Source organism: Streptomyces chilikensis (assembly GCF_001642695.1).
Lineage (GTDB): Bacteria > Actinomycetota > Actinomycetes > Streptomycetales > Streptomycetaceae > Streptomyces > Streptomyces chilikensis.
Genome location: NZ_LWCC02000005.1, coordinates 2638010 through 2690946 on the forward strand (window position 1 = coordinate 2638010; position 52937 = coordinate 2690946).

General features: G+C 73.4%; 46 protein-coding genes and 1 pseudogene. 33 read left to right on the forward strand and 14 right to left on the reverse strand.

Annotated elements, in window-relative coordinates:
• Positions 1–195: 195 nt before the first annotated feature.
• Together A2U95_RS11855 and A2U95_RS11860 are read right to left on the reverse strand one after the other, a co-directional pair.
• On the reverse strand, positions 196–1863 hold the full coding sequence (locus A2U95_RS11855) for a threonine/serine exporter family protein (RefSeq protein ID WP_166022096.1): 1668 nt from the start codon (positions 1861–1863) through the stop codon (positions 196–198).
• 129 nt (positions 1864–1992) lie between these two features.
• A complete protein-coding gene (locus A2U95_RS11860) occupies positions 1993–2484 on the reverse strand; it encodes an inorganic diphosphatase (protein ID WP_166025094.1) in 492 nt (163 codons plus the stop codon).
• Between the two features lie 144 nt (positions 2485–2628).
• On the opposite strand from A2U95_RS11860, the gene dacB reads away from it, so the two are divergent.
• The 6 genes from dacB to folE all read left to right on the forward strand — a co-directional run bounded on the left by dacB (position 2629) and on the right by folE (position 10362).
• Positions 2629–4170 carry a D-alanyl-D-alanine carboxypeptidase/D-alanyl-D-alanine endopeptidase gene (gene dacB / locus A2U95_RS11865; protein ID WP_240957290.1) on the forward strand — a complete coding sequence of 514 codons (1542 nt, stop codon included), beginning with the start codon at positions 2629–2631 and terminating at the stop codon, positions 4168–4170.
• Between the two features lie 98 nt (positions 4171–4268).
• Positions 4269–5393 carry a zinc-dependent metalloprotease gene (locus tag A2U95_RS11870; RefSeq protein WP_206282864.1) on the forward strand — a complete coding sequence of 375 codons (1125 nt, stop codon included), beginning with the start codon at positions 4269–4271 and terminating at the stop codon, positions 5391–5393.
• Positions 5394–5601: 208 nt separating this feature from the next.
• Positions 5602–6687 (forward strand): tRNA lysidine(34) synthetase TilS, encoded by a 1086-nt coding sequence (gene tilS / locus A2U95_RS11875; protein ID WP_166022098.1) that lies wholly within the window; start codon positions 5602–5604, stop codon positions 6685–6687.
• A gap of 110 nt (positions 6688–6797) precedes the next feature.
• Positions 6798–7358, forward strand: a complete 561-nt coding sequence (gene hpt / locus A2U95_RS11880) for a hypoxanthine phosphoribosyltransferase (protein WP_166022099.1) — start codon at positions 6798–6800, stop codon at positions 7356–7358.
• Between the two features lie 230 nt (positions 7359–7588).
• Complete coding sequence (ftsH, locus tag A2U95_RS11885) at positions 7589–9637, forward strand: ATP-dependent zinc metalloprotease FtsH (protein WP_166022100.1); 2049 nt, start codon at positions 7589–7591, stop codon at positions 9635–9637.
• Positions 9638–9756: 119 nt separating this feature from the next.
• A complete protein-coding gene (gene folE / locus A2U95_RS11890) occupies positions 9757–10362 on the forward strand; it encodes a GTP cyclohydrolase I FolE (protein WP_166022101.1) in 606 nt (201 codons plus the stop codon).
• A gap of 159 nt (positions 10363–10521) precedes the next feature.
• On the opposite strand, the gene A2U95_RS11895 is transcribed toward folE, so the two are convergent.
• The 5 genes from A2U95_RS11895 to folP all read right to left on the reverse strand — a co-directional run bounded on the left by A2U95_RS11895 (position 10522) and on the right by folP (position 13521).
• On the reverse strand, positions 10522–10986 hold the full coding sequence (locus tag A2U95_RS11895) for a DUF3180 domain-containing protein (RefSeq protein WP_166022102.1): 465 nt from the start codon (positions 10984–10986) through the stop codon (positions 10522–10524).
• A 14-nt stretch (positions 10987–11000) separates the two neighbouring features.
• The gene (gene folK, locus A2U95_RS11900) at positions 11001–11612 is read right to left on the reverse strand and encodes a 2-amino-4-hydroxy-6-hydroxymethyldihydropteridine diphosphokinase (RefSeq protein WP_166022103.1); all 612 of its coding nucleotides are present in this window, start codon (positions 11610–11612) and stop codon (positions 11001–11003) included.
• Positions 11609–11968: a dihydroneopterin aldolase gene (folB, locus tag A2U95_RS11905; protein ID WP_166022104.1), complete on the reverse strand. Its 360-nt coding sequence runs from the start codon at positions 11966–11968 to the stop codon at positions 11609–11611. The genes folK and folB overlap by 4 nt, the downstream gene beginning before the upstream one ends.
• A gap of 174 nt (positions 11969–12142) precedes the next feature.
• Positions 12143–12655 (reverse strand): nuclear transport factor 2 family protein, encoded by a 513-nt coding sequence (locus A2U95_RS11910; RefSeq protein ID WP_166022105.1) that lies wholly within the window; start codon positions 12653–12655, stop codon positions 12143–12145.
• A gap of 5 nt (positions 12656–12660) precedes the next feature.
• Positions 12661–13521: a dihydropteroate synthase gene (gene folP, locus A2U95_RS11915; protein ID WP_166022106.1), complete on the reverse strand. Its 861-nt coding sequence runs from the start codon at positions 13519–13521 to the stop codon at positions 12661–12663.
• Between the two features lie 268 nt (positions 13522–13789).
• Here folP and A2U95_RS32015 point away from each other — a divergent pair, with 268 nt between their 5' ends.
• Both A2U95_RS32015 and A2U95_RS11925 read left to right on the forward strand, forming a co-directional pair.
• Positions 13790–15190 carry a hypothetical protein gene (locus tag A2U95_RS32015; RefSeq protein ID WP_206282865.1) on the forward strand — a complete coding sequence of 467 codons (1401 nt, stop codon included), beginning with the start codon at positions 13790–13792 and terminating at the stop codon, positions 15188–15190.
• A 120-nt stretch (positions 15191–15310) separates the two neighbouring features.
• Positions 15311–16462 (forward strand): NADH-quinone oxidoreductase subunit D, encoded by a 1152-nt coding sequence (locus A2U95_RS11925; protein ID WP_166022107.1) that lies wholly within the window; start codon positions 15311–15313, stop codon positions 16460–16462.
• A 58-nt stretch (positions 16463–16520) separates the two neighbouring features.
• On the opposite strand, the gene A2U95_RS11930 is transcribed toward A2U95_RS11925, so the two are convergent.
• Positions 16521–17612, reverse strand: coding sequence for an SAM-dependent methyltransferase (locus A2U95_RS11930; RefSeq protein WP_166022108.1), 1092 nt, complete (start codon positions 17610–17612; stop codon positions 16521–16523).
• 136 nt (positions 17613–17748) lie between these two features.
• On the opposite strand from A2U95_RS11930, the gene A2U95_RS11935 reads away from it, so the two are divergent.
• From A2U95_RS11935 to A2U95_RS11945, 3 genes are all read left to right on the forward strand, one after another.
• The gene (locus A2U95_RS11935; protein WP_166022109.1) at positions 17749–18948 is read left to right on the forward strand and encodes a sensor histidine kinase; all 1200 of its coding nucleotides are present in this window, start codon (positions 17749–17751) and stop codon (positions 18946–18948) included.
• A 54-nt stretch (positions 18949–19002) separates the two neighbouring features.
• Positions 19003–19683 (forward strand): response regulator, encoded by a 681-nt coding sequence (locus A2U95_RS11940; protein ID WP_166022110.1) that lies wholly within the window; start codon positions 19003–19005, stop codon positions 19681–19683.
• 114 nt (positions 19684–19797) lie between these two features.
• Positions 19798–20430 carry an AAA family ATPase gene (locus A2U95_RS11945; protein ID WP_166022111.1) on the forward strand — a complete coding sequence of 211 codons (633 nt, stop codon included), beginning with the start codon at positions 19798–19800 and terminating at the stop codon, positions 20428–20430.
• Positions 20431–20502: 72 nt separating this feature from the next.
• Here the strand turns inward: A2U95_RS11945 and A2U95_RS11950 are convergent, their stop codons facing one another.
• A complete protein-coding gene (locus A2U95_RS11950; protein ID WP_166022112.1) occupies positions 20503–21657 on the reverse strand; it encodes a threonine aldolase family protein in 1155 nt (384 codons plus the stop codon).
• 192 nt (positions 21658–21849) lie between these two features.
• On the opposite strand from A2U95_RS11950, the gene A2U95_RS11955 reads away from it, so the two are divergent.
• The 12 genes from A2U95_RS11955 to A2U95_RS12015 all read left to right on the forward strand — a co-directional run bounded on the left by A2U95_RS11955 (position 21850) and on the right by A2U95_RS12015 (position 34511).
• The gene (locus A2U95_RS11955; protein ID WP_166022113.1) at positions 21850–22824 is read left to right on the forward strand and encodes a Rossmann-like and DUF2520 domain-containing protein; all 975 of its coding nucleotides are present in this window, start codon (positions 21850–21852) and stop codon (positions 22822–22824) included.
• Positions 22821–23867, forward strand: coding sequence for a pantoate--beta-alanine ligase (gene panC, locus A2U95_RS11960; protein ID WP_166022114.1), 1047 nt, complete (start codon positions 22821–22823; stop codon positions 23865–23867). Before A2U95_RS11955 ends, panC begins: the two co-directional genes overlap by 4 nt.
• Positions 23868–23902: 35 nt before the next feature.
• A complete protein-coding gene (locus A2U95_RS11965) occupies positions 23903–25666 on the forward strand; it encodes an L-aspartate oxidase (RefSeq protein ID WP_166025098.1) in 1764 nt (587 codons plus the stop codon).
• Entirely contained in the window at positions 25663–26688 is a 1026-nt protein-coding gene (gene nadC, locus A2U95_RS11970; protein WP_166022115.1) for a carboxylating nicotinate-nucleotide diphosphorylase, read from the forward strand. Before A2U95_RS11965 ends, nadC begins: the two co-directional genes overlap by 4 nt.
• 11 nt (positions 26689–26699) lie before the next feature.
• Complete coding sequence (locus A2U95_RS11975) at positions 26700–27497, forward strand: type III pantothenate kinase (RefSeq protein WP_166022116.1); 798 nt, start codon at positions 26700–26702, stop codon at positions 27495–27497.
• Between the two features lie 345 nt (positions 27498–27842).
• Positions 27843–28622 carry a serine/threonine-protein kinase gene (locus A2U95_RS11980; RefSeq protein ID WP_240957291.1) on the forward strand — a complete coding sequence of 260 codons (780 nt, stop codon included), beginning with the start codon at positions 27843–27845 and terminating at the stop codon, positions 28620–28622.
• A gap of 26 nt (positions 28623–28648) precedes the next feature.
• Entirely contained in the window at positions 28649–28819 is a 171-nt protein-coding gene (locus A2U95_RS11985; RefSeq protein WP_166022117.1) for a hypothetical protein, read from the forward strand.
• A gap of 210 nt (positions 28820–29029) precedes the next feature.
• Positions 29030–29485 (forward strand): BlaI/MecI/CopY family transcriptional regulator, encoded by a 456-nt coding sequence (locus A2U95_RS11990; RefSeq protein ID WP_206282866.1) that lies wholly within the window; start codon positions 29030–29032, stop codon positions 29483–29485.
• Between the two features lie 9 nt (positions 29486–29494).
• On the forward strand, positions 29495–30028 hold the full coding sequence (locus A2U95_RS11995) for an amino-acid N-acetyltransferase (protein WP_166022118.1): 534 nt from the start codon (positions 29495–29497) through the stop codon (positions 30026–30028).
• A gap of 258 nt (positions 30029–30286) precedes the next feature.
• Positions 30287–30622, forward strand: a complete 336-nt coding sequence (locus A2U95_RS12000) for a histone-like nucleoid-structuring protein Lsr2 (RefSeq protein WP_151773359.1) — start codon at positions 30287–30289, stop codon at positions 30620–30622.
• 643 nt (positions 30623–31265) lie between these two features.
• Entirely contained in the window at positions 31266–33791 is a 2526-nt protein-coding gene (locus tag A2U95_RS12010) for an ATP-dependent Clp protease ATP-binding subunit (RefSeq protein ID WP_166022120.1), read from the forward strand.
• A gap of 411 nt (positions 33792–34202) precedes the next feature.
• Positions 34203–34511 carry a hypothetical protein gene (locus tag A2U95_RS12015; protein ID WP_206282867.1) on the forward strand — a complete coding sequence of 103 codons (309 nt, stop codon included), beginning with the start codon at positions 34203–34205 and terminating at the stop codon, positions 34509–34511.
• Between the two features lie 115 nt (positions 34512–34626).
• Here A2U95_RS12015 and A2U95_RS12020 read toward each other — a convergent pair whose 3' ends face one another.
• Positions 34627–35568: an HhH-GPD family protein gene (locus A2U95_RS12020; RefSeq protein ID WP_166022121.1), complete on the reverse strand. Its 942-nt coding sequence runs from the start codon at positions 35566–35568 to the stop codon at positions 34627–34629.
• A 172-nt stretch (positions 35569–35740) separates the two neighbouring features.
• Between A2U95_RS12020 and A2U95_RS12025 the strand changes: the two genes are divergently transcribed.
• Positions 35741–36628, forward strand: coding sequence for a hypothetical protein (locus tag A2U95_RS12025; RefSeq protein ID WP_166022122.1), 888 nt, complete (start codon positions 35741–35743; stop codon positions 36626–36628).
• A gap of 396 nt (positions 36629–37024) precedes the next feature.
• Here the strand turns inward: A2U95_RS12025 and disA are convergent, their stop codons facing one another.
• Both disA and radA read right to left on the reverse strand, forming a co-directional pair.
• Positions 37025–38149 carry a DNA integrity scanning diadenylate cyclase DisA gene (disA, locus tag A2U95_RS12030; protein ID WP_166022123.1) on the reverse strand — a complete coding sequence of 375 codons (1125 nt, stop codon included), beginning with the start codon at positions 38147–38149 and terminating at the stop codon, positions 37025–37027.
• 81 nt (positions 38150–38230) lie between these two features.
• Positions 38231–39643 carry a DNA repair protein RadA gene (gene radA / locus A2U95_RS12035; RefSeq protein ID WP_166022124.1) on the reverse strand — a complete coding sequence of 471 codons (1413 nt, stop codon included), beginning with the start codon at positions 39641–39643 and terminating at the stop codon, positions 38231–38233.
• 211 nt (positions 39644–39854) lie between these two features.
• On the opposite strand from radA, the gene A2U95_RS12040 reads away from it, so the two are divergent.
• Complete coding sequence (locus A2U95_RS12040; protein WP_166022125.1) at positions 39855–41735, forward strand: RNA polymerase sigma factor; 1881 nt, start codon at positions 39855–39857, stop codon at positions 41733–41735.
• 355 nt (positions 41736–42090) lie between these two features.
• On the opposite strand, the gene A2U95_RS12045 is transcribed toward A2U95_RS12040, so the two are convergent.
• Entirely contained in the window at positions 42091–42930 is an 840-nt protein-coding gene (locus tag A2U95_RS12045; protein WP_206282868.1) for a DUF3109 family protein, read from the reverse strand.
• A gap of 136 nt (positions 42931–43066) precedes the next feature.
• Between A2U95_RS12045 and A2U95_RS12050 the strand changes: the two genes are divergently transcribed.
• From A2U95_RS12050 to proC, 8 genes and pseudogenes are all read left to right on the forward strand, one after another.
• Positions 43067–43996 (forward strand): Ppx/GppA family phosphatase, encoded by a 930-nt coding sequence (locus A2U95_RS12050; protein ID WP_166022126.1) that lies wholly within the window; start codon positions 43067–43069, stop codon positions 43994–43996.
• A gap of 197 nt (positions 43997–44193) precedes the next feature.
• Positions 44194–45018 carry a sugar phosphate isomerase/epimerase family protein gene (locus A2U95_RS12055; RefSeq protein WP_166022127.1) on the forward strand — a complete coding sequence of 275 codons (825 nt, stop codon included), beginning with the start codon at positions 44194–44196 and terminating at the stop codon, positions 45016–45018.
• Positions 45015–45656: a TetR/AcrR family transcriptional regulator gene (locus A2U95_RS12060; RefSeq protein WP_166022128.1), complete on the forward strand. Its 642-nt coding sequence runs from the start codon at positions 45015–45017 to the stop codon at positions 45654–45656. Before A2U95_RS12055 ends, A2U95_RS12060 begins: the two co-directional genes overlap by 4 nt.
• Before the next feature lie 103 nt (positions 45657–45759).
• Positions 45760–47613 (forward strand): dihydroxy-acid dehydratase, encoded by a 1854-nt coding sequence (ilvD, locus tag A2U95_RS12065; RefSeq protein WP_166022129.1) that lies wholly within the window; start codon positions 45760–45762, stop codon positions 47611–47613.
• Positions 47614–47993: 380 nt separating this feature from the next.
• Complete coding sequence (locus tag A2U95_RS12070) at positions 47994–48818, forward strand: class I SAM-dependent methyltransferase (protein WP_166022130.1); 825 nt, start codon at positions 47994–47996, stop codon at positions 48816–48818.
• Between the two features lie 83 nt (positions 48819–48901).
• A pseudogene (locus tag A2U95_RS33960) lies at positions 48902–49417 on the forward strand (ATP-binding cassette domain-containing protein); the annotation flags it as partial.
• Positions 49418–49704: 287 nt separating this feature from the next.
• Positions 49705–50457 carry an ABC transporter permease gene (locus A2U95_RS12080; protein WP_166022132.1) on the forward strand — a complete coding sequence of 251 codons (753 nt, stop codon included), beginning with the start codon at positions 49705–49707 and terminating at the stop codon, positions 50455–50457.
• Between the two features lie 137 nt (positions 50458–50594).
• The gene (gene proC, locus A2U95_RS12085) at positions 50595–51407 is read left to right on the forward strand and encodes a pyrroline-5-carboxylate reductase (protein ID WP_166022133.1); all 813 of its coding nucleotides are present in this window, start codon (positions 50595–50597) and stop codon (positions 51405–51407) included.
• A gap of 14 nt (positions 51408–51421) precedes the next feature.
• On the opposite strand, the gene trpS is transcribed toward proC, so the two are convergent.
• Entirely contained in the window at positions 51422–52429 is a 1008-nt protein-coding gene (gene trpS / locus A2U95_RS12090) for a tryptophan--tRNA ligase (protein ID WP_166022134.1), read from the reverse strand.
• Positions 52430–52937 lie beyond the last annotated feature (508 nt).

A 52937-nucleotide genomic window follows, 5' to 3' on the forward strand; every position in this document is an offset into this window, starting at 1 on the left:
CCCGTCGCCCCGCCCTGCCTCGGCTGCCCCGTCCCGGCTGCCCGCAGGAGGCCGGGCGGCGGGCGGCACGGCCGGGCGGCGGGCGGCACGGCCGGGCACCGGCCGGCGCGCGTACAGGCCTTCACGGGGTGAGCCACCGGAGGGCACGGGGCGGTGCGTACGAGCGGGGCCGCGGGCGCGGCGGGGGCCGGAAGGTCAGAAGCCCCGCGTCCGCTTCGCCGCCTTGCGGCGTTCCGCGGCCTCGCCCGGCAGGCGGAGGAAGAGCCGGGAGACCTCCGATCCCAGGTTCACCCCGATGGCGATCGCGATGGCCAGCGCCGCCGCCTGGCTCAGCGAGGCCGCGCCCCGGTCGATGTTGTTCTGCGCGAACCCCAGCAGACCGAAGTACGTCGACGAACCGGGCAGCAGCGGACCGATCGCCGCCGTCGTGTACGGCAGCGCGGAGGCGAACCGGTACCGGGAGAGCAACTGCCCGAAGAGGCCCACCAGCCCCGCCGCCACCGCCGTCGAGGCGACCGGTGAGAGTCCGCCCGCGTAGTGCAGCGCGCCGTACACCACCCAGGCGATGCCGCCGTTCAGCGTCACCAGCAGCACCGTCGACCGCTCCTGCTGCAGCAGCACCGCGAAGGTCAGCGACAGCAGCATGGAGGCGAAGATCTGCACCACCGGGCGTTCGGTGACCGCCAGCGACGCGTCCGGGCTGAGCTGCGCGCCGAGCTGCACCCCGAAGTACAGGATGATCAGCACTCCGGTGACGATGCCGACGAAGAAGTACATGACCTCCAGCAGACGGGCGGAGGCGGTGATGTAGAAGCCGGTCAGGCCGTCCTGGACGCCCGCCACCAGGGCCCGCCCCGGCAGCAGGGCGAAGAGGCCGCCGGTGATCACCGCGGAGGCCCGCACGTCCGCGTGGGCGATGGTGAGCGCCACTCCTATCGCGGCCGGCGGCATCGCGGCGACCACGAACTGGTAGAACTCCGGCAGCCCGCGTGCCGCGCAGAGCCAGGCCAGCCGGTCGCCGAGCATCGCGCCGACCGCCGCCGCCAGGAACACCAGCGGGCCGCCGCCGACCAGTACGGACGCCGCGCCGGCCAGCAGGCCGGCGGAGACGGTGAGCACCCAGGTCGGGTACGGGTGCCGGTTGCGCCGGATCTCGCCGAGCCGGTGGTAGGCCTCCTCCAGCGAGACGGGGCTGTCCTCGTCCGCGTCGCTCAGGTCGTCGACGAGCGCGAAGACGGCGGCCAGCCGGGTGTAGTCGGTGCCGCGGCGGCGCACCGTGCGGGAAGCGGTGACCGGGGGCTCGACCAGCGAGGGCTGGTAGGAGATGGAGACCATGGTGAAGGTGACGTTGGGCTCCACGCGGTCCAGCCCGTAGGCCCGGCAGACCGCGAACATGGCGCCCTCGACGTCCTCCGAGCCCTCGCCGCCCGCCAGCAGCAGCTCGCCGATGCGCAGCGCCAGGTCGAGGACGCGCGGCACCGCGGAACGGGTCTCGTCCTCCTCCCGGTGCACGACCTCCGGCGCGGGACGGTCCGAGACCGGCATCCGCAGCATGGTGCGCATCCGGTCCTGCCAGGGCACGTCCCGGGTCAGCCGCACGGCGGGGATGCCGGCCGCCGGGGTGAAGGCGGCGGGCGGCAGCGGGTGCTGGCCGGTGGTGGAGGACGGCCGCCGGAACGCGGACCCCTCGGTCCGCTCCGACGGCGGGGGCTCCGGCGGAACGAGACCCTCCGGGATCGCGAACTCCGAGGTCGTCGACGACTCGTTGTCCACCGGCGGCGGAGCCGCGACGACCCCTGGCGGAGGTGCGAAAGCGCTCCTCGCCTCGTCGCTGTGGGGTTTGCGGTCCTCCGCCTCGGTCACCCTTGCTCCCGGCATTTCATGATCGGTGTGCCGCGTACCCAGGGTAGGCGGCCCCGAACGCGGCAGGGCCGCGCCACCCCTGGGGGTTGACGCGGCCCGTGGTCCGCCTGACGTCAGGCGTGACGGCGGTCAGTGACCGCCCTGCTCCTTGAAGCGCGTGTAGGAGCGCTCGATCTCGGCCTCGGCCTCGGCGCGGCCGACCCAGTCGGCGCCCTCGACGGACTTGCCGGGCTCGAGGTCCTTGTAGACCTCGAAGAAGTGCTGGATCTCCAGGCGGTCGAACTCCGACACGTTCTGGATGTCGCGCAGGTGCTCCACGCGCGGGTCGGACGCGGGGACGCACAGCAGCTTGTCGTCGCCGCCGGCCTCGTCGGTCATCCGGAACATGCCGATCGCGCGGCAGCGGATCAGACAGCCGGGGAAGGTCGGCTCCTCCAGGATGACGAGGGCGTCCAGCGGGTCGCCGTCCTCGCCGAGGGTGTTCTCGACGAAGCCGTAGTCGGCCGGGTACATCGTCGAGGTGAAGAGTCGCCGGTCCAGGCGAATACGACCGGTCTCGTGGTCCACCTCGTACTTGTTGCGCGAACCCTTCGGAATCTCGATCGTGACGTCGAACTCCACCGGTGGCTCCTCCATGATCAGCACATAGTTCTGGTGGTTAAGTGTCCCCTACGCAGGTGGGTGCTGGCGAAAGGGGTGGTCGTTGTGCCGGAGCCGGGGGAACAGCGGCGCGTGCGGCCGTCGTTCGCGCGGGGTGCCCGAACGGTGGCGCGCTGGTCCGACCCGGTCGGGCGGTACACGGTCTGTGCCGCCGTCTCCGGGGTCCTGCTGGCCGCCGGGGTGGTGACGGCCGCCGGTCCCTGGGACTCCAGCGGTCAGCGTACGGCCGAGCGGGCCCACGCGGTGGCACTGGGGGGTGAACACCTCCCGCCGGGTTCCGCCGGCGCCGGGAACAGCGGCCCGGCCGGCACCGGAAGCGACACCGGGCGCGAGCCCGGTACGGCGCCCGCCGCCGTGGCGGTGCTCGCCGGTCTGGGCACGGCGTCGGACGGCACCGGGGCGGACCGTGCGGGCTCGGCGGCCGGCGCGCCGACCAGGGCCGGTCTGGAGCGCGTCCTCGGCCCCTTGCTGGACGATCCGGCTCTGGGCTCCCGGCGGTCCGTCGCGGTGGTGGACGTGGCCACCGGGCGGACCCTCTTCGAGCGGGGCGCGGGCACCGCGCTTCTCCCGGCCTCCACCACGAAGATCGCGACCGGAGTGGCCGCGCTCTCCGCCATGGGCCCCGACCACCGGTTCACCACGCGGACCGTGCTCCAGCCCGACGGCGAGGACGAGGGCAGGGGCAAGGCCGGGGCCGGGGACAAGGCGGTCGAGGAACTGGTCCTGGTCGGCGGGGGTGACCCCACGCTGACGGCCCGTGAGAAGCCGGGCCGGTGGGCGAGCATGCGCGAGCTGGCCTCCCTGACCGCCGCCGCGCTGAAGCGGCAGGGCGTGGAGGAAGTGGCCCTCCGGTACGACACCTCCCTCTTCAAGGGTCCCGAGGTTCACCCGATCGGGATCAACCGGAACATCTCTCCGGTCACCGCGCTCATGGTCGACGAAGGCCGTGCCGACGACTCGGACCACGGCCCCGCCCCGCGCGTGGCCGACCCGGCGGCGCACGCCGCGGGCGTCTTCGCCGGCCTGCTGGAGAAGAAGGGGATCCGGGTCGGCGCGCCCGCCCCGGGGAGGGCCGCGAAGAAGGCGGACCCGGTGGCCCAGGTGCGTTCCGCCCCGCTGGCCGCGCAGGTCGAGCGGATGATGACCAACAGCGACAACGACATCGCGGAGGCGCTGGCCCGTCAGACCGCCGCGGCGGACGGGCGGGAGGCGAGCTTCGCCGGCGGCGGGACCGCGATCCGCGCCGAGCTGAAGCGGCTCGGAGTGCCCCTGGAGGGCGTCCGGTTCGCCGACGGCAGCGGTCTGGGGCGCGGTGACCGGCTCAGCGCCCGCGCGCTCACCCGGCTGCTGACGGCGGCCGCCGACCCCCGCCGCCCGGAGCTGCGCCCCGTGCTCACCGGCATGCCGGTCGCCGGGTTCAGCGGAACGCTGAGCGCCCGGGCGGCGGACGGGCGGGCGGCCGGGACGGTGCGGGCCAAGACCGGCACCCTGACCGGCGTGAACACCCTGGCCGGAACGGCGGTCGACGCCCAGGGACGGCTGCTCGCCTTCGCCTTCCTGGCCGAGGGCACCCCGGCGAAGTACCCGGCCGAGGACGCCCTCGACCGCCTGGCCGCCACCGTGGCCGCCTGCGGCTGCCGCGGCTGACGGCGCCGCGGGACGGCGGCGGGGACGGCGGCTGGGACGGTCCGGAACCGGCCGCCGGGACCGTACGTCCGGGCGTGCCCTCCCGTACCGTTGACGGCATGACGAGCTTCCGTGGTGCGGAGATGGTCGACTGGGATCTCGCGGTGGCGACCGCCGCCCGGCTTGCGCGGCCGGGCCCGGAGGTCGGCCGCGACGAGGCGCGGGCCGTGGTGGCCGAGTTGCGACGGCACGCGAAGGCCTCGGAGGAGCACGTCCGGGCCTTCACCCGGATGGGCGGGGACGTGGTGCACGACACCCCCGTGCTCGTCGTCGACCGGCCCGGCTGGGCCAAGGCCAACGTGGCGGGCTTCCGGGAGATCCTCCGTCCCCTGCTCGGCAAGATGCAGGAGCGCCGGGCAGGCAGGCCCGGCAACGCCGTGATGGGCGCGCTGGGCGGCAAGGTCACCGGCGTGGAACTGGGCGTGCTGCTCTCCTTCCTGGCCTCCCGGGTGCTTGGCCAGTACGAGACCTTCGCGCCCGCCGACGGTGAGCTGCCCGGCGGGGCGGACGGCGGCCGGCTCCTGCTGGTCGCGCCCAACATCGTCCAGGTGGAGCGTGAACTGGAGGTCGACCCGTCGGACTTCAGGCTCTGGGTCTGCCTGCACGAGGAGACCCACCGCACCCAGTTCTCCGCCGTGCCCTGGCTGCGGGACCACCTGCGGGGGGAGATCCAGACCTTCCTCGCCGAGACCGACGTCGATCCGGGGCAGATGCTCGAGCGGATCCGCGACGCCGCGCAGTCCCTGGTGGGCGGCCGCGACGACGACCGGGACGCGGCCGAGGAGAGGTCGCTGGTCGACCTGGTCCAGACGCCCGCACAGCGGGAGGTCCTCGGCCGGATCACGGCCGTGATGTCGCTCCTGGAGGGGCACGCCGACTACGTGATGGACGGTGTCGGGCCCGAGGTGGTCGGCTCGGTGGCGGAGATCCGGGAGAAGTTCCAGCAGCGCCGCGCCAAGGGGGCGTCGCGGATGGACCTGGTGCTCCGGAAGCTGCTCGGCCTGGACGCCAAGCTGCGCCAGTACCGGGACGGCGAGCGGTTCGTGCGGGCGGTGGTCGAGCAGGTGGGCATGGACGGGTTCAACCGTGCCTGGACCTCGCCCAACACCCTGCCGACCCCGGCGGAGATCCACGCGCCGTCGGACTGGGTGGCCCGGGTCCACGGCGCCGGCGGCGGGGACTGACGGAAGCACGGCCCGTGACCGAATACGGAACGCGGGCATCCGGTTGGCGGCAGGGCAACGCCCGATCAATCACCCTTCCGAGGGACCGTGTTCCCCAGGCGGGCGTGCGATGCTCGGATACCGACCTGTTTCTGTCACCATCAACGCACTCTGTGTGACCGTCCTGCGGGTCGGCTTCCCCGAACAACTTCATGAAGGGAACCGGACAATGGGTCCCCATCCAGCGGTCGCGGCGATACGCCTGGCGGTCCGCCGCGTCCTCAACGACATCCTCGCCGAGCACGGCTCGACGCTCGCCCCTGCCCGTGCCGCCTCCGCCGGCGCGCGCGACGCCGTCCGCGCCCAGGTCGCGGTGGCGGCGCCCGCAGCCCCCGCGGACCCCGGCCCCCTGGTGCTGGTCGCCTGCTCGGGCGGCGCCGACTCCATGGCGCTCGCCTCCGCCCTCGCCTTCGAGGCGCCCAAGCTCGGTCTCCGGGCGGGCGGCCTGACCGTCGACCACGGCCTGCAGTCCGGTTCGGACGCCCGCGCCGCCGAGGTGGTGCAGCGACTGGGCGAGCTCGGCCTCGACCCCTGCGAGTCGCTCGCCGTCACCGTCGGCCGTGAGGGCGGTCCCGAGGCCGCCGCCCGGGACGCCAGGTACGCCGCCCTGGACGAGGCCGCCGACCGGCTCGGGGCCGCCGCCGTCCTCCTCGGCCACACCCGTGACGACCAGGCCGAGACGGTGCTGCTCGGCCTCGCCCGCGGCTCCGGCATCCGCTCGCTGTCCGGCATGGCCGCGATCTCCGGGACCGGCGGCCGCTACCGGCGCCCCTTCCTCGCCCTGGACCGGCAGACGGCCCGCACGGCCTGCATGGCCCAGTCCCTCCCCGTCTGGGACGACCCGCACAACACCGACCCCTCCTACACCCGTTCCCGGCTGCGCCACGAGGGCCTGCCCGCCCTGGAGAAGGCGCTGGGCAAGGGTGTCGTCGAGGCGCTCGCCCGGACGGCCCAGCTCTCCCGGGACGACGCCGACGCGCTGGACGCCTGGGCCGGCCAGGCCGAGTCCGCCGTCCGGGACGACCGCGGCTTCCTGGAATGCGCCAAGCTGGAAACCCTGCCGCCGGCCGTGCGCCGCCGCGTCCTGCGCCGGGCGGCCATCGACGCGGGCGCCCCGGCTGGCTCCCTCTTCGCCCGTCACATCGAGGAGATCGACCGGCTGATCACCGGTTGGAGGGGCCAGGGAGCCATCAACCTGCCCGGTCGCGTCGTCGCCCGACGGCAGGGTGGCAGACTGGTGATCCGGCAAGGCTGACCACCGGACCCCGCCCGGCCTCCCTCGGGAAGCGGACCGGGGCCGTTCGGCCTGTGCGCGAGCCGCACCGCGCGGCTCGCGCGGCCATTCCAGCGGGACGACCGAAAGTGATGCGGGTGGACGCGAAAGACATGGGCGCCGATCTCCAGCAGGTGCTCATCACCAAGGAAGAGATCGACGCCAAGCTGGCCGAGCTGGCCGCGAAGATCGACGAGGAGTACGCGGGCAAGGACCTGCTGATCGTCGGTGTCCTCAAGGGCGCCGTGATGGTCATGGCGGACCTCGCCCGGGCGTTGTCCACCCCCGTCACCATGGACTGGATGGCGGTGTCCTCCTACGGCGCCGGCACCAAGTCCTCGGGCGTCGTGCGGATCCTCAAGGACCTCGACACGGACATCAAGGGCCGCCACGTCCTGATCGTCGAGGACATCATCGACTCCGGCCTCACCCTCTCCTGGCTGATCTCCAACCTGGGCGGCCGTGAGCCCGCCTCCCTGAAGGTGTGCACGCTGCTGCGCAAGCCGGAGGCCGCCAAGGTGGCCATCGACGTCGAGTGGGTCGGCTTCGACATCCCCAACGAGTTCGTCGTCGGCTACGGCCTGGACTACGCGGAGAAGTACCGCAACCTGCCGTTCGTCGGCACGCTCGCACCCCACGTCTACGGCGGCTGACCCGCTGCGGGCGGCGCCCGCCGGAGCCGCGGCGGCCACCCGGAGCAACCGGCCGGGCACGGCCGCGGCGGCCGGGAACCACGGGCGCCCGCGAGCCGTTGGAGTATCCGTAGAAGGACCGTCGGACGTCCCATGCCGCTTCGGTGGACGATGCTGGGGTACCGTCCGAAGAACAGCCTTTATCAAATCTCACGATGGCAGGAGGGACGGGGCGGCATCGCTCCGTATGGATGGACGTGAAGCGATACTTCCGTGGGCCGGTCATGTGGATCGTGCTGGCCGTCCTCGCCGTGGTCGTGTTGATGACGGTCGTCGGCAGGTCCGGCGGCTACGAGACGGTGGACACCGGCAAGGTCGTTCAGGCGATCAACGACGACAGGGTGCAGTCGGCGCAGCTGACCACCGGTGACGAGCGGACCATCAAGGTCGAGCTCAAGAAGGGGCAGGAGGTCGAGAAGGCCTCCAAGATCCAGGCCAACTACATCGGCAGCCAGGGTGACGACCTGGCCGACGTGCTGCAGCAGAAGTTCGAGGACAAGAAGATCCCCGACGGCTACACGGTGTCGGAGTCGAAGACCAACCCGGTCCTCGGTTTCCTGCTGTCGCTGCTGCCGTTCCTTCTCCTGGTCCTGGTCTTCCTGTTCCTGATGAACCAGATGCAGGGCGGCGGCTCCCGGGTGATGAACTTCGGGAAGTCCAAGGCCAAGCTGATCACCAAGGACACCCCCAAGACCACCTTCGCCGACGTGGCCGGCTCGGAAGAGGCGGTGGAGGAGCTCCACGAGATCAAGGAGTTCCTCCAGGATCCCGCGAAGTTCCAGGCCGTCGGCGCCAAGATCCCCAAGGGTGTGCTGCTCTACGGCCCGCCCGGTACCGGCAAGACCCTGCTGGCCCGTGCCGTCGCGGGTGAGGCGGGCGTGCCGTTCTACTCGATCTCCGGTTCCGACTTCGTCGAGATGTTCGTCGGCGTCGGCGCCTCCCGGGTCCGTGACCTGTTCGAGCAGGCCAAGGCGAACGCCCCGGCCATCGTCTTCGTCGACGAGATCGACGCGGTCGGCCGCCACCGTGGCGCCGGCCTCGGCGGTGGTCACGACGAGCGCGAGCAGACGCTGAACCAGCTGCTCGTCGAGATGGACGGCTTCGACGTGAAGGGTGGCGTCATCCTGATCGCCGCCACCAACCGGCCGGACATCCTCGACCCGGCGCTGCTGCGTCCGGGCCGCTTCGACCGCCAGATCGCCGTGGACCGCCCCGACCTCCAGGGCCGTCTGGAGATCCTGAAGGTCCACCAGAAGGGCAAGCCGGTCGCGCCCGACGTGGACCTGACCGCCGTCGCCCGCCGCACGCCCGGCATGACCGGTGCCGATCTGGCGAACGTCCTGAACGAGGCCGCCCTGCTGACGGCCCGCAGCGACAAGAAGCTGATCGACAACCACATGCTGGACGAGGCGATCGACCGCGTGGTCGCGGGTCCGCAGAAGCGGAGCCGGATCATGTCGGACAAGGAGAAGAAGATCACCGCGTACCACGAGGGCGGCCACGCCCTGGTCGCGGCGGCCTCGCCCAACTCCGACCCGGTCCACAAGATCACCATCCTGAGCCGCGGCCGGGCCCTGGGTTACACCATGGTCCTGCCCGACGAGGACAAGTACTCGACCACCCGCAACGAGATGCTCGACCAGCTCGCCTACATGCTGGGCGGCCGGGCCGCCGAGGAACTGGTCTTCCACGACCCGACCACGGGCGCGGCCAACGACATCGAGAAGGCCACGGGTCTGGCCCGCGCGATGGTCACCCAGTACGGCATGACCGAGCGCCTCGGCGCGATCAAGTTCGGCGGCGACAACACCGAGCCGTTCCTCGGCCGGGAGATGGCGCACCAGCGCGACTACTCCGAGGAGATCGCCGCGCTCGTCGACGAAGAGGTCAAGAAGCTCATCGAGAACGCGCACAACGAGGCCTGGGAGATCCTGGTCGAGAACCGCGACGTCCTCGACAACCTCGTGCTGGCGCTGCTGGAGAAGGAGACGCTGAACAAGGAGGAGATCGCCGAGATCTTCGCCCCCATCGTCAAGCGTCCGCCGCGGCCGGCCTGGACGGGCTCCTCCCGTCGCACGCCGTCCACCCGGCCTCCGGTGCTTTCCCCGCGGGAGCTCGCGCTCACCAACGGAGGCAACGGCGTCGGTTCCACCGGCAAGACCCTCACGGGTGGCGCCACGACCGCCGAGCCGGCTCCCGAGCCGCGTCCCGAGGGTGGACAGGACCGGCCCGAGAGCTGAGTCACGTCGCCGGACCACCCGGAATGAAGGGCGCGCCCCCCAAGGTTCTAGCCTTGGGGGGCGCGCCCTTCGCACAGTGCGCCATCTGCACAGTCAGGCTGAGGAACGAGGCACTTCACATGACCGACCCCGTGACGCTGGACGGCGGGAGCGTCATCGGCTCCTTCGACGAGAAGCGGGCCGAGAACGCCGTCCGGGAACTGCTCATCGCGGTCGGCGAGGACCCCGACCGCGAGGGCCTGAGGGAGACCCCGGCACGGGTCGCGCGGGCGTACAAGGAGATCTTCGCCGGTCTCCGGCAGCAGCCGGAGGACGTGCTGACCACGACGTTCGACCTGGGCCACGACGAGATGGTGCTGGTCAGGGACATCGAGGTCTACTCGACCTGCGAGCACCACCTGGTGCCGTTCCGCGGAGTGGCGCACGTGGGGTACATCCCGTCCACCACCGGCAAGATCACCGGGCTGTCCAAGCTGGCGCGGCTGGTCGACGTCTACGCGCGGCGTCCCCAGGTGCAGGAGCGGATGACGACGCAGATCGCGGACTCCCTGATGGAGATCCTGGAGCCGCGCGGAGTGATCGTGGTCGTGGAGTGCGAGCACATGTGCATGTCCATGCGGGGGATCCGGAAGCCGGGCGCGAAGACGATAACCTCCGCGGTTCGCGGGCAGCTGCGCGATGCCGCGACGCGGGCGGAGGCGATGAGCCTCATCATGGCCCGCTGACCGACCCCGGCCGACCGGCCGACCGGCCGGCCCGCCGGCTGGATCCCCGGCACGTGAGAACCCCCGACCATCAGGTCGGGGGTTCTCACGTGCCGGGGATCCCGCGCAGGCGGACGACCTCACCACGCGGCGCGGGCCGGAAGCCCGCGCCGCGTGGTGTCACGCCTCGTCCTCGTCCTCCGGGAGCCGGCACACGCGCTGCAGGTAGAGGCCCGCGGCGACCACCACGACGCCCGCGAGCGCCGCGAACCCCGCCGTGAGGGCCTGACTCCGGCGGGCCGGGAACTCCAGGTACTCCAGGAGGAAGACCCCCACCCCCGCGTAGAAGCCGGCGACCGGCGCCGCCACCAGGGCCGCGGCCTGGGCGAGCACCACCGCACGGGTGGCCAGCAGCGGGTCGACGCCCTTGGCCCCCGGCCGCCGCTCCCGCTGGGCCTTGAGCCGTGCCCGCAGGGACAGCGCCCCGGCCAGCAGTCCGACGGCGATCAGCGCCAGGACGAACGGGGCCGCGGCCGGGACGCCCGGCAGCGACCCGAACGCCTGCCACAGCCGGGCTCCCGCCCAGGCGAGCAGTCCGACGGCGACGAACGCCAGGGCCAGGGTCCTGATCCGCAGCTCTCTCACGGTGCCTCTCAACGTTATTCGGGCAGCCGGAGTTCCAGGTCCTCGCGGCGCACCACGCCCTCGCGGGTGACCGAGGCCAGCAGGTCGGCGACCCGTCCCCGGCCGGTGATCTCGGCGGACTCGTCCACGTCCAGCCACGGCGCCAGCACGAAGGCGCGCTCGTGGGCGCGCGGGTGCGGCAGGGTGAGCACCGGGTCGTCGGAGACCCGGCCCTCGTAGGCCACGATGTCCACGTCCAGCGTCCGGGCCGCCCACCGCTCGTCGCGCGTGCGGTGGAACGCCTCCTCGACGGCCTGGGCCCGGTCCAGCAGGGAGGAGGGCGGCAGGGTCGTCCTCAGGATCACGACCGCGTTCATGTAGTTCGGCTGGGAGCCCGGCTCGACGCCCCAGGGCGCCGTCTCGTAGACGGGCGACACGGCCTTGATCCGGATGCCCGGGGTGTCCTCCAGGGCGTCCACCGCGCCCTGGAGGTTCTCCATGCGGTTGCCGAGGTTCGAGCCGATGGACAGCACGGCCTGCCGGGGGTTGGAGAGCGTGGAGTCCGCGGCGTCCACCGCCTCGACGACGGACGCCGGCACCGGCTGGACCGTGGGGTCGGGGGACCCGGGGAAACGCGAGGGGGTCATGCACGGCTCCGGTTGATGGTGACGGTCACGTCGTCGAACGGAACGGTGATGGGCGCGCCCGGCTTGTGGACGCAGACCTCGACCTCCGCGACGATCTCGTTCTTGAGGCAGACCGCGGCGATGCGTTCGGCGAGCGTCTCGATCAGGTCGACCGGTTCGCCCTCGACGACGCCCACGACCTCCTCGGCGAGGATGCCGTAGTGGACGGTCTTCGTCAGGTCGTCGCCGGCCGCGGCGGGACGGGTGTCGAGTCCCAGGACGACGTCCACGACGAAGGTCTGGCCCGTCTCGCGCTCCTCGGGGAACACACCGTGGTGGCCGTGGCCCTTGAGGCCGCGCAGCGCGACACGATCCACTACGAATCACTCCTGCAGTCGTCGGTGAGGGGCCGGTTCCGCGCCGGGTGCGCGAGGGCGCCCACTGCACAGAATCTACCCGTGGACGTCGGCGTTCCTCCTCGTCGGGGGAGTGCGACCGGCCGAAGACGGCCACTACCCCGTGCGCCCCGGCCCCAATCACGGGCGGGGGAGTCACGCGGGAATGTCGGGTTCCTCCGGCCCCTCGTCCTCGTCGGACTCGGTGAGGACCGGGGAGGCGTGGTGGGACCACACCTTCCAGCCGGAGGGGGTGCGGCGGAACACGTTGGTCGCCACCACGAGCTGCCCGAGCAGCGGGCCCGGGTCGTCGCCCTCCTCGGGCGGCGGGCCGCCGCTGAGGATGTTCTCGGTACAGGTGACCACGGCGGTGTCGCCGGTGACCGAGACGTGCAGGTCGGTCAGGAAGAACTGGATGTAGTCCGTGTTCGCCATGATCAACGCGTAGGACCGCAGGACCTCCCCGCGCCCGTTGAGGGCGGGCCAGCCGGGGTGGACGCAGGAGATCACCCCGGTCTCCGCCGGGTCGTGGTACGTCTCGTCGACGCCGAGGTCGGCGGGGGAGAGCCAGAGGGCGGAGAGCTCGTCGAAGTCACCCTGCTCGATCGCCTCGTAGAAGGCGGTGTTGGCGAGTTCGACCTGCTCGACGTCCGTGTGCGCGGTGCTCACCGCGATCACCTGGCCCCTGCGACGGCGGCGGCGACCCGTACCGCGTCGGCCGAGGCGCGCACCTCGTGGACCCGGACGGCCCACGCTCCCCGCTGGGCGGCGAGCATCGAGACGGCGGCGGTGGCGGCGTCCCGCTCCCGGGCGGGCGGCGGGGTGCCGTCCGGGCCGGCGAGGACGTGGCCCAGGAAGCGCTTGCGGGAGGCGGCCACCAGCACCGGTCGTCCGAGCCCGAACAGCCGGTCCAGGTGGGCGAGGAGGGCGAGGTCGTCCTCGGCGCCCTTGGAGAAGCCGAGACCGGGATCGACGACGATCCGCCCGGGATCGACACCGCCCGCGACGGCGGCGTCCACCCTGGCCCGGATCTCGTCGACCACCTCGCGGACCACGTCGGTGTAACGGCCGGGGATGTTGGCGCCCTCCAGCAGGCCGCGCCAGTGCATCACCACGAACGGCGCGCCGGCGGACGCGACCACCGGGATCATCGCCGGGTCGGCGAGGCCGGCGCTGACGTCGTTGACCATGACCGCGCCCGCGGCGAGCGCCCTCTCCGCGACCGAGGCGCGCATGGTGTCGACCGAGACGACGACCCCTTCGGCGGCCAGCCCGCGGACCACGGGGATCACCCGGCGCAGCTCCTCCGCCTCGTCCACCCGGGTGGCGCCGGGGCGGGTGGACTCGCCGCCCACGTCGACCAGGTCGGCGCCCTCCGAGGCGAGGTCCAGGCCCCGCTTGACCGCAGTGGTGGTGTCGAACCACCGGCCGCCGTCGGAGAAGGAGTCCGGAGTTACGTTGACGACGCCCATGACCGCGCAGCGGTCCCACGCCGGAAGGCCCGCCACGTGGCCGCGTACGCACTGCTTGCTCATGCGACCAGCCTAGGCGTCCGGGCAGGAGCACGCCGACCCCGTCGGCCCGCCGAGCGGCCTGTGAAGTGGTGCAAAACGGGATGCGGGGAGGGCTCTCCGTCGATCTGATCAAGAAACGGGAATGTCGGGACGGAAAGCGGGCGCCGATTTTTGCCTTCCCGGGCGTCTACGATCGCCTACGCGCGGTAAATTTCTGGCCATGCCACGAGGACGTCATCGTCATTCCCCGCCTCTGCACAGGCTCCTGCCGCCGTCGGTCTTCGCGGCTGTGTCCGTGGTCTGTGCGCTGGTCGTGTGGTTCCTGGACGAACCGTTGCTGCTGCGGCTGGTGACCGCCCTCGCCGCCGTGGTCGGTGTGGCCGCCGCGGTGACGCTGCGCCGCTGGGACGCGGCGGCCGGTCTGAGCGTCGCGGAGCTGAAGCGGGCGAAGGCCGGCGCCGAGTGGCAGCACGAGGAGCGCGTGGCCGAGCTGGAGGCCGACCTGGAGGAGAGCCGGGAGCTCCGGACCAAGCTGGAGCAGCGGCTGCGGTCCAAGCGGGCCGAACTGGCGGCGCTGCGCAACGAGCACGCCTCCCTCCTGCGGCGTTATGCCACGGCGGAGACGGAACGGGCGAGCGCCCTGGAAGGACGGCGCCTGCTGGAGATCGAGTCCAAGGACCCGGTTCCGGCGCTGCCCCCGGTGCGGGAGACCCCGGCGCTCGGCCCGGCCCCTGCTCCGGAGCCTCCCCGGCCGTTCTCGCCGCAGGGCGGGGAGCTGTTCCGCCGGGCCGGCGAGGTCCTGGACGCGCTGGAGACGCGCCCGGCCCCCGCCGACGCGGAGGCGGGGCCCGTCGACACCGGGTCCGACGACGGGTCCGTCGACACCGGTTCCGCCGACGACGGGTTCGCCGACGGCGTGGACCTCGGCGGGACCGCGGAGCCGGACGGTGCGCCGCGGCTCGAGGTGCCCGAGGAGCTCGACCGGCCCGTGGACGTCCACGGCCCGGAGACGACCCGGGAACTCGGCCCGGACGAGGTGCGGGAGTCCGAGGGCACCGTGCCGGCCGCGGACGTGGTGGACGACGGCGACGCCCCGGCGGACGCGGAAGAGGCACCGTCGAACCGTCCGGTGCCCGGGGAGCGGGACGGACGTGGTGCGGAGGACGATGCGGACGGCTCCGCCGCCTCCGGCCCGGCCGCGCTCACGCCGGCCCGCCCGGCCGGCGGGCACTTCACGGTGCCCACCGCCGTCGCCGTGGTGCCGGCGGCCGAGGCGCCGCGCCGGCCGGGGACCGAGGGCGGCTTCGACTTCTTCGGCACCCAGCGGGCCGACCGGGGCGCCGGCCACCCGCCGCGGACGGCCTCGCCGGAGGCGCCGTCGTCCGACGTCGTGCGTCAGCCGATCCAGTGGCAGGCCCAGTGGCAGGCCCGGCAGCAGCAGGCGGAGCAGTGGCCCCGGCACCAGGCGGCCCCGCAGCCCCGGGCGGAGGAGCGGAGCGGGCCGGAGGAGCGGAGCGGGCCGGAGGAGCGAGCCGGGGCCGAGGAGCGGACCGGGACCGGGGAGCGGACCGGGACCGGGGAGCAGACCCGGACCGGGACCGAGGGGCGGACCGCCGCCACCCCGACGCAGCCGCTGATCAGGACGTCGCCACGGACCGACATCGGCCGGGTGATCGACGTCGACGCGTAGGGGACGACCCGCACGCCGCGTCCTGGCCGGCCGGTCACCGCCCCGCCGACCGCCGGGTCCCTGCCGGCCGTGTCCGCCCTGCCCCCACGCCCGGCGTCCGCGGTAGGCCAGACTGAAGCCATGACGTCCACGACGCAGACCACGGTCGGCATCGGCGCCGCCGCCGAGACCACCGACATGGTGCTCAACATCGGCCCCCAGCACCCCTCCACGCACGGCGTGCTGCGCCTGCGCCTGGTGCTGGACGGCGAACGCATCACCAGCGCCGAGCCGGTGATCGGCTACATGCACCGCGGCGCGGAGAAGCTTTTCGAGGCTCGTGACTACCGGCAGATCATCATGCTGGCCAATCGTCACGACTGGCTCTCGGCGTTCTCCAACGAGCTGGGCGTGGTGATCGCGGTCGAGCGGATGCTCGGCATGGAGGTCCCCGACCGGGCGGTGTGGATCCGCACCCTGCTCGCCGAGCTCAACCGGGTGCTCAACCACCTGATGTTCCTCGGCTCCTATCCGCTGGAACTCGGCGGCATCACGCCGATGTTCTACGCCTTCCGCGAGCGCGAGGACCTCCAGCACGTCATGGAGGAGGTGTCCGGCGGGCGGATCCACTACATGTTCAACCGGGTCGGCGGTCTCAAGGAGGACCTGCCGCTGGGCTGGACGGACCGGGTCCGTGCCGTGGTGGCCGCCGCCCGGTCCCGGATGGACGTCTTCGACGACCTGGTCCTCGGCAACGAGATCTTCCGCGGCCGGACCCGCGGGGTCGGCGTGCTGAGCGCGGAGGCGGTGCACGCCTACGGGGTGAGCGGGCCGATCGCCCGGGCCTCCGGCGTCGACTTCGACCTGCGCCGCGACGAGCCCTACCTGGCGTACGGCGAGCTCGGCGACGTGCTGAAGGTGGTCACCCGGGAGGAGGGCGACTGCCTGGCGCGGTTCGAGTGCCTGCTGGAGCAGACGCACAACTCGCTCGCCCTGGCGGATGCGTGCCTGGACCGGCTGGCCGAGCTGCCGCCGGGGCCGGTCAACCAGCGGCTGCCCAAGGTGCTGAAGGCGCCGGAGGGACACACCTACGCGTGGACCGAGAACCCGCTCGGCCTCAACGGCTACTACCTGGTCTCGCGCGGGGAGAAGACGCCGTACCGGCTGAAGCTGCGATCGGCGTCCTACAACAACATCCAGGTGCTCACCGAGCTGCTGCCGGGCACGCTGGTCGCCGACATGGTCGCCATCCTCGGCTCGCTCTTCTTCGTGGTCGGGGACATCGACAAGTGACCGGCGGGCCCGGGCGGTGCCCGGCCCGCCGCGCCCGGATGACCGGCCCGCCGCGCCGTCAGGACGCGAGCGGGTCGGGAACGCCCACCGGCTGGAGCAGCCAGGTGAAGTCGCCGAGTCCGCCGGGCGCGGTGAGTTCGGACGCCTCGCCGGCCGAGGCGAGGGCGCGGACGTAGCCCGCGGGGTCCGAGGAGGCCAGGGCCAGCGGTGGGCGCGCGCCCGTGACGCCGAGCGCGCGCAGCGCCTCCCGCTGGGTGAGCAGGCGGCCGCCGGGCAGGACGCAGGAGTCCAGCGCCACATGGGCGGTCAGGTCACGGCTGCCGTCCGGGACGGGCGGCACCTCGCGGCCCGCGCGGAACCCGGTGAGCGTGCCGAAGGGAGGCCGGGCGCCGGCGGTGTGCGCGTAGTCGACGGCCACCGCCAGGCCCGCCTCCAGGGAGGCCACCGCCCCGGCCCAGGCCCGGTCGCGCGGCAGGCCGATCTCGGCGCGCAGTCCCTCCTCGGGCGGCAGGGGCCACCATCGCTCCAGCCAGGCGGCGTCCTCACCGTCCACCGCCGCGCCCGGCAGCTCGGTCCCGTCCGGACGGACCAGGACCCGGCGCGGGACACCGGCCCCGTCGGTCTCCACCACGTCCACCGGCACGTTGTCCAGCCACTCGTTGGCGAACAGCAGCCCGCGCACCCCGCGCGGGGGCGCGTCCAGCCACTCGATCCGTTCCGGCAGCCCGGCGGGGCGGTCCGCCACCTCCACGGCGCAGATCCGGATCCGTCCGGCCACCTCCGGCGGCAGCGCGGCCAGGACCCCGGCGGCCAGCTCGCCGCGTCCGGCCGCCATGTCGACGAAGGCCGCCCCGTCCGGCCGGCCCAGGGCCTCGTCGACCCGGCACAGCAGCCGGGCGACGGCGATCGCGAAGAGCGGGGAGGCGTGCACCGAGGTGCGGAAGTGGCCTGCCGGGCCCTCCGGCAGACGGTAGAAGCCGCGGGGGCCGTACAGCGCCTCCCGCGCCGCCTCCCGCCACCCGCGTGCGCCGTCCGTCCGGCCGCCGCCGTCGGCCGGGCCGCCGTGGGCCGGGCCGCCGTGGGCCGGGTCCTCGTGCGCCTGGTCGCCCTCTGCCGGGCCCTCGTGCACCCGGTCGCCGTCCGCAGTCATCGCCGTCCCGCTCTCGCCACGCGGCAAGGCTAGGGCCCTCGGGCGGACCGGGTCCCCCTGGGGGCGTACGGCCGGCCTGCGGGTCTCGGCCGCCCGGCTGACTTCCGGAGCCGTCCGACATCCCTACCCTGTACAGGTGCAGCGCCTCTACGACTTCATCCACTCCCACCAGACCTGGGTGGACGGCTTCTGGGCGGTTCTGCTCGTCCTCCTGTCGGTGGTGACGGGGACCCACGGTCCCCAGGCCGCCCACTGGGACCGGGTGGCGATCGTGCCGGTGGTCCTCGCGCTCGGCGTGGCGACGACGCTGCGGTCCCGGATGCCGGAACGGATGCTGCTGCTGGCCACCGCGGCAGGCGTCCTCCAGCTGCTGGCCGACGTGCCGATCCTCCCGGCCGACTTCGCGCTGCTGATGACGATCTACTCGGTCGCCGTGGCCGGCAGCGTCAAGGCCTCGCGCGCCGCCCTGGCGGTGGCCCTGCTGGCGGCTCCCCTGGCGCAGCTGCGCTGGCCGGAGGAGAACTCCTCCCTGGTGGGCAACGTGGTGATCCTGGTCTTCCAGACCGTGCCGCTGGTCTTCGCCTGGGTGCTCGGCGACGCCCGCCGCACCCGCAGCGCCTACTTCGCGCAACTGGAGGAGCGGGCCGCCCGGCTGGAGCGGGAACGCGAGACCCAGGCCAAGATCGCGGTGGCCGCGGAGCGCGCCCGGATAGCCCGGGAACTGCACGACGTGGTGGCCCACAACGTGTCGGTGATGGTGGTCCAGGCAGACGGCGCCGCCTACGTCCTGGACACCGCGCCCGAGCAGTCGAAGAAGGCCCTGGAGACCATCTCGGCCACCGGCCGCCAGGCGCTCGCGGAGATGCGCCGCCTGCTGGGCGTGCTGCGCACCGGCGAGCAGCCGGTGAACGGCGAGTACGTGCCGCAGCCCGACGTGGCGCAGATAGAGGACCTGGTCGAGCAGTGCCGGGGCGCGGGCCTGACCGTCGACTTCAAGGTCGAGGGAAGCCCCCGACCGCTGCCCAGCGGGGTGGAGCTCACCGCCTACCGCATCGTGCAGGAGGCACTGACCAACGTCCGCAAGCACGCGGGGCCCGAGGCGGGGGCCGGGGTCCGGCTGGTCTACTTCGACGACGGGCTGGGCCTGCTGGTCGAGGACGACGGCCGGGGGGCACCGCCGGAACTGTGCGCCGCGGGCGGCGCGGACGGACAGGGCCAGGGTCTGATCGGCATGAGGGAGCGCGTCGGCATGGTCGGCGGCACCCTCGACGCCGGTCCGCGGCCCGGCGGAGGCTTCCGCATCAGCGCCCTGCTTCCCCTCAGGTCCGCCCTCTGACGCACCGTCCACGACCTTCCTGCCGCCCATCCCCTCACGGAACGCGAGAAACCGATGCCGATCCGCGTGATGCTCGTCGACGACCAGGCGCTGCTGCGCACCGGTTTCCGCATGGTGCTGGACGCCCAGCCCGACATGGAGGTGGTCGCCGAGGCCGGCGACGGCGAGGAGGCGCTGCGGCTGCTGGCCGGCGCGCGGGCGGACGTGGTGCTGATGGACGTGCGGATGCCGCGCATGGACGGCGTCGAGGCCACCCGCCGGGTCTGTGAGGAGCCGGGGGCGCCCAAGGTGCTGATCCTGACCACCTTCGACCTGGACGAGTACGCGTTCTCCGCGCTGCGGGCGGGGGCCAGCGGGTTCATGCTGAAGGACGTCCCGCCGGGCGACCTGCTGGCCGCCATCCGCGCCGTGCACAGCGGGGACGCCGTGGTCGCGCCGTCCACCACGCGCCGTCTGCTGGACCGGTTCGCGCCCATGCTGCCGGGCGCCCCCGACGAGCGCTCGCGCGCCCGTGAGGAGGAACTGGCCCGGCTCACCACGCGCGAGCGGGAGGTGATGGTGCTGGTCGCCCAGGGGCTGTCGAACGGGGAGATCGCCGCCCGGCTGGTCCTTTCCGAGGCCACGGTGAAGACCCATGTGGGCCGCATCCTCACCAAACTGGGCCTGCGCGACCGGGTCCAGGTCGTGGTCCTCGCCTACGAGACGGGCCTGGTGCGGGCCGGAGGGCTCGGCTGAGGCGACGGCCCTGCCCGCGGCCGGAGGCCCGGCCCAGGCGTGCTTCCCGGGCCGGAGGTCCGCCGATCGTCCCGACCGGGCCCGCGCGCGGCCCGCGGCCACTAGATTCTGCCCATGCTCCTGTGGATCAACGGCCCCTTCGGGGGCGGCAAGACACAGACCGCGTACGAGATGCACCGACGGCTGCCCGGCAGCGTGATCTGCGACCCGGAGCACCTCGGTTTCGGCCTGCGCCGGATGATGCCGCCCCCACTGCGCGGCGACTTCCAGGACCTGGCCTCCTGGCGGCAGGGCGTGGTGGAGGTCCTCGACCTCGCGCTCACCCACCACGAGGGCGTGGTGATCGTCCCGATGACGGTGACCGATCCCGGGTACTTCGCGCAGACCGTCGGGCGGCTCGGCGAACTCGGGCACGACGTACGGCACTTCACCCTCCTCGCGCAACGGGAGACCGTGCTGCGGCGACTGCGCGAACGCGGCCTCGGACGGCTGCCGGGCCGCCTGGCGGGCGGATGGAAGGCGCGACGGTCCGAGAGCTGGGCCGTCGAGCGGCTCGACGGGGCGCTGGAACGCCTCAAGGAGCCCGGGTTCGCCGAACACCTGTGGACGGACGACTTCACCGTGCCCAGGACCGCCGACCGGATCGCCGTCCTGGCCGGGCTCACGCTCCGCCCCAACCGGGGCGGAGCGGTGGCCGACCGCTACCGCCGGACCAGGACCGGGCTGCGGCACATCCGGTTCGACTGAACGGCCCGGCCGGACCGGAAGCCTGGGAGGACCGGGAGCCGGCCGGCCCCGGAGCCCGGCCGGCCCGGCCCGTCAGCCGCGCGCGAGCAGCCGCTCCGCGAAGTCCCGGGCCGCCTCGCGCACCTCCTCGGCCGTCCACTCCAGGCCTGGCGCGCTCACCGTGGTCTCGTGACAGGAGATCCCGGGCCCCCGGGCGTGCCAGTCGGCCACGAAGAGCAGCCGCCCGGTCCCCTCCGCCTGACGTATCGCCGTCTCCTCCAGGAGTTCGGGAGCGTACGGCAGCCAGACCTGGAACTGGTGGGTGTGGGGCGGCTCCGGATGGACCCGCGCCCACGGCAGCCCTCCGGCGGCCAGCCCCTCCGCGAGTGCGCCCGCCACGACCTTGGCGTGCGCCACGTACTCCGGCAGCCGGGGCAGCTCCCGCTCCAGCCCGAGCAGCGCCGACAGTGCGGCCGGGAACTGCTGGAACACCTGCCCGCCGTACCGGTGCCGCCACACCCTGGCCTCGTCGACCAGCGGGGCCGGACCGGCCAGCACCGCCCCCGAGAAACCGTCCAGCGACTTGTAGAACGAGACGTACACCGAGTCCGCCAGGCCGGCGATCTCCTCCAGCGGCCGCCCGAAGTGGACCGTCGACTCCCACAGCCGGGCGCCGTCGAAGTGGACGACCGCGTCCAGCTCCCGGGCCGCCTCCACCGTGGCCGTCAGCTCCTCCCAGGTGGGCAGCACGAACCCGGCGTCCCGCAGCGGCAGCTCCACCATCAGCGCGCCGAACGGCTCACCCACGTCGCGTATCTCCTGCGGCGTGGGCAGCCGGGGCTCGTCCGTCAGCCGCAGCGTCCGCAGACCGCCGACCTCCACGAGCGCGTTCCGCTCGTGCACCTCCGGGTGGCCCAGCGGATGCAGGGCCACCGCCCGGTTGCCCGTCCGCCCGGCCCAGCAGCGCAACGCGACCTGCTGCGCCATGGTGCCCGACGGGAAGAAGGCCGCGTCCTCCATGCCCAGCAGGGCGGCCACCCGGCGCTCCAGGGCCCCCACCACGCCGTCGCCGTAGATGTCCGAGGGCTCGTCCAGATCGTGGACCGAGCCCGCCGCCTCCACCAGGTCTTCCAGCCGCTCGCGCAGCGTCGACCTGAACCCCGGCCGGGTCAGCGTCCGGACGGAGGACCGGAGCAGCTCCAGCCGCCGGGCACGCCGTGCCGCCTGGTCGTTCGCACTGTCGTTCATGGCAAGGATCATGCCTCCGATCACCGCCCCGCGCCGAGCCTGTGGAAAACCCCCTGTGGACAACGGCCGGGGAAGACCCGGGAGGGACGGACGCAGCCTGTGGACAACCGATCCTCGCGGAAGGGATCGCGTTAACATGACGAGAAATCGTCCGGTACCCGGAGCGGACTGGAACGGGAAGGCCCTCGTCGCGTGACCACACAACCCCATCCCCCCGACCCCGGTGACCGTCCCGCGCGGCTCGCCGTCGGCGTCGTGGGCGCCGGCCGCGTCGGCCCGGCGCTCGCGGCCTCGCTGCGCCTGGCCGGACACCGCCCGGTCGCGGTGTCCGGCGTCTCCGACGCCTCCCGGCGCCGGGCCGCCGAGCTGCTGCCGGACGTCCCCCTGGTCACGCCCGCCGAGGTGCTGGCCCGATCCGAGCTGGTCCTGCTCACCGTCCCGGACGACGTCCTACCCGGACTCGTGCAGGGCCTGGCGGAGACCGGCGCCGTCCGGCCCGGCCAGCTGGTCGTGCACACCTCCGGCCGGTACGGCGTCGGCGTCCTGGGGCCCGCCCTGCGCGTCGGCGCCCTGCCGCTCGCCCTGCACCCGGCCATGACCTTCACCGGCACCGCGGTCGACGTGCAGCGCCTGGCGGGGTGCTCCTTCGGCGTCACCGCGCCGGAGCAGCTCCGGCTGGCCGCCGAGGCGCTGGTGGTGGAGATGGGCGGCGAGCCCGAGTGGATCGAGGAGCGCGACCGCCCGCTCTACCACGCGGCGCTGGCCCTCGGCTCCAACCACCTGATCACCCTGGTCGCCCAGTCCATGGAGCTGCTCGGCGCCGCCGGAGTGGGCGCCCCGGACCGGATGCTCGGCCCGCTGCTCGGCGCCGCCCTGGACAACGCGCTGCGCTCCGGTGACGCCGCCCTCACCGGTCCCGTCTCCCGCGGCGACGCGGGCACGGTCGCCGCCCACGTCGAGCAGCTCCGCAGGCACGCCCCGCAGATCCTGCCCGGCTACCTGGCGATGGCCCGGGCCACCGCCGACCGCGCCCTCGCCAAGGGTCTGCTCAAGCCGGAACTCGCCGAGGACCTTCTCGGGGTACTCGGCCAGGACGGCACGACGGACCGCACCGGCGGCTCCGGAACGGACGGGACCACAGGCGACGACGGGGAGGACACCCGATGACCCAGGCCGGCAAGCCCGAGCTGCTGCACACCGCCGCCGACCTGGCGGCCCGCCCCCGCGCCGGACGCCGTGCCGTCGTGATGACCATGGGCGCCCTGCACGAGGGCCACGGCACCCTCATCCGGGCCGCCCGCGAGACGGCCGGCCCGCGGGGGGAGGTGGTGGTCACCGTCTTCGTCAACCCGCTGCAGTTCGGCGCCGGCGAGGATCTCGACCGCTACCCGCGCACCCTGGACGCCGATGTGGAACTCGCCGCCTCGTGCGGCGCCGACGTGGTGTTCGCCCCCTCGGTCGACGAGGTCTACCCCGGTGGCGAGCCCGAGGTCAGGATCACCGCGGGGCCGATGGGCACGCGGCTCGAAGGCGCCTCCCGCCCGGGCCACTTCGACGGCGTGCTCACCGTCGTCGCCAAGCTGCTCCACCTCACCCGCCCGGACATCGCCCTCTACGGGCAGAAGGACGCCCAGCAGCTGGCCCTGATCCGCCGCATGGTCCGCGACCTGAACTTCGGCGTCGAGATCGTCGGCGTGCCCACCGTCCGGGAGGAGGACGGCCTGGCCCTCTCCAGCCGCAACCGCTACCTCTCCGCGGACGAGCGGCGCACCGCCCTCGCCCTGTCCCGCGCGCTGTTCGCGGGCCGTGACCGGCTCGCCGCCCTGGAGGCGCTGCGCGCCCGCGCCCAGGAGGCGCCCTCCACCGAGGCCCGCGCCGCCGCGCTGGAACGGCTCGGCGAAAGCCGTGAGGCGGCCGACGCGCACGCGCTGGCCGCCGCCGGAGGCAGGACCTCCGGCCCGGCCGCCGTCCGCGACGCCGCCCGCCTGGTGCTCGACGAGGCCGCCAAGTCGGAGCCGCCGCTGGTCCTGGACTACCTGGCGCTGGTCGATCCCGCGGACTTCACCGAGGTCGCCGACGGTCACACCGGCGAGGCCGTGCTGGCCGTCGCCGCCAAGGTCGGCCGGACCCGGCTGATCGACAACCTGCCGCTCACCTTCGCCCCGGACGGCGGTCGCGAGCCCGGCCCGGAAGACGGAGACGCCCCGTGACCCCCACCGGCCCCGTGACCCCCGCCCCCGCCGGCATGCGCCTGCCCGCGCCCGCACCGGGCTGGTCCATCGACGCCGACGTGGTCGTCGTCGGATCCGGCGTGGCCGGACTGACCGCCGCGCTGCGCTGCGAGGCGGCCGGCCTGCGCACCGTCGTGGTCACCAAGGCCCGCCTCGACGCCGGATCCACCCGCTGGGCGCAGGGCGGCATAGCCGCCGCCCTCGGCGAGGGCGACACCCCCGAGCAGCACCTCGACGACACCCTGGTCGCGGGCGCCGGACTCTGCGACGAGGAGGCCGTGCGCCTGCTGGTCACCGAGGGCCCCGACGCGGTGCGCCGCCTGATCTCCACCGGCGCCCGCTTCGACACCGACACGGACGGCGGGATCGCGCTGACCCGTGAGGGCGGCCACCACCGCCGCCGCATCGCGCACGCGGGCGGCGACGCCACCGGCGCCGAGATATCCCGCGCCCTGGTCGAGGCGGTCCAGGCCCGCGGCCTGCGCACCGTCGAGCACGCCCTGGTCCTCGACCTGCTCACCGACGCCGAGGGGCGCACCGCCGGCGTCACCCTGCACGTCATGGGTGAGGGCGCGCACGACGGCGTCGGCGCCGTCCACGCCCCCGCCGTGGTCCTCGCCACCGGTGGCATGGGCCAGGTGTTCTCCGCCACCACCAACCCGCCGGTCTCCACCGGGGACGGCGTGGCGCTCGCGCTCCGGGCCGGCGCCGAGGTCAGCGACCTGGAGTTCGTCCAGTTCCACCCGACCGTCCTCTTCCTCGGCCCCGACGCCGAGGGCCAGCAGCCGCTGGTCTCCGAGGCGGTCCGCGGCGAGGGCGCCCACCTGGTCGACGCGGACGGCGTCCGGTTCATGGTCGGGCAGCACGAGCTGGCCGAGCTGGCCCCGCGCGACATCGTGGCCAAGGGCATCATGCGCCGGATGCGGGAGAAGGGCGCCGCGCACATGTACCTGGACGCCCGCCACTTCGGCGCCGAGATGTGGGAGCACCGCTTCCCGACCATCCTCGCCGCCTGCCGGGCCCACGGCATCGACCCGGTCACCGAGCCGATCCCGGTGGCGCCGGCCGCCCACTACGCCTCCGGCGGCGTCCGGACCGACTCGGCCGGCCGCACCACCGTGCCCGGCCTCTACGCCTGCGGCGAGGTCGCCTGCACCGGCGTCCACGGCGCCAACCGGCTCGCCTCCAACTCGCTGTTGGAGGGCCTGGTCTACGCCGAACGGATCGCCGCCGACATCGCGGCCGGAGGCACCGCCGGTACCGGTACCGCCGGTACCGCGCATGCAGGCACCGGCGCCGCGGACGCCCCGGTCCGGGGGGAGGGCGGCGGCCCGGTCCGCACCGCGGCCCCGGTCCTGCCGGAGACACCCCAGCTCCAGCCGCTGCCCGCCCCCGAGGACCGGTCCGCCGTCCAGCGGATCATGACCGAGGGCGCCGGCGTGCTGCGTTCCGCCGGCTCCCTGCGGCGGGCCGCGGAGGAACTGGCCGAGCTGCAGGCCGCGGCCGCCGAGGGCCGCGGGAAGCGGCCGGTTCCGGGCACCGAGACCTGGGAGACGGCCAACCTCCTGCTGGTCGCCCGGGTCCTCGTCGAGGCGGCCCGCCGCCGCGAGGAGACCCGCGGCTGCCACTGGCGCGAGGACCGCCCCGACCGGGACGACCAGCAGTGGCGCCGCCACATCGTCGTCCGCCTCGGCGAGGGCCGTACGCTCGCCGTGCACACCACCGACGGACCGGGCTTCGCACCGGTCACCCCTCCCACAGGAGCAGTGAAGAAGTGAGCCCCTCCGACCCCTCCGGCCCCGCCGACCTCCCCCTCGCCGACGGAGGAGGCTGTGGTGACGGCTGCGCCTGCGGCGCCGGTGACGACCACGAGTTCGACGCCTACGAGTGCGGCCTCGACCCCGCCCTCGCCGCGCTGCTGACCGAGGCCGGTCTCGACCCGGCCGAGGTCGAGGACATCGCGACCATGGCGGTGGCCGAGGACCTCGACGGCGGTGTGGACGTCACCACCTGGGCCACCATCTCCGAGGAGGCCGTCGCCACCGCCGACTTCACCGCCCGCGAGGCGGGCGTGGTCGCGGGACTGCGGATCGCGGAGGCGGTGATCTCGGTGGTCGCCTCCGACGAGTTCGAGGTCGAGCGGCACGCCGAGGACGGCGACCGTGTGGAAGCCGGGCAGAAGCTGCTCTCGGTCACCACCCGTACGCGTGACCTCCTCACCGCGGAGCGCAGCGCGCTCAACATCATGTGCCGCCTCTCCGGCATCGCCACCGCCACCCGCGCCTGGGCCGACGTACTCGAAGGCACCGCCGCGACCGTCCGCGACACCCGCAAGACCACGCCGGGCCTGCGCTCCCTGGAGAAGTACGCGGTGCGCTGCGGCGGCGGCGAGAACCACCGGATGTCGCTCTCCGACGCCGCCCTGGTCAAGGACAACCACGTGGTCGCCGCCGGTGGTGTGGCCGAGGCGTTCCGGGCGGTCCGCGAGCGCTTCCCGGAGCTGCCGATCGAGGTCGAGGTCGACACCCTGCACCAGCTCCGCGAGGCGCTGGACGCCGGCGCCGACCTGATCCTGCTGGACAACTTCACGCCCGCCCAGTGCGCGGAGGCGGTCGCGATCACCGCCGGCCGGGCCAAGCTGGAGGCGTCCGGACGGCTCACCCTGGAGAACGCCAAGGCGTACGCCGACACCGGCGTCGACCACCTGGCGGTGGGCGCGCTCACGCACTCCGCGCCCGTCCTGGACATCGGCCTGGACCTCCGTGAGGCCCAGGGCGCCGCGCAGAACGACTCGGAGTAGGGGCGGGAGCCATGCTGCTGACGATCGACGTGGGCAACACGCACACCGTGCTGGGGTTGTTCGACGGCTCCGAGATCATCGAGCACTGGCGCATCTCCACCGACCCGCGCCGCACGGCTGACGAGCTGGCCGTACTGATGCAGGGCCTGATGGGCGCGCACCCGCTGCTCGGCGGCGAACTCGGCGAGGGCATCGACGGCATCGCCATCTGCGCCACCGTCCCGTCCGTGCTGCACGAACTGCGCGAGGTGACCCGCCGGTACTACGGCGACGTGCCCGCGGTGATCGTCGAGCCCGGCGTCAAGACCGGCGTGCCGATCCTCACCGACAACCCCAAGGAGGTCGGCGCGGACCGCATCATCAACGCGGTCGCCGCGGCCGAGCTCTTCGGCGGGCCGGCCATCGTGGTCGACTTCGGCACCGCCACCACCTTCGACGCGGTCAGCGCCCGCGGCGAATACATCGGGGGAGTCATCGCGCCCGGCATCGAGATCTCCGTGGAGGCACTGGGCGTCAAGGGCGCGCAGCTCCGCAAGATCGAGGTGGCGCGCCCGCGCAGCGTGATCGGCCGGAACACGGTCGAGGCGATGCAGGCGGGCATCGTCTACGGCTTCGCCGGGCAGGTCGACGGGGTGGTCGAGCGGATGGCCCGCGAGCTGGCCGACGACCCGGACGACGTCACGGTCATCGCCACGGGCGGGCTGGCGCCGATGGTGCTCGGGGAGTCCACGGTCATCGACGAGCACGAGCCGTGGCTCACGCTGATCGGGCTCCGTCTCGTCTACGAACGCAACGTCGGCCGCCCCTGACCCGACGGCCCGCCCGCGTCCCGGTTCCACGGCCCGCCCGCGCCCAGCGCCCCGGTTCCCGGCTCCACGGCACGGGGGAGCGGGCGGGCGGGCCCGGTCGTCCGTGGCGGTCATGCCGCCCCCGGGCGGCCCGGCCCGCCGCCCGCGGAACGGCGGACCGGGGGCGAGACCATGCGGCCGTCTGCGGGGTGAGGGCCGGCGCACCGGGGCGGCGCGGTCGTCCGCGGGACGGTGGCCGAGACCACGGACGGGCCTCGGCCGGGGAATGACCCGGTTGGCGGGGCCGGAACGGCACGCCGATGGAAATATGTCCATGATTGTCTGATTGGCGCGTATGGTCGCGCCATGCCCACGCCCTACGGATCCCGCGGCATGGCGTTCGGCCCGCAAGAGCTGCGCGTGCTCCGCCGTGCCCTCGCCCTCGCCCTCCACCCCCGCCCCGCCTCCCCCCAGGAGGTCCAGGACTGCCTGCGGCTCGCCGACGCGGTCGACGAGGTGACGCGGGAGGCGGCCCGGCAGCGCGCCTTCCTCCTGGCCGACCTGGTCCGCTACCGCGCTGCCCTCCCGGGCACCGTCACCGGCTACCTCCACCTCCTGCGTGAGGCACTGGACGCCGGTCACCGCCCGGAGCCGGAGGACCTGGCCGCGCTCCGCGCCCTGCGCGGCAACCCCGCCGCGGCCGCCCTGCTGCGGCGGTGCGACGTGCCCGCCGAGCGGACCGCCGCGCCTGTGGCCGTGCCGGTCCTGCCCGCGCAGGGCTCGGAGCCGGCGACCGCGGCCCGTCCGGAGCTGGTCCCGGTACCCGCCACGGCCTCGGTCCCCCCGGGCCGACGGCCGCGCTCCGAGGAGGCCGAGCTCTTCGGGCACCCCGCACGGGGGGTCCCGGCGGCGCGCACCCGGTTGCTGGCGCTGCGGGGCGGCCTGGGGGCCGACGGCGGCGAGAACGAGCCCGAGCGGCCCGATCCGTCGCCGCCCACCGACCCGCGGCGTCCCGCACAGCCGTCGCCCGGGCGGCCGGTTCCCACGCCGGGCGAGGTGTTCCCGCGCCGCAAGCCGTCGGCCCAGCCCTCCTCGCCGTCCTCTCCTCCGGACGAGCCCTCGCGGGGGCGGCTGGCCGCGGGATGAACGACGGGGGTGGCTACCCTGGTGCCATGGACTACGTCTCCGCGCTTCTGCCCCCGTTCGTGATGGCCGCCCTCTTCATCGGGGTCATCAGGGTGATCATCAAGACCCAGGGCGGGGTCAACAAGACCAAGGAGGACGCCGCGGTGGACGCGGCGCTGGCCCAGGCCCAGGCCACCCCCCGCCGCGACCAGGCCTGACGGGACCCCCCCTCCCGGACCCGAGCCCCGGCTCCGGCAGGCCCGAGCCCCGGCTCCGTCGAGCCCCGGCTCCGTCGGGCTCCGGCTCCGGCTCCGGCTCCGGCTTCGCCCCGCCCCGGCCCCGGCCCGTCGCCGCACGGGCGCCGATACCTGCCGCGCCCGTGCCGCGCCCGCCCGGAACCGGGGCTTTTCAGGGCTATCGTCCCTCCCATGCCGAAACCCTTGGGAGAACTCGAAGACGCCGTCATGAGCCGGATCTGGAAGTGGAACCGGCCGGTGACCGTTCGGGAAGTCCTGGAAGATCTGCAGAACGAACGCTCCATCGCCTACACCACGGTGATGACCGTTCTCGACAATCTCCAGCGCAAGGGCTGGGTCCGCCGGCACGCCGAAGGCCGGGCCTATCGATATGAGGCGGTCTCCAGCCGGGCCGCCTATGTGGCCGCGCTGATGAACGACGCGTGGTCCCGCAGCGACAATCCCACCGCCGCTCTGGTGGCCTTCTTCGGGATGATGAACGAGGACCAGCGCGCCATGGTCCGTGACGCACTCCGCGTGGCGCACGGCCCCGGCATCGTCCCGGATGCCGGGAACCCTCGGGGCGGCGAGAACGCCCCGGGAGGCGACAACGCCCCCGGGTCGGCGGACGGCGGTTCCGGGCGATAACGTCCGGACATGTCAGTGGAGCGTTCCGAAGTCAGCACCGAAGCTTTCACCGTACGCAGGGCCAGGACCGGTGATGTCCCCGCTCTCCGTCGACTCCTCGACGCGTACACCCGCGACGGCAGGCTGCTCGACAAAGCGACCGTCACGCTTTACGAGGACATCCAGGAGTTCTGGGTGGCGGAACGCGACGACAACGCCGAGGTGGTCGGCTGCGGAGCGCTGCACGTGATGTGGGAAGACCTCGCCGAAGTGCGCACTCTCGCCGTGAACCCGGTGCTCAAGGGCGCGGGAGTCGGACACCACTTGCTGGAGAAGCTTCTCCAGACCGCCCGATGGCTCGGCGTGCGCCGCGTTTTCTGCCTCACCTTCGAAGTCGAGTTCTTCGGGAAGCACGGCTTCGTCGAGATCGGCGAGACTCCCGTCGACACCGATGTCTACGCGGAGCTCCTGCGCTCCTATGACGAGGGCGTGGCGGAGTTCCTCGGACTCGAACGAGTGAAACCGAACACCTTGGGCAACAGTCGGATGCTTCTGCATCTGTGATCTTCTTCGGGCGTGGTGAAGCCCTTCTCCGCGCCTTCACCGTGTGAGGTATTCCGGGTCCTTCCCCGATCGCGGGTTCCCTATGTCCGGAACCGGCAGGTTTTCGGCTGCGGCGACGAGCCGGGCCTCTCCCCGGGGTTTGTGTTTTTCCGGCAAAAGCGGTTTGCTTTCCGGCGTACTGCAGTACTGCATATAACAAGGGACGGCGAAACGGCTCCGCCCGGAGCCGCCCCAGGGTTATCGATGAAAGGAATAGCGGTGGCACAGAAGGTTCAGGTCCTTCTTGTCGACGACCTCGACGGCGGCGAGGCGGACGAGACGGTGACGTTCGCGCTGGACGGCAAGACGTACGAGATCGACCTCACGACCGCCAACGCGGACAAGCTGCGCGGCCTGCTCGAGCCCTACGTGAAGAGCGGACGCCGTACCGGCGGTCGTGCCTCCGGCGGCCGCGCCAAGACGCGTGCGGCGGCGGGCAGCAGCCAGGAGACGGCCCAGATCCGCGCCTGGGCCAAGGAGCAGGGCCTCGAGGTCAACGACCGCGGCCGTGTGCCCGCGAAGATCCGTGAGGCGTACGAGAAGGCCAACGGCTGACGGCCCCCCGACGGCTGACGGCCCGCTCCACTGCCGGAGAGCCGCCATGGTGCGGCTCTCTGCCGTTCCGGGCGGCTCCCGGCGGTTTCGTGGGTATCCGGTCACCGGCCGGCCACCGGCCCGCTCCCGGCAGGGCGGGCTCCGGGCGGTTTCGTGGGTACCCGGTCACCGCCCGGCCGCCGGCCGGGTCCCTGCCGGACCCCTCGCGGGTTCCCGGGACGCCCGGAACCCTCCTCACGGATTGTTCACCCCGGCCGTGTTTCGAACGCGCTGCGTAACCGGAACGGGGGTGCCCAGGTCGGCGGAGCGGCGCAAGGTTGTTCGCCCGTAGCGGAGGAGACCGGGGCACGCCGCATGGACTGTCGGTCGTTGCGGGTAAGACATCCCTAGTGGGAGGGGTCGACACGCAGGACGGGCGGCCTTCCGTTCGCCATCGGCGTACTGGTGGAGGACGTAAGTGCCTGGCCTGCGGGAACATCGTCTCGCACCATCGGGTTGGAGCAGATGTCGGCGTTCCGGGTCAGGAGGCCAAGGACGGTGTCGGCAGTTGGAATGAGCGGTCCCCGCTTGCGGGACTAAGCTGCGGAAGGACAGGAAGGGGACAGCCCCCTTACTGCCTGACCGCTCTGAGGAGCGATTAACGATGTTCGAGAGGTTCACCGACCGCGCGCGGCGGGTTGTCGTCCTGGCTCAGGAAGAAGCCCGGATGCTCAACCACAACTACATCGGCACCGAGCACATCCTCCTGGGCCTGATCCACGAGGGTGAGGGTGTCGCCGCTAAGGCCCTGGAGAGCCTCGGGATTTCGCTCGAGGCGGTCCGCCAGCAGGTGGAGGAGATCATCGGCCAGGGCCAGCAGGCCCCGTCCGGTCACATCCCCTTCACCCCCCGTGCCAAGAAGGTCCTGGAGCTGTCGCTCCGCGAGGCCCTTCAGCTGGGCCACAACTACATCGGCACGGAACACATCCTGCTCGGCCTGATCCGCGAGGGCGAGGGCGTCGCCGCCCAGGTCCTGGTCAAGCTGGGCGCAGACCTCAACCGTGTCCGCCAGCAGGTCATCCAGCTGCTGTCGGGCTACTCGGGGAGCAAGGAGGCCGCCACCGCCGGCGGTCCCGCCGAGGGCACCCCCTCGACCTCCCTGGTCCTCGACCAGTTCGGCCGGAACCTCACCCAGGCCGCTCGTGAGTCCAAGCTCGACCCGGTCATCGGGCGCGAGAAGGAGATCGAGCGGGTCATGCAGGTGCTGTCCCGCCGTACCAAGAACAACCCGGTGCTGATCGGTGAGCCCGGCGTCGGCAAGACCGCCGTCGTCGAGGGCCTCGCCCAGGCCATCGTCAAGGGCGAGGTGCCCGAGACCCTCAAGGACAAGCACCTCTACACCCTGGACCTCGGCGCCCTGGTCGCCGGCTCCCGCTACCGCGGTGACTTCGAGGAGCGCCTGAAGAAGGTGCTCAAGGAGATCCGCACCCGCGGCGACATCATCCTGTTCATCGACGAGCTGCACACGCTCGTGGGTGCGGGTGCCGCCGAGGGCGCGATCGACGCCGCCAGCATCCTCAAGCCCATGCTGGCCCGCGGTGAGCTCCAGACCATCGGCGCCACCACGCTCGACGAGTACCGCAAGCACCTGGAGAAGGACGCCGCCCTCGAGCGCCGCTTCCAGCCCATCCAGGTCGCGGAGCCGTCGCTGCCCCACACCATCGAGATCCTCAAGGGCCTGCGCGACCGGTACGAGGCGCACCACCGCGTCTCGATCACCGACGAGGCGCTGGTCCAGGCCGCCACCCTGGCCGACCGGTACATCTCGGACCGCTTCCTGCCGGACAAGGCGATCGACCTGATCGACGAGGCCGGTTCCCGGATGCGCATCCGCCGGATGACCGCGCCGCCGGACCTCCGCGAGTTCGACGAGAAGATCGCCGGCGTCCGCCGCGACAAGGAGTCCGCGATCGACTCGCAGGACTTCGAGAAGGCCGCCTCCCTGCGCGACAAGGAGAAGCAGCTCCTCGCCGCGAAGGCCAAGCGGGAGAAGGAGTGGAAGGCCGGCGACATGGACGTCGTGGCCGAGGTCGACGGCGACCTGATCGCCGAGGTCCTCGCCACCGCCACCGGCATCCCGGTCTTCAAGCTGACCGAGGAGGAGTCCAGCCGTCTGCTCCGCATGGAGGACGAGCTGCACAAGCGGGTCATCGGCCAGAACGACGCCGTCAAGGCGCTCTCCAAGGCGATCCGCCGTACCCGCGCCGGTCTGAAGGACCCGAAGCGTCCGGGTGGCTCGTTCATCTTCGCCGGCCCGTCCGGTGTCGGTAAGACCGAGCTGTCCAAGGCGCTCGCCGAGTTCCTCTTCGGCGACGAGGACGCGCTGATCTCCCTCGACATGTCCGAGTTCAGCGAGAAGCACACCGTCTCGCGCCTCTTCGGTTCCCCGCCCGGATACGTGGGCTACGAGGAGGGCGGCCAGCTGACCGAGAAGGTCCGCCGCAAGCCGTTCTCCGTGGTCCTCTTCGACGAGGTCGAGAAGGCGCACCCGGACATCTTCAACTCGCTGCTGCAGATCCTGGAGGACGGTCGCCTGACCGACTCCCAGGGCCGGGTCGTGGACTTCAAGAACACGGTCATCATCATGACGACCAACCTCGGCACCCGGGACATCTCCAAGGGCTTCAACCTGGGCTTCGCGGCCCAGGGCGACACGAAGACCAACTACGAGCGCATGAAGAACAAGGTGTCGGACGAGCTCAAGCAGCACTTCCGTCCCGAGTTCCTCAACCGCGTCGACGACGTGGTGGTCTTCCCGCAGCTCACGCAGGAGGACATCCTGCGGATCGTCGACCTGATGATCAGCAAGGTGGACGAGCGACTGAAGGACCGGGACATGGGCCTGGAGCTCTCCCAGTCCGCCAAGGAACTGCTCTCCAAGAAGGGCTACGACCCCGTCCTGGGCGCCCGGCCGCTGCGCCGGACCATCCAGCGCGAGGTCGAGGACACGCTCTCGGAGAAGATCCTCTTCGGCGAGCTGCGGCCCGGTCACATCGTGGTCGTCGACACCGAGGGCGAGGGCGAGGACCAGACCTTCACCTTCCGCGGTGAGGAGAAGGCCGCGCTGCCGGACGTGCCGCCGGTCGAGCAGGCCGCGGGCGGTGGCCCGAACCTGAGCAAGGACGCGTGACCCTGACGCGTCACGAGTGACCCGAAGGGCCGGTGCGGAGCTTCCGCACCGGCCCTTCGGCGTTCCCGGAGGCTGTGCGCGGGACCACGAGCGCGGGTGCGGATTCGGAGGCCTCCGGTGAGGTGGAGCACGCGATCCGGATCACTTACGAAGACGCTTAGGAGGCGCCGCCCTCCCGTCCGGGCCTTCACCGGTACGGGTCGGGCCCGCCGACCAGGCGTCCGTCTGTTTCGCCGTATAAGTCCGCTTTGAGCGTTTTACTAAAATCTGGGGTGAATACTACACGGCGTCGTAGATCACATGATTGTCAGGAGTGCCCCGATCGGGTTACCAAGGTGTGGCCGATGGCGGGACCGGGTTCTTCCGGTTCTCCGCGCCGCGGCGATCCCGTCCCCGAACAAAGGGTTCTCCATGTTCCAGCACGTCACGCTCCGCGCCACCGGTACGACCGCCCTCCGCACCCGTGCCGCGGTCGTCGCCGCCGGCCTCGGCGCCTCGGTCGTCCTCGGTGCCGGAGTCGCGACTGCTGCCGGCGCCCCCACGGCCGGCGCTCCCGAGGCGGTCGCCCCCCAGGCGGCCGCCCAGGCCAAGAAGGCCGTGAAGCCGAGCTGGGTCGACCCGGTCCAGCACTACAAGCTGTCCGCGAGCTTCGCCTCGACCCGGCCCAGTTCCTCGCCTCCAAGGGCGTCAAGATCTGAACCGGTGACCGGTGACCGGTGACGCGCGGCGGTGCGACGGACGAACACGGGGAAGGCCCCGGCAGCGCTGCTGCCGGGGCCTTCCCCGTGTTCGGGGCCGGTGCGGGGACGCGGCGCCGGCCCCGGTCCCCGGCCCGTCAGCCGGGCAGGCGGTACATGCCGTCCTCGAGCGGCTCCACCAGCCCGTCGGCGACCAGGCCGTCCAGCGCGCGGCCCCGCTGCACGGGCTCGTCCCACACCGCGTCCAGCGCCGCCTGCGCGACCGGTCCCTCGGCGGCGCGCAGCACCGCGAGCAGCTTGCCGCGCACCTGGCGGTCGGTCCCCGCGTAGGTCTGGCCGCGGCGCGGCGGGCCGTCGTGCTCCGGCTTCCCGGCCTGCCGCCAGGCGCAGCGGGCCGCGATCGGGCAGCGGTGGCAGCTCTCGTTGCGCGCGGTGCAGACCAGCGCGCCCAGTTCCATGGAGGCCGCCGCCCACCGGGCGGCCGTGCCCTCCTCCTCCGGGAGCAGCGCGGCGGCCAGCCGGCGCTCGGCCGCCGTCGTGGCGTTCGGCGGGTACCGGACGCCGGTCACGGCGCGGGCCAGCACACGCCGGACGTTGGTGTCCAGCACGGCGTGGCGCTGCCCGAAGGCGAAGGAGGCGACCGCCGCGGCCGTGTACTCGCCGACGCCGGGCAGCGCCAGCAGCTCGGCGTGGTCGGTGGGGACCTCACCGCCGTGCCGTTCGGTGATGGCGACGGCCGCGCCGTGCAGGCGCAGCGCACGGCGCGGGTAACCGAGCCGGCCCCAGGCCCGCACCGCCTCGCCCGGCGCCTCGGCGGCCAGGTCGGCGGGGCGCGGCCAACGGGCCAGCCACTGCTCGTACACCGGCAGGACCCGGCTGACCGGCGTCTGCTGGAGCATGAACTCGCTGATCATCACGCCCCACGCCCCCGCTTCGGGGTGCCGCCAGGGCAGGTCGCGGGCGTTCGCCTCGAACCAGGCGATCACGGGGGTGTGCAGGGGGACGGCATCGGCGCTGTGGGCGGCCTGTTCCGCGGTGCTGCGCGGGGCGGGCGGCCCGTTCTTCGTGGGTGCGGTCATGACGTCATCGATCCTGCCACGACGACGGTGTCACCCGGTGTGCCCAATCGGTCACCCGTTGGCGGTACTCCAGGGTGCGGGAACGGCCTACCAGGATGATGATCCGGAAAAGTTGTGGTGCGCACGGCGGGTGCCGCCTGCTGTGAGACCGATCTCTCGTACAGTTTGGGCCGTGGGATCTCTGCGCAATCCGGTCGGGCCGCTTCCCTCCTCCATCTACTGGCGACGGAGGGTCGTCTTCTTCGTCGTGCTGCTCGCGTTGGCCGGGCTGGCCGTATGGCTGGTGACCGGCGGCGGAGGCGGTTCGGACGACAACGCGGGCGGGCCGGACGGCAAGAATCCCGCGCCGTCGATCACCCCCGGCCCCTCCGGCTCCGGTCCCGCGATCGACGACACCCCCGGCGGGCGTGACGAGTCCGGCGAGGGTGGCTCCGGCGACTCCTCCGAGGGCGCGTCGTCCGGCGGCGGCTCGGGTGACGCGGCGGAAGGCGCCGGGTCGGGTGAGGGCGGCGACGGTTCCGGCGGCGGCTCGGGCGGCGCGGGTGGCACGGGCGGAACGGGCGGCGGTTCGGGCTCGGGCGGTTCCTCCGGCACCTCCGGGGACGGCTGGACCAGCTCGGTGAGCCGGCTGCCGGGGAACACGGACCTCGCCTCCTGCGGCAAGGGCGACGTGCGGCTGAGCCTGCGCAGTGTCCGCAACACCTACGAGGACGACGAGAAGCCGGTGCTGCGGCTGACGGTCAGCAACACCTCGGGCGACGACTGCAAGATCGACCTCGGGCCGCGGGCCACCGTCCTGAAGATCACCAAGGCCAACGCGGAGGACGACGAGACGTACTGGTCCTCGGCGGACTGCCCGGAGGACGGCGCGCTGCTGTTCCGGGTGCCGAAGGGCGGGTCCATCACCTACGACGTGGAGTGGGACCGCAGGCCGAGCGACTCGGACAAGTGCGAGGCGGCGCCGAAGGGGAGCGCGGGGGCGGGGACGTACCTGGTGGTGGCCAGGAGCGGGGCGACGTCCGGCCCGCTGCAGGCGACGTTCACGCTGAAGTCCGACTGACCGCCGGGCCCCCGCTCAGCCCCTCCCGGCCGGGAGGCCGCCCGTGGGGGCGCGCCGAGCCCGGCGACGTCCCGCACGCCGCGGGCGCTCGTGCCGCCGGAGCGGACCGGGGGCGTCCCCGGACGGAGACCGGGGGAGGGCGGGCGCAGCTCTCAGTACGCACGTGACGGCCCGCTCCGCGGAACCCGGGCCCCCGGGAAGCGGGCGGGGAGGAACAGCGCTGACCGTCCGGCTCCGCCCGCGCACGCCGCCGCGCGGTCACGCGCGTACGGCACCGCTTGTGCCCGCCTCCTCGAGGACTTCGCCCGGCTTCGTCCGGCTTCGCCCGGGGAAGGCCCCGCCGCCCGGGGCGGCGGGATCTTCCGCAGGACGGTGGCGACAGCGGCGGGTCGGGGGCTACACGTAGCGTTCGAGGATGGAGGATTCCGCGAGGCGGGAGAGGCCCTCGCGGACACTCCGCGCGCGGGCCTCGCCGACCCCGTCGACGGTCTGCAGGTCGTCCACGCTCGCCGCCAGCAGCTTCTGCAGCCCTCCGAAGTGCTCCACCAGCCGGTCGATGATCGCCCCCGGCAGCCGCGGCACCTTGGCCAGCAGCCGGAATCCCCGCGGCGAGACCGCCGAGTCCAGCGCCTCCGGAGACCCGGTGTACCCGAGGGCCCGGGCCACCGTGGCGATGTCCAGCAGCTCCGTGTGCCCGAGCGCGTCCAGCTCGGACAGCGCCTCGTCCACCGTGCGGGACCGCTTCGGCGTCGGCTCCGGCACGTAGTCCCGGACGATCAGCTCACGCTCCGGCTCGACGCCGGCGATCAGTTCGTCCAGCTGGAGCGCCAGCAGACGCCCGTCCGTGCCCAGCTCCACCACGTACTCGGCGATCTCGGTGGCGATCCGGCGCACCATCTCCAGCCGCTGCGCGACCGCCGAGACGTCCCGCACCGTGACCAGGTCCTCGATCTCCAGCGCGGAGAGCGTCCCGGCGACCTCGTCCAGGCGCAGCTTGTACCGCTCCAGCGTGGCCAGCGCCTGGTTGGCGCGGGACAGGATGGCCGCCGAGTCCTCCAGGACCCGCCGCTGCCCGTCCACGTAGAGCGCGATCAGCCGCATCGACTGGGAGACGGAGACCACGGGGAAGCCGACCTGCTTGCTGACCCGGTCCGCCGTGCGGTGCCGGGTGCCGGTCTCCTCCGTGGGGATGGTCGGGTCGGGCACCAGCTGCACGCCCGCCCGCAGGATCTTCGAGAGGTCGGTGGAGAGCACGATGCCGCCGTCGAGCTTGCACAGCTCCCGCAGCCGGGTGGCGCTGAACTCGACGTCCAGGACGAAACCGCCGGTGGCCATCGCCTCGACGGTCTTGTCGGAGCCGAGCACGATCAGACCGCCGGTGTTGCCGCGCAGCACCCGCTCCAGGCCGTCGCGCAGGGCGGTACCGGGCGCCACGGCGCTCAGCGAGGCGCGCATCAGCCCGTCGGCACCGGAGCTCCCACCGGACTTTCCGGGAGCTGAGGCCCGGTCGTTGGCTGCCACTGCTCTCCTCCGGTCGCAGATTCTTCAGGTGCCTCCCGCGACGCGCACACTTCGCACGGACGGGCGAGACCGGGGCAAAGTCTACCGGCGGTCCTCGCCCTCCTGCCGGGCCTCTCGCCGACGGGAGCGCGGGAGGACCCTCAGCGCGTCCGACATGTCGGCCACCTCGAGCACCTTCATTCCCTCAGGAATCTTCCCCGGATCGGTCGGGACCAGCGCATGTGTGAATCCGAGGCGGTGCGCTTCGGCCAATCGCCGCTGCACGCCGGTGACCCTCCTCACCTCTCCGGCCAGGCCCACCTCGCCGATCGCCACCAGATTCTTCGGCAGCGGGGTGTCGCTGGCCGCCGAGGCCAGCGCCAGCGCGACCGCCAGGTCGGCGGCGGGTTCGGAGAGCCGCACCCCGCCCACGGTGGCCGAATAGATGTCCTGCTTGCCCAGCGCCTTGATCCTGCCCCGCTGCTCCAGCACGGCCAGCATCATCGAGACGCGGGAGGTCTCCAGGCCGGAGGTGGTGCGCCGGGGGGTGGGGATCTGCGTGTCCACGGTGAGCGCCTGGACCTCGGCGACCAGGGGGCGGCGGCCCTCGAGGGTGACCGTGAGGCAGGTGCCCGGAACGGGTTCGGCCCGGCGGGTGAGGAAGAGGCCGGAGGGGTCGGCGAGGCCGGTGATGCCCTCGTCGTGCAGCTCGAAGCAGCCGACCTCGTCGGTGGTGCCGTACCGGTTCTTCACGCCGCGCACCAGGCGGAGCCGGGCGTGCCGGTCGCCCTCGAAGTTGAGGACGACGTCCACCAGGTGCTCCAGCAGGCGCGGGCCGGCGATGTTGCCGTCCTTGGTGACGTGGCCGACCAGCAGCGTGGACATGCCGCGCTCCTTGGAGGCGCGGATCAGCGCGCCCGCCACCTCGCGGACCTGCGCCATGCCGCCGGGGGCGCCGTCGATCTCCGGGGAGGCGACGGTCTGGACCGAGTCCAGGATCAGCAGGGACGGCTGCACCGCCTCGATGTGGCCGAGCACCGTGGACAGGTCCGTCTCGGCGGCGAGGTAGAGGTGGTCGTGGATGGCGTGGATGCGGTCGGCGCGCAGCCGGACCTGGCTCGCGGACTCCTCGCCGGTCACGTACAGGGTGCGGTGCTCGGAACTCGCCGACTTGGCGGCGACGTCCAGCAGCAGCGTCGACTTGCCGACGCCCGGCTCGCCCGCCACCAGGACCACGGCGCCGGGGACCAGGCCGCCGCCGAGCACGCGGTCCAGCTCGGGGACGCCGGTGGAGCGGGCGGTGGCCTGCCTGCCGTCGACCTGCCCGATGGGGACGGCGGAGGTGGTGACCCGGCCGGGAGCGGTGGTGCGGACCGCGGGGGCGCTGCCGTACTCCTCCACGGTGCCCCAGGCGTGGCACTCGGGGCAGCGGCCGAGCCATTTGGCCGTCTGCCAGCCGCATTCGGTGCAGCGGTAGGACGGACGGTCCTTGGTCGACTTGGTACGGGCAGCCATAGCGCACACCGTAACCGGCGGCACCGACAGTCCCTCCCGCCACCGTGCACGAACAGGCGGGGACGGCCAGGAAGCGGCAAGGAACGGTCAGCCGCACGGTGCGGAAACGTAAAGCCGCGTCCCCTTTCGAGGGAAGGTTTCACCCGAATGGATTAAATGTGCTCAAGGTGGCCGGATCGGTCGTCTCCGGGCCCCTACGGTCGCACGAGTGATGAGCAGCAGGCCGGAGATCCCCACCCGCGTCACCGGCGCACACCAGGCGCACGGCGAGGAGCGCGAACGGTCCACGTCCTCCGCGCCGGACGCCCGCGCGGGCGCTCCACGGACCACGGCGCACCGCACGGCCGCCTCCCGTTCCGAGGTGCCCGAGGTGCCCGAGGCGTGCGAAGCGTCCGAGGCGGCAGGGGCGGCAGGGACGTCCGAAGCACCCAGGGCGTCCGCGGCGTGCGAGCCGTACCTCGACGGGCTGTACACCTACAGCCTTTCGGTGCTCTGCGACCGGGACGCGGCGACGTCCGCGGTGGGCGCGGTCCTCGCCGTGGCCGGCCGGCGCGGCGGCCGCGTGCCCGGGGAGGGCGAGCGCCGGGCCTGGCTCTACGCGCTGGCCCGCTGGGCCTGTCTGCGCGGTCTCGCCGAGAGCCGCCGGGGACACCACCGCCGTGACAAGGCCGGCCGCGACGGGGGCGACCGCCGGCGGGCGGCCCCGGCCGCCGGGACACCGGCGCGGGAGCCGTCGCCGGAGGAGCGGGAGCGCCGCCGTGCCGAGCTGGCGACGCTGGCCTGGCCCGAGGCGGCCGGCACCACTCCCGAGCAGCGGGAGGCGCTGGAGCTGTCGGTCCGGCACGGCCTCACCGCCGAGGAGGTGGCCACGGTGCTGGGCATCGGGCCGGCGGCCGCGCAGGACCTGCTGGCCTCGGCGGCCTGCGAGGTGGAGCGGACCCGTGCCGCCCTGGGCGCCGCCGAGTCCGGTCACTGTCCGGGCGTCATCCTGCTGACCGGCCAGGACGACCGGTGGGTGCTGAGCGAGGCGCTGCGCGCCGAACTGGTCCGTCACGTCGACGACTGCCCGCGCTGCCGGCGCACCGCCGAGCGGGCGGTGCCGGGGCGCTGGCCGGGCACCTCGGTCGCGCCGGAGCGGCTGCCGGTGCTGGAGGCGCCGCGACCGGCCGTGTACGCGGCGGCACGCGCGCCGCGAGGGCGCCGGGGCGGGACGGTCCCGCGGTTCGACCGGCGCGGCTTCCCCCTCGCCCCCCGTGACCGGGAGGCGCGGCGGCGCCGGATGCGGGGCCGCGCGGTGGTCACCGCGGTGGTCGCCACGGTGGTGGCGGCGCCGGCCCTCGCGATGTGGGCGGCCGGCCGGAGTGCTCCGCCGGCCGCGGAGGAAGGTTTCGGCAGCCCCGGTGAACGGACCGCGACGGCTGCGGGGACCGGCCCCGAGGAGTCCGGGGCCGCCGGGGACCGGGGCTACGCCAACACCGCGAACGCCGTGCCGGGGAACGGGGCGACGGCCGCGGCGGGCGGTCCCGACGTCTCGGTCGAAGTGACCGGCGCGGCGGCGGACGGGTCCGGGACGGGGGCGGCGACGGGGGCGCTGCGGGTCTCGGCGGTCGGCGCGGGTGACACGACGCACGTCACGCTGACCGCGCCGTCCGGTCCGGGCGCGTCCCCGGTGCGCTGGAGGATGACCGCGAGGGCCCCCTGGCTGTACCTGAGCCGGGCCTCGGGCGTGCTGCGGCCGGGGGAGTCGGTGACGGTGAGGGTGCACGTGGACCCGTTGCGGGAGCCGGCCGGTGCGTGGCGGGCCGGTGTGGCCGTCGCGCCGGGCGGTGCGGTGATAGTGATCCGGGGCACGGGGGTGATGCCGGAGCCGGCCCGGCCCGGCCCGGTCCGGCCGCCGGCGGACCCGTCGCCCGCGCCGTCGCAGCCGGAGCCGACGCCGCCGGGCGAAGCGGACCCGACCTCCCCGCCGACGGACCCCTCCCCGCCCTCACCCTCCCCCAGCGACCCTCCGCCGAGCGGCTCCGCCCCACCGCCCTCCGAGCCCGCCGACCCCTCGGACCAGGCCCCGACGGAGCCGCGTCCGGCCGGTTGAGCCTCGTTCAGGGCGCGGTCCCACGGTCGCGCGCCGCCCAGCCTCGGCGGGGCCGCGCGCGGAGGGCGTGCCCCGCGCTCGCGCCGGGTCGCGCCGGGTCGCGCCGGGCGGACCGCTCGCCGCGGGGCACCGCCCTGCGCCGGCTTCCCCCAAGGACTTGGTCCAAGGGGGTGACCCCCTCGCCCCCGGGCGGCCCGGCCGTCCGCAGGGGAGTGGGCCAGCACGGCTGCCCGCCGGGACGGCGGAGGCGCCCCCCGCCGGGACGGCGGAAGCGACCTCCGGCCACCCGGCTCCCCGGTCCCCGCCGCTCCGCCGGGTGACGTGCCCCCGGCCGGCGCCCAGGGACGCGGCGGCGTCAGGGCAGGGGGTCCGCCGGATGGGAGGCGAGGACGGGGCCCGCGAGGCGCTGCTCGCAGAGCTCGACCAGCCGGTCGTACCCGGCCTTGCCCATCAGCTCCGTGAGCTCCGCCCGGTACGAGACGTACACCGGTTCCCCCGCCCCGTGCGCCGACGTCGCCGACGTGCACCACCAGTGCAGGTCGTGCCCGCCCGGTCCCCACCCCCGGCGGTCGTACTCGCCGATGGAGACCTGGAGCACCCGCGTGTCGTCGGGCCGGTCGATCCACTCGAAGGTCCGCCGCACCGGGAGCTGCCAGCAGACGTCCGGCTTCGTCTCCAGCGGCTCGCGCCCCTCCCGCAGCGCCAGGATGTGCAGCGAACAGCCCGCGCCGCCCTCGAAGCCGGGGCGGTTCTGGAAGATGCAGGACCCCTCGTAGGGCCGGGTCTGCCGGGAGCCCTCGTCGTCCTCGGACACCCAGCCGCCGCGGGTGCCCTCCGCGTGGTGCTGCCAGATGTCAGGGGTGAGCCGCTCGACGAACCCGGCGACCCGCTGCTCGTCCTCCTCGTCGGAGAAGTGGGCGCCCAGCGAGCAGCAGCCGTCCGCGGCGCGGCCCTGCTGGATGCCGTGGCAGCCGCTGCCGAAGACGCAGTTCCAGCGCGAGGTCAGCCAGGTCAGGTCGCAGCGGAAGACCTGCTCCTCGTCGGCCGGGTCGGGGAACTCCACCCACGCGCGCGGGAAGTCGAGCCCCTTCTCGTCGTCCTCGGGCACGGGGACCTCGATCAGCGGCAGGGTCGTCCGCTTCGAAGCCTTGGCCGTGGCCGTCTTGTGGTCCTTCGCCTTTTTCGTCTTGGGCACGCGTCCAGGGTAAGTGGAGCCGGGACGACCGGAGCGGCCCCGCACCACCCGAAACGTCGCGTTCCTCACACTCCCCCCGCCCATGGTTCCGCCGTTCCGACGATTGCCCTTCCGGTCGCCGGTTACGTTTCTGGGTATGCGACTTGGTGTGCTCGACGTGGGCTCCAACACGGTCCACCTGTTGGTGGTGGACGCCCATCCCGGCGCGTGCCCGCTCCCCGCCCACTCGGTGAAGGAGGAGCTCCGGCTCGCCCAGCTGCTCGACGGGGACGGGGCGATAGGCCCCGCCGGCGTCGACCGGCTGATCCGCGTGGTGCGGGACGCCGCCCGGGCCGCGGAGGACAAGGGCGTCGAGGCGCTGCTGCCGTTCGCCACGTCCGCGGTGCGCGAGGCCCGCAACGCCGACGAGGTGCTGGCCCGGGTCCACCGGGAGACGGGCGTGAACCTGCGCGTCCTGTCCGGCGAGGACGAGGCGAAGCTCACCTTCCTCGCCGCCCGCCGCTGGTTCGGCTGGTCGGCGGGACGCCTGCTGGTGCTCGACATCGGCGGCGGCTCCCTGGAGATCGCCTACGGCATCGACGAGGAACCCGACGCCGCCGTCTCGCTGCCGCTGGGCGCGGGCCGGCTGTCCGGAGCCTGGCTGCGCGCCGACCCGCCGGACCCGGAGGAGGTGCGGACGCTGCGGCGCCACGTGCGCACCGAGATCGCCCGCACCGTCGGCGAGTTCACCCGCCTCGGCAGCCCCGACCACGTGGTCGCCACCTCCAAGACCTTCCGGCAGCTGGCCCGGCTGGCCGGCGCGGCCCGCTCCGCCGAGGGCCTCTACGTGCAGCGGGAGCTGTCCCGGGACGCGCTGGAGCTCTGGGTGCCCAAGCTGGCGGCGATGACCGAGCAGGAGCGCGCGGAGCTGCCCGGCGTCTCCGAGGGGCGTGCCGGACAGCTCGTCGCCGGCGCGCTGGTCGCCGAGGCGGCCCTGGACCTCTTCGGCGTCGGCCGGGTCGAGATCTGCCCGTGGGCCCTGCGCGAGGGCGTCATCCTCCGCCGTCTCGACCACCTCGACGGGTAACGGCGTCACCCGCCTCCCGGCCGGAGGGACGACCGGGAGGCGACGGGGCGACGAACGGGTGACGACCGGGAACCGGCTGGGCCGTGGGCCGTGGGCCGTGGGCCGGGGAGCCGTGGGCCGGGAAAAGGGTCCGCGGGCGGCCGGGAACCGCCTCCGAGCCCCCGCCGCTTCCGCGCGCCTCCCGTACTCTTGCTGCCGTGGCAGAACCAGTCGTCCGCATTCCCGACGCGAAGGTCGCGCTGTCCACCGCCTCCGTCTATCCGGAGTCCACCGCGACGGCCTTCGAGATCGCCGCGCGCCTCGGCTACGACGGCGTCGAGGTCATGGTGTGGAACGATCCGATCAGCCAGGACATCGAGGCGTTGCGCCGCCTCAGCGACCACCACGAGATCCCCATCCTCGCCGTGCACGCCCCCTGCCTGCTGATCACCCAGCGGGTCTGGTCCAGCGACCCGTGGGTCCGGCTGCAGCGCGCCCGCTCCGCCGCCGAGCGGCTCGGCGCCTCCACGGTCGTGGTGCACCCGCCGTTCCGGTGGCAGCGCCAGTACGCGCGTGGCTTCGTCTCCGGCATCTGGCGGATGGCCGACGAGACGGACATCCGGTTCGCCGTCGAGAACATGTACCCCTGGCGCTACCGCGACCGGGAGATGCTCGCCTACGCCCCCGGGTGGGACCCCACCGACGAGGACTACCGGCACTTCACGATCGACCTCAGCCACACCGCCACCGCCCGCACCGACACCATGGCGATGATCGGCCGGATGGGCGACCGCCTGGGCCACGTCCACCTCGCCGACGGCAAGGGTTCGGCCAAGGACGAGCACCTGGTCCCCGGCCGGGGCGACCAGCCCTGCGCCGAGCTGCTGGAGGGGCTCGCCGGCTCCGGTTTCGACGGCCACGTGGTGATCGAGGTCAACACCCGCCGCGCCATGTCCAACGCGGAGCGCGAGGCGGACCTGGCCGAGGCGCTGGCCTTCACCCGCCTCCACCTGGCCTCCCCGTCGCGGGTCCCCGGCCAGTGACCGCCCAGCCGTCCGCGCCGCGCCGCGGCCGCGGCCGACCGCCCCGCGCCACCGCCTCCGCCGACGCCCCCGCCACCCGGGACCGCATCCTGGCCGCGGCCCGCGAGGTGTTCGCCGAGCGCGGCTACGAGAAGGCCAGCGTGCGCGGCATCGCCAAGGCCGCCGACGTGGACCCGGCGCTGGTGCACCACTACTTCGGCACCAAGGAGCAGGTCTTCGAGTCGGCGGTGGAGGGCGCCTTCGCCCCCGTGCTGCGCTCCCGGCCCTTCGCCGAGGCGCGTCCCGGCCGCGTCGGCGAACAGTTCGCCAGGATGTTCCTCGGCGTCTGGGAGAACCCCGCGACCAGGGCTCCGCTGCTGGCCATCGTCCGCTCCGCGGTCAGCAACGAGGCCGCCGCCGCGATCTTCCGCCGCCTGGTCGCCGGGCTGGTGCTCAGCAGGGTCGCCGAGGAGCTCGACGGCCCCGACGCGCAGCTGCGCGCGGAGCTCGCCGCCGCCCAGGTGGTCGGCCTGGTGATGCTCCGTTACGTCATCAAGGTCGAGCCGGCGGCGTCCGCCGACCCGGAGGACCTGATAGCGCGCCTCGCCCCCGTCCTCCAGCACCACCTGACCGGCGGGCACCTGCCCGCCGACGGGTGAGGCGGGCGGAATCACGTCCCGCATTCCGGACAACCCCGTCCGTCCAGTGGATGCCGGGCGTACCCTCGGCTACTGCCAGAACTATCCGAAGGAGCGAGCGACGATGCCCGAGCTGAGGTCCCGCACAGTCACCCACGGCCGCAACATGGCGGGCGCCCGCGCCCTTATGCGGGCCTCCGGTGTACCGGGTGCGGACATCGGCCGGAAGCCGATCATCGCCATCGCCAACTCCTTCACGGAGTTCGTGCCGGGCCACACCCACCTCCAGCCCGTCGGCCGCATCATCAGCGAGGCCGTCAAGGCGGCCGGGGGCATCCCGCGCGAGTTCAACACCATCGCCGTCGACGACGGCATCGCCATGGGCCACGGCGGCATGCTGTACTCCCTTCCCTCCCGCGACCTGATCGCGGACAGCGTGGAGTACATGGTCGAGGCGCACTGCGCCGACGCGATGATCTGCGTCTCCAACTGCGACAAGATCACCCCGGGCATGCTGATGGCCGCCCTGCGGCTGGACATCCCCACCGTCTTCGTCTCCGGCGGGCCCATGGAGTCCGGCCGGGCCACCCTGGTCGACGGCACCGTCCGCACGCTCGACCTGGTCGACGCCATCTCCGAGGCGGTCAACGACAAGGTCTCCGACGAGGACATGCTCCGCATCGAGGAGTCCGCCTGCCCCACCTGCGGCAGCTGTTCCGGCATGTTCACGGCCAACTCGATGAACTGCCTGACCGAGGCCATCGGCCTCTCCCTGCCGGGCAACGGCTCGGTCCTCGCCACCCACACCGCCCGCCGCGCCCTCTACGAGGACGCCGCCCGCACGGTGATGGACCTGGTCGACCGCTACTACGGCCAGGACGACGCCTCGGCCCTGCCGCGCAACATCGCCACCCTGGCGGCCTTCGAGAACGCGATGGCCCTGGACATCGCCATGGGCGGCTCCACCAACACGATCCTCCACCTGCTGGCCGCCGCCCAGGAGGCCGGCGTCCCCTTCGGCCTGGAGCAGATCGACGCCGTCTCCCGCCGCGTCCCCTGCCTCGCCAAGGTCGCGCCCAACGTGGCCAAGGACCGCACGTACTACATGGAAGACGTGCACCGCGCCGGCGGCATCCCCGCCCTCCTCGGCGAGCTGCACCGGGCCGGGCTGCTCAACGAGGACGTCAATTCCGTCCACAGCGCCTCGCTCGACGACTGGCTGAAGACCTGGGACGTCCGCGGTGGTTCCCCCTCCCCCGAAGCCGTCGAACTCTGGCACGCCGCCCCCGGCTGCGTCCGCTCCGCCGAGGCGTTCTCCCAGTCCGAGCGCTGGGAGGCGCTGGACACCGACGCCGAGAACGGCTGCATCCGCTCCGCCGAGCACGCCTACTCCAAGGACGGCGGCCTCGCCGTGCTGCGCGGCAACCTCGCGGTCGACGGCTGCGTGGTCAAGACGGCCGGCGTCGACGAGTCCATCTGGACCTTCGAGGGCCCCGCGGTGGTCTGCGAGTCGCAGGAGGAGGCCGTCGAGAAGATCCTGAACAAGCAGGTCACCGAGGGCGACGTGGTGGTCATCCGCTACGAGGGCCCCAAGGGCGGCCCCGGCATGCAGGAGATGCTCTACCCGACCTCCTTCCTCAAGGGCCGCGGCCTGGGCAAGGCCTGCGCGCTGGTCACCGACGGGCGGTTCTCCGGCGGCACGTCCGGGCTCTCCATCGGGCACGCCTCGCCGGAGGCGGCGTCCGGCGGCACGATCGCGCTGGTCGAGGACGGGGACCGGATCCGCATCGACATCCCGAACCGGTCCATCGAACTGCTCGTCCCCGACGAGGAGCTGGACGCGCGCCGCGAGGCACTGGGCGGCCGCTACGCCCCCCGCGCCCGCGACCGCAAGGTCTCCGCGGCCCTGCGCGCCTACGCCGCCATGGCGACCAGCGCCGACAAGGGCGCCGTCCGCGACGTCACCCTCCTCGGCTGACCCTCCCTGTCACACGACCGCCCGCGGGGGCCGCCCCCGCGGGCGGTCGCGCCGTCCGCGGACCCGAAGCTTGATGCCGGAGCCCGGCACCGGGCTCCGGCGGGGTGTCCGGCTCCGGCGGGGTGTCCGGCTCCGGCCCCAGCGGCGCACCCGGTCCCGGCCGGAACCGGTCACCGGAACCGGTCACCGGAACCGGTCACCGGGACCGGCTCCGGCCGTGCGGACGAGGGCTCGCTCCCCGGCCCGGTCCACCGGGTCCGGTGGACCGGGCCGCTCCGGAATGAGGGGTTCCCGAGCAGGAATTGCGCGACTTCCGCCGCAGGAAACCCAACTCGGTGAAAGCCCTCGAGGCCCGCCACGGCCCCCACCACCATGGAGCCATGACCTCGCCCACCGCGCGCCCCCTCCCCGCGTCCCTGGTCTCGGCCCACGCCGAACGGGCCCGCTCCTTCAACAGCGCCGCAGCCGTCTACGCGGCCGCCCGTCCGTCCTATCCGCCCGCGCTGTTCGACGCCGTCGAGGAACTGACCGGCCGCCCCCTCACCGGCGCCCGTGTGGTCGACGTGGGCGCCGGCACCGGCATCTCCACCACCCGCCTGCGCGCCCGCGGGGCGCGGGTCGTCGCCGTGGAACCCGGCGACGGCATGGCCGCCGAGTTCCGCCGCGCCCTCCCCGACGCCGCCCTGGTCAGGGGCGACGGCAACCGCCTCCCGCTGGCGTCCGCGACCGCCGACCTGATCACCTACGCCCAGTCCTGGCACTGGACCGACCCCGCGCACGCCCACCCGGAGGCGATGCGCGTCCTGCGCCCCGGCGGCGCCCTCGCCCTCTGGTGGAACACCGACGCCCAGGACGTCCCGTGGATCGCCGAGCAGGCCGACCGCGTCCGCCGTCACTTCGGCGACGACCGCGCCAACAAGTCCGGCGGCGGCACCCGCACCCTGGACGCGGACAAGCTCTTCGCCGGCGCCCCGTTCCCGCCCGCACCCGAGCGGATCGCCCGCCGCGTGATCCGGTGGAGCCGCCGCATCCCGCTCGACACCCACCTGGCCAACATCGCCAGCCACTCCCTCTTCATCGTGCACGGCGAGGAGTCCACCCGCGCCTTCCTCACCCAGGAGCGTTCCCACCTCCAGGAGGTGTTCCCGGACGGTCTCGTCGAAGAGGTCTACGACGTCCTGCTCCTGGTCGTCACAGCGCGCTGACCCCCGCGCGCTCCGGGGCCGCCGCACGGATCCGCGCGGCGGCCTTGACGTGTCCGGGGCGGCGGAGAAATATTCACCACATGATGAATAAAGAGCCCGGTCCGGCGATCCGGGCCACCGGCCTCACCGTGGTCCGAGGCCCCCGCACCGTGCTGCGCGACCTCGGCTTCACCGTGCCCGCCGGTCGCGTCACCGGCCTGCTCGGCCCCTCCGGCTGCGGCAAGTCGACCCTGATCCGCGCCGTCATGGGCACCCAGGCCAAGGTCACCGGAGACCTCCATGTCCTCGGCCGCCCCGCTGGCCATCCCGCGCTGCGCGCCCGCATCGGCTACGTCACCCAGGCACCCGCCGTCTTCGACGACCTCACCGTCCGGCAGAACCTGGAGTACTTCGCCGCCGTCCTCGACCCCGGCCGCCGCGCCGCGGCCCGCCGCCGGGAGAACGTGACGCGCGCCGTCGCCGACGTCGACCTCACCCGCCACGCCGACGCCCTGGCCGGCAACCTCTCCGGCGGCCAGCGCAGCCGGGTGTCCCTCGCCGTCGCCCTGCTCGGCACCCCGGAACTCCTGGTCCTCGACGAACCCACCGTCGGACTCGACCCGGTCCTCCGCCGCGACCTGTGGGACCTCTTCGGGACCATCGCCGCCGACCGCGGCGCCGGCCTCCTGGTCTCCTCCCACGTCATGGACGAGGCCGAGCGCTGCCACGACCTCCTGCTGATGCGCGAGGGCGGGATCCTCGCCCAGGACACCCCCGACGCCCTGAAGACCCGCACCGGCACGGACACCGTCGAGGCCGCCTTCCTCAGCCTCATCGACCAGGCCGCCGAAGCCGAATCCGAATCCGCAGCCGGAGCCGCCCGGTCCCGCCGCCAGGAGAGCCCCCGATGACCACCGCGCCCCTCAGCCCCGCCCGGACCGCCGCCACCGCCACCCGCGTCCTGCGCCAGCTCCACAACGACCCCCGCACCATCGCCCTGCTGCTCCTGGTGCCCTGCCTCCTGCTGCTCCTGCTCCGCTACGTCTTCGACGGCAGCCCGGAGACCTTCGACGGCATCGGCGCCTCACTGCTCGGCATCTTCCCGCTGATCACCATGTTCCTGGTCACCAGCATCGCCACCCTGCGCGAACGCACCTCCGGCACCCTGGAACGCCTCCTCGCCCTGCCGCTCGGCAAGGCCGACTTCATCGCCGGCTACGCCCTCGCCTTCGGCACGCTGGCCGCCGTCCAGTCGCTGCTCACCACCGGCCTCGCCGTCCTGGGCCTCGGCCTCGACGTCACCGGCTCGCCCTGGCTGCTGCTCCTGGTCGCCCTGCTCGACGCCGTCCTCGGCACCGCCCTCGGCCTGTTCGTCTCCGCCTTCGCGGCCTCGGAGTTCCAGGCCGTCCAGTTCATGCCGGCCGTGATCTTCCCGCAGCTCCTGCTGTGCGGCCTGTTCACCCCGCGCGACCAGATGCACCCCGTACTCGAGGCCGTCTCCGACGTCCTGCCCATGTCCTATGCCGTCGACGGCATGAACGAGGTCCAGCAGCACGCCGGGATCACCGGCGACTTCGTCCGTGACGTCCTGGTCATGGTCGGCTGCGCCCTCCTCGTGCTCGCCGTCGGCGCCGCCACCCTCCGGCGCCGCACGGCCTGACCCGTCGCACGGCCCGGCGCCGTCCGGGGAACGGCGCGCCGAGGCGCCGTTCCGCCTGGCGGACGGTGCGCCGGGCCGCCCCGGCCCCGGTGCGAGGATGGCCACGGACGACGCGCAACTCCCGGAGGGCAACACCCATGAGCCAGAAAGTCGCAGTCCTCGGCACCGGCAAGATCGGCGAAGCACTGCTCAGCGGCATGATCCGGGGCGGCTGGAACCCCTCCGACCTGCTGGTCACCACCCGCCGCGCGGAACGCGCCGAGGAACTCCGCACCCGCTACGGGGTCACGGCGGTCGGCAACGCGGAGGCCGCCAAGACCGCCGACACCCTGATCCTCACCGTCAAGCCGCAGGACATGGGCGCCCTGGTCGAGGAACTGGCCCCGCACGTCCCGGCCGGCCGCCTGGTCATCAGCGGCGCCGCCGGCATCACCACCGCCTCCCTGGAGGAGCGCCTCCCGGCGGGCGTCCCGGTGGTCCGCGTCATGCCCAACACCCCGGCCCTGGTCGACGAGGCCATGTCCGTGATCTCCGGGGGCAGCCACGCCACCGACGCCCACATCGAGACCGCGGAGCAGATCTTCGGATCGGTGGGCAAGACCCTCCGCGTCCCCGAGTCGCAGCAGGACGCCTGCACCGCCCTCTCCGGCTCCGGCCCGGCGTACTTCTACTACCTGGTCGAAGCCATGACGGACGCCGGCATCCTCCTGGGCCTGCCCCGCGACAAGGCGCACGACCTGATCGTGCAGTCCGCCATCGGCGCCGCCGTCATGCTCCGCGACAGCGGCGAACACCCGGTCAAACTCCGCGAGAACGTCACCTCGCCCGCCGGCACCACCATCAGCGCCATCCGCGAGCTGGAGAACCACGGCGTCCGCGCCGCCCTGATCGCTGCGCTGGAGGCCGCCCGCGACCGCAGCCGCGAGCTCGCCTCCGGCAACGGGGCCTGAGCGTCGGACGCCCTTCAGACCGGCGGCAGCAGCCCGATCGCCCGGTACGCCGCGTCCACCACCGGCCGCGCCCTCTCCCGAGCGCGCTCGGCCCCCGCCCGCAGCACGCCGTCCACCTGGGCGGGGTCCGCGCACAGCTCCGCGTGCCGCTCCCGCACCGGCCGCAGCAACTCCACCACGGCCTCGGCGACGTCCTTCTTCAACGGGCCGTAGCCCGTGTACTTCCCGGCCAGCGCCGCCGGTTCCTCCCCGGTGCAGGCGGCGAGGATCTCCAGCAGATTGGCCACCCCGGGCCGTTCCGCGCGGTCGTACACGACCTCCTGCCCGCCGGGCCCGCTGTCGGTGACCGCCCGCATCACCTTCTTGCGCACCACCTCGGGTTCGTCCAGGAGGCGCACCACTCCCTGCCCGGACCGGTCGCTCTTCCCCATCTTCGAGGTGGGCTCCTGCAGGTTCATCACCCGCGCCCCCACCTCGGCCAGCGTGACCTCCGGGACCACGAAGGTGGGGCCGTAGCGCTGGTTGAACCGTTCAGCGACGTCCCGCGCCAGTTCGACGTGCTGCTTCTGGTCCTCACCCACCGGCACCTCGTCGGTGGAGTACGCCAGGATGTCCGCCGCCATCAGCACCGGGTACGTCAGCAAGGACAGCCGCACGCTGCTGCCCTGCTCCTGCTGGCGCACGACCTTCTCCTTGTACTGCACCATCCGCCGCATCTCGCCGTCCGTCGCCACGCACTCCAGCAGGTAGGACAGCCGCACGTGCTCGTCGACATGGCTCTGCACGAACACGGTGCACACCTCGGGGTCCAGTCCGGACGCCAGCAGCAGGGTGGCCGTCTGCCGGCTCAGCCGCCGCAGCCGGGCCGGGTCGTGCTCCACGGTGAGCGCGTGCAGGTCCACGACGCAGAACAGGGCGTCCGACCGATGCTGCTCGACGGCCGCCCACCGGCGCACCGCCCCGAGGTAGTTGCCCAGAGTCAGATGTCCCGACGGCTGGACCCCGCTGAACACTCGCTTCATCCCTCGACCTCCCGGTCGTCCGGGCCGCCCGGCTCCTGGCGGCCGCCCCGAGGAGGGGGATACGGGAAACGGCCGCCGGGATCCGGCGGCCGCTGCTTGATCGCATGCGTGAGGACGGGCCGCCGTCAGGCGGCCCACCAGCTCTGGGTGCACGCATGCGCTGTGGTCACGCGGCCAGGCTAGGCCGGGACGGGGCGGCTGTACAGGGCATTTGACACTGCCCGGAGCGATCCGTAAGGTTCTCCGAGTTGTCCGACGTGAGCACCGACTCCGGTCGGCCCCGGACAGCCACTCCACAAGCACCAGCAAGGCCTCCCGGCATATTCCTGTCGTGTGCGCCGGCGCGTGCATTGCGGATTGCAGGATTCCTCGTTCGTGAGAGCGAGACCCCCGATTGGCTTCGGGGGAAGGGAATCCGCTAAAGTCTCACAGGTCGGAAGGGCCCAACGGCCCGGAAGACAAACCCCCTGACTGGGAATCAGACGCCGAAAGGATCTGATAGAGTCGG

What these genes read in the sequence shown, in the direction of transcription:
- A2U95_RS11965 (WP_166025098.1), top strand. Translation starts at nt 23,903, where the DNA reads ATGCGCCTGCCCGCGCCCGCACCGGGCTGGTCCATCGACGCCGACGTG.
- A2U95_RS11945 (WP_166022111.1), top strand. Translation starts at nt 19,798, where the DNA reads ATGCTCCTGTGGATCAACGGCCCCTTCGGGGGCGGCAAGACACAGACC.
- A2U95_RS11940 (WP_166022110.1), top strand. Translation starts at nt 19,003, where the DNA reads ATGCCGATCCGCGTGATGCTCGTCGACGACCAGGCGCTGCTGCGCACC.
- A2U95_RS11930 (WP_166022108.1), bottom strand. Translation starts at nt 17,612, where the DNA reads ATGACTGCGGACGGCGACCGGGTGCACGAGGGCCCGGCAGAGGGCGAC.
- A2U95_RS11980 (WP_240957291.1), top strand. Translation starts at nt 27,843, where the DNA reads ATGCCCACGCCCTACGGATCCCGCGGCATGGCGTTCGGCCCGCAAGAG.
- folE (WP_166022101.1), top strand. Translation starts at nt 9,757, where the DNA reads ATGACCGACCCCGTGACGCTGGACGGCGGGAGCGTCATCGGCTCCTTC.
- A2U95_RS12050 (WP_166022126.1), top strand. Translation starts at nt 43,067, where the DNA reads ATGCGACTTGGTGTGCTCGACGTGGGCTCCAACACGGTCCACCTGTTG.
- A2U95_RS12080 (WP_166022132.1), top strand. Translation starts at nt 49,705, where the DNA reads ATGACCACCGCGCCCCTCAGCCCCGCCCGGACCGCCGCCACCGCCACC.
- tilS (WP_166022098.1), top strand. Translation starts at nt 5,602, where the DNA reads ATGGGTCCCCATCCAGCGGTCGCGGCGATACGCCTGGCGGTCCGCCGC.
- proC (WP_166022133.1), top strand. Translation starts at nt 50,595, where the DNA reads ATGAGCCAGAAAGTCGCAGTCCTCGGCACCGGCAAGATCGGCGAAGCA.
- A2U95_RS11950 (WP_166022112.1), bottom strand. Translation starts at nt 21,657, where the DNA reads ATGAACGACAGTGCGAACGACCAGGCGGCACGGCGTGCCCGGCGGCTG.
- A2U95_RS11995 (WP_166022118.1), top strand. Translation starts at nt 29,495, where the DNA reads ATGTCAGTGGAGCGTTCCGAAGTCAGCACCGAAGCTTTCACCGTACGC.
- A2U95_RS11985 (WP_166022117.1), top strand. Translation starts at nt 28,649, where the DNA reads ATGGACTACGTCTCCGCGCTTCTGCCCCCGTTCGTGATGGCCGCCCTC.
- folP (WP_166022106.1), bottom strand. Translation starts at nt 13,521, where the DNA reads ATGAGCAAGCAGTGCGTACGCGGCCACGTGGCGGGCCTTCCGGCGTGG.
- radA (WP_166022124.1), bottom strand. Translation starts at nt 39,643, where the DNA reads ATGGCTGCCCGTACCAAGTCGACCAAGGACCGTCCGTCCTACCGCTGC.
- A2U95_RS12015 (WP_206282867.1), top strand. Translation starts at nt 34,203, where the DNA reads ATGTTCCAGCACGTCACGCTCCGCGCCACCGGTACGACCGCCCTCCGC.
- hpt (WP_166022099.1), top strand. Translation starts at nt 6,798, where the DNA reads ATGCGGGTGGACGCGAAAGACATGGGCGCCGATCTCCAGCAGGTGCTC.
- A2U95_RS12020 (WP_166022121.1), bottom strand. Translation starts at nt 35,568, where the DNA reads ATGACCGCACCCACGAAGAACGGGCCGCCCGCCCCGCGCAGCACCGCG.
- A2U95_RS12070 (WP_166022130.1), top strand. Translation starts at nt 47,994, where the DNA reads ATGACCTCGCCCACCGCGCGCCCCCTCCCCGCGTCCCTGGTCTCGGCC.
- A2U95_RS11925 (WP_166022107.1), top strand. Translation starts at nt 15,311, where the DNA reads ATGACGTCCACGACGCAGACCACGGTCGGCATCGGCGCCGCCGCCGAG.
- trpS (WP_166022134.1), bottom strand. Translation starts at nt 52,429, where the DNA reads ATGAAGCGAGTGTTCAGCGGGGTCCAGCCGTCGGGACATCTGACTCTG.
- A2U95_RS12040 (WP_166022125.1), top strand. Translation starts at nt 39,855, where the DNA reads ATGAGCAGCAGGCCGGAGATCCCCACCCGCGTCACCGGCGCACACCAG.
- folK (WP_166022103.1), bottom strand. Translation starts at nt 11,612, where the DNA reads ATGACCCCCTCGCGTTTCCCCGGGTCCCCCGACCCCACGGTCCAGCCG.
- ftsH (WP_166022100.1), top strand. Translation starts at nt 7,589, where the DNA reads ATGGACGTGAAGCGATACTTCCGTGGGCCGGTCATGTGGATCGTGCTG.
- ilvD (WP_166022129.1), top strand. Translation starts at nt 45,760, where the DNA reads ATGCCCGAGCTGAGGTCCCGCACAGTCACCCACGGCCGCAACATGGCG.
- A2U95_RS11990 (WP_206282866.1), top strand. Translation starts at nt 29,030, where the DNA reads ATGCCGAAACCCTTGGGAGAACTCGAAGACGCCGTCATGAGCCGGATC.
- A2U95_RS11870 (WP_206282864.1), top strand. Translation starts at nt 4,269, where the DNA reads ATGACGAGCTTCCGTGGTGCGGAGATGGTCGACTGGGATCTCGCGGTG.
- A2U95_RS12010 (WP_166022120.1), top strand. Translation starts at nt 31,266, where the DNA reads ATGTTCGAGAGGTTCACCGACCGCGCGCGGCGGGTTGTCGTCCTGGCT.
- panC (WP_166022114.1), top strand. Translation starts at nt 22,821, where the DNA reads ATGACCCAGGCCGGCAAGCCCGAGCTGCTGCACACCGCCGCCGACCTG.
- A2U95_RS11975 (WP_166022116.1), top strand. Translation starts at nt 26,700, where the DNA reads ATGCTGCTGACGATCGACGTGGGCAACACGCACACCGTGCTGGGGTTG.